Origin of the sequence: Leclercia sp. M-A074-M, assembly GCF_965195605.1 — a bacterium.
Classification (GTDB): Bacteria; Pseudomonadota; Gammaproteobacteria; order Enterobacterales; family Enterobacteriaceae; genus Enterobacter.
The window spans coordinates 229,053-286,723 of sequence record NZ_CBDAHM010000007.1; the positions used below are offsets into that span (position 1 = coordinate 229,053).

Sequence of the window (57,671 nt, forward strand, 5' to 3'; positions counted from 1 at the left end):
TGATAGCGATACATCGGGTCGTAATAGTCATTGAGCAGCGGCGCCAGCCAGCTGAGATGCGCCCCGGTACTGCCGGTACGCTGCTGTTCATCCAGAGCGCTGTCCAGCAGGGCGGTCAATTCGGCATAACGCTGTAACCCAAGGCGGCGGCGAATGGCAAACAGGCCGTGGTACAGGTAATCGCGATACTCCAGCCAGCCCGCCTCTTCCCCCCGCGCTTCGTGAAAGGCCTGCCACATCTGCTCGAAATACTCTTCGCGCAGGCGCTCAAGACGCACCTCAAACGGGTCCTCAACCACCACAATGGGCGATTGCGCCATGCGGTCGCGCAGGCACTCTGGCAGGTGGTTGGAGCCAATCATCCGCCCTTCATCTTCCAGCACCCAGCGCGCAGCGTTTTTTTTCAGCAACTCGACGGCGAGATGGTTTTCAAAACTGGCCTGGGAAAGCTGCGGGGCCAGCGTGCGGCCAAAGGAGGAGCCGCGGTGGTGCGCCAGTCCTTCGAGATCGACGCCCTCAGGATGCGCCTTCACCAGCAGCGTTTTGCCGCTCCCGGTGCAGCCGCCAATCAGCACGCTGGGTTTTTGCGCCTGCTCAACGGTCGCCTGGATAGCCGCCTGGCGTAGCGCCTTGTAGCCGCCGACGATCAGCGGGTAATCCACCCCGGCTTCTTTCAGCCACGCCTGCGCGATATGCGAGCGCTGTCCGCCCCGGGCGCAGCAGAGATAGCCCTGCGGGTGAGCAAGGCAGGCGGCGCGCCAGGCCTCCAGTCGCTCTTCACGCGTCTCACCGCTTACCAGACGGTGGCCGAGCGCCAGTGCCGCCTCCGGACCCTGGCGTTTATAGCAGGTGCCCACGGCGGCGCGTTCGTCGTCGTTCATTAGAGGCAGGTTGTGTGCCGCAGGCATGGCACCCTGAGCAAATTCCACGGGGGCACGCACGTCAATTAATGGCGTGTCGGTAGCAAGTATGGCGCGGTAGTCCGTCCCATCGTTCATAAGGATCCCTCAAAACAACAATGGGCAGGATTTTACGCCGGGGAAGGGGAAGGTCAACTCCCCGGCGGTGAGGCTTAGCTGAGCGTTGACTGCGCCCAGGCAATCCCGCTGGCGTACTCCGGCGGCAGCAGAGGGACAATTGCTTCAAGCGTTGCGCAAAGGCGAGGGATATCGCTGTCATTCAGGTTGAGATGGCCGACCTTACGACCCGGGCGCACCTCTTTGTCGTACCAGTGCAGATGCACCAGCGGCAGCTTCAGCCAGTCATCGTTCAGATCGGTACCGATCAGGTTGATCATCACCGACGGGCTATTGACCACCGGCTGCGGCATCGGCAACCGGGTAATAGCGCGCAGATGCAGCTCAAACTGGCTAATGGAGGCGCCGTTTTGCGTCCAGTGGCCGCTGTTGTGGACGCGGGGCGCCAGCTCGTTGATCAGCAGACCTTCCGGCGTGACGAAGCACTCCATCGCCATCACGCCAACGTAGCCCAGCGCCTGCATGATGGCAGAGAGCATGCTTTCTGCCTGCGCTTGTTGCGCTGCGTTGGCCTGCGGGAAGACCACGCTGGTGCGCAGGATCCCGTCCTGATGCAGGTTGTGGGTCAGGGGATAAAAGACCGTGCTGCCGTCGTGGGCGCGGGCACCCACCAGCGACACTTCACCGCTGAAATTAATGCCCTGCTCAACGATGCACTCGCCGTAGCACTCGTCCGGCAGCTGGTCAGTTTCCCCGGCGCGCAGACGCCACTGGCCGCGGCCATCGTAGCCGCCCACGCGACGCTTGACGATCGCCAGTTCACCCAGCGCGTCAAACACACCCGGCCACTGGCTTTTTTCACTCAGCAGCTGCCACGGCGCGGTAGCGAGATGCAGATCGTCGAACAGCTGCTTTTGCGTAAGACGGTCAGCAATAATCGGGAAGACGTCGCGGTTAACGAAGGCGTTGTGACGAGCCAGCTCGCGGGTTAACGGCGTTTCTGGCCAGCGTTCGATTTCTGCGGTGATGACGCTCTGCTGAAACGGCACGGCTTCAGGCTCATCGTCCAGCCCGACCGGCCAGACGGCGATCCCCAGCGGTTCACCAGCCTGGCGCAGCATACGGCCTAACTGGCCGTTACCAAGGACGCAAACCTGCTTCATGCCGCACCTCGCGGGTCCGGGTTCTCCAGGACCTCGTCGGTCTGGGCGGTACGCCACGCGACCAGGCGCTGATGCAGTTCTTTATCATGAGTGGCCAGGATCTGAGCGGCCAGCAGCGCGGCGTTAGCTGCGCCTGCTTTGCCAATCGCCAGCGTCCCTACCGGAATGCCGCGCGGCATCTGCACGATGGAGTAGAGGCTGTCGACACCGCTCAGGGCTGCGCTCTGAACCGGGACGCCGAGCACCGGCACCAGGGTTTTGGCGGCAATCATACCGGGCAGATGCGCGGCGCCACCTGCACCGGCAATAATCACCTGATAGCCATTCTCTTCCGCGCCTTCGGCGAAGCTGAACAGCTTATCGGGAGTGCGGTGCGCGGAGACCACTTCAACGTGGTGAGGAATGTTCAGGATGTCAAAGATTTCGGCGGCGAACTGCATGGTAGCCCAGTCGCTTTTGGACCCCATCACGATGGCGACACGCGCCGGATTATTGCTGGAAGACATGCGTCTTAAAACTCCTGTGGTGCACAACTCTCGGCTTTTGAGGCCACAGAGAATAGCACGATAGAGAGGCAAGGAAAACGGTTGCGCGGCTAAAACTTCCGGCAAAATCCCGCGCTTTCTGCCACAAAAAAACCGCCGAAAGGCGGTCTTTTCACAGGCTGCTTTGACATTTTACAGGAGATTACCTGCGGTCAGGCTCTCTTTATCAAAGGCATGGCTCACATCAATATGATTTTGATGTACTGCTGTGTCGATATTCGAACCCGCCTCCGGGGTGGAGAAGGCGTTCTCGGCGGCCATCGCGCCAGAGGTGAGGGAAGCGGCCAGCAGCAGGGCGCTGACGATAGTGATATTTTTCATTCTTTTTTCCTTCTTCATCCTGTTGTCGCTGTCGCTTGTCTCTTATCTGGCGGCACGGCAATGCGTTAAATTATTTAGTCAGTTCAGCGGTCATATACACGCGGTTGTCGAACTGGGCGCTGGTGATTTTGTAGGCTGCACCCTCTTTAGCGGCCTGCGCGGCGATTTTGGCTTCGGCGCGGTCAATGGTAGAGGCGGTGGCGCTCACGCTCTGGGCAAAAGAACCGAAAGAGATCAGAGAAAGTGCGGCAACTGCAACGAAAGTTTTGATGGATTTCATGGTCGTATTCCTTAAGCTGATTTGTCTGGAGTAGGGCGTTGTTGCCCTGATGTGAGTAATCATAGGCCGACCAGAGTGTGATTAAAATCAAAACAATTTGCGGGAATAATTCAAAAAAATTGAATGATTTTCAGTCGGGGGATTTCAGAAAGGGAAAGCGATCAGCTCCACGCCTTCGGGCGTGACCTTAATCATCGATCCTTCGCTATGCCAGGCGCCTAACACCACGCGGTGGGCTTGCTCTCCGTTGGCGGTCAGGTCATGCATGGCCGGGCGATGGGTATGGCCGTGGATCAGCCACTGGACCTGGTGTTTTTCCATCACGCTGACCACCGCCTGCGGGTTCACGTCCATGATGGTCATCGATTTGCTGCTGTTGGCGGCTTTACTGCCGGCGCGCATTTTCGCGGCGATGCGGCTGCGAATAAACAGCGGCAGGGCGAGAAAGAGCGTCTGGATCCAGGGGGTATGCACTTTGGCGCGAAACGCCAGATAGCCGGTATCGTCGGTGCAGAGCGTGTCGCCATGCATTATCAGCACGCGGCGGCCATACAAGTCGAGGACGGTCTCTTCCGCCAGCAGGATCATGCCGCTTTCACGGGCGAAGCGTTTGCCCAGCAAAAAGTCGCGGTTGCCGTGGATAAAGAAGCAGGGGACGCCAGAGCCGACCAGCGCTTTAAGCGCACTCGCTATCTCGCGGTGCAGCGGGTTCGGATCGTCGTCGCCAATCCAGGCTTCGAACAGATCCCCCAGGATGTAAAGCGCATCGGCGTGGCGGGCTTCACCCTGTAAAAAACGCAGAAAACCGGCGGTGATCGCCGGTTCTTCTGTTTGCAGATGCAGATCTGCAATAAAGAGTGTCGCCACGAATTATTCGCTGACGGTCACGCTTGTGATTACAACGTCTTCTTTTGGAACGTCCTGGTGCATGCCGCTGCGGCCAGTAGAAACGGCTTTGATCTTGTCAACCACGTCCATACCTTCAACCACTTCTGCAAACACGCAGTAGCCCCAACCCTGCAGGCTTTCGCCAGAGAAGTTCAGGAAGTCGTTGTCTACTACGTTAATGAAGAACTGCGCGGTGGCAGAGTGTGGCGCCTGAGTACGGGCCATTGCCAGGGTACCGCGGGTGTTTTTCAGACCGTTATTAGCTTCGTTTTTGATAGCCTCTTTGGTCTCTTTCTGTTTCATGCCAGGTTCAAAACCGCCGCCCTGGATCATAAAGCCGTTAATGACACGGTGGAAAATGGTGTTGTTGTAGAAACCTTCGCGGCAGTAGTCCAGGAAGTTTTTAACTGTTTCAGGCGCTTTGTCATCAAAGGTTTTGATTACGATATCGCCATGATTAGTGTGGAAAGTAACCATTTTTGCATCCTGTTCCGTTATAGTGGTGCTTCGACCCCGCCAGGGGCCACAATAAGCGCTTGTTATAGCATAACCTCACGACGCGATCACCTTGCATTGCGTGCTGCTTCGGGTTTGAATTACCATTAGAATATGCTGTTTTCACCCACACACGTCTCACATGGAATCTTCGATGTTAAAAATCTTCAACACACTGACGCGCCAAAAAGAGGAATTCAAACCTATTCATGCCGGGGAAGTCGGCATGTACGTGTGTGGTATTACTGTTTACGATCTCTGTCATATCGGCCATGGCCGTACTTTTGTTGCCTTCGACGTGGTGTCGCGCTATCTGCGCTTCCTTGGGTACAACCTTAAGTATGTACGCAATATCACCGATATCGACGACAAAATTATCAAACGCGCGAACGAAAATGGGGAAAACTTTGTCGATTTAGTCGATCGTATGATTGGCGAAATGCACAAGGATTTCGACGCCCTGAATATTCTGCGCCCGGACATGGAGCCGCGTGCGACGCACCATATTCCTGAGATCATTGAGATCACCGAACAGCTGATTGCCAAAGGTCACGCCTACGTGGCGGACAATGGCGACGTGATGTTCGACGTGCCGACCGATCCGCATTACGGTCAGCTCTCCCGCCAGGATCTGGATCAGCTCCAGGCCGGGGCGCGTGTGGATGTGGTTGAGGTTAAACGCAACCCGATGGACTTCGTGCTGTGGAAGATGTCGAAAGAGGGTGAGCCAAGCTGGCCATCCCCGTGGGGCGCGGGCCGTCCGGGCTGGCACATTGAGTGTTCGGCCATGAACTGCAAACAGCTGGGTAACCATTTCGATATTCACGGCGGCGGTTCAGACCTGATGTTCCCGCACCATGAAAACGAAATTGCCCAGTCAACCTGCGCCCATGACGGCGAATATGTGAACTACTGGATGCACTCCGGGATGGTGATGATTGACCGGGAGAAGATGTCCAAATCGCTGGGCAACTTCTTTACCGTGCGTGACGTGCTGAAGTATTACGATGCTGAAACCATCCGTTACTTCCTGATGTCCGGCCACTATCGCAGCCAGCTTAACTACAGCGAAGAGAACCTCAAGCAGGCGCGTTCTGCTCTCGAGCGTCTCTACACCGCCCTGCGCGGGACCGACACCTCCGTGGCGGCTGCGGGCGGCGAGGCGTTTGAAGCCCGTTTTGTTGAGGCGATGAACGACGACTTCAACACCCCGGAAGCCTACTCTGTGCTGTTCGATATGGCCCGTGAAGTGAACCGTCTGAAAGGTGAAGATGTGCATGCGGCTAATGCGCTGGCCTCTCATCTGCGTAAACTGTCTGGCGTACTGGGTCTGCTGGAGCAGGCGCCGGAAGCGTTCCTGCAGAGCGGTGCGCAGACGGATGACGGCGAAGTGGCGGAGATTGAAGCGTTAATCAAGGCGCGTCTGGAAGCGCGTCAGGCGAAAGACTGGGCCGCGGCCGATGCCGCGCGTAACCGTCTCACCGAGATGGGCATCATCCTGGAAGATGGTCCGCAGGGCACCACCTGGCGCCGTAAGTAAGTCCATCAGGCCCGGCGGCGCATCGCTTGCCGGGCATGGGATTATGTAGGCCGGGTAAGGCGCAGCCGCCACCCGGCTTTTTTAACGCCGCTTCCACCACAACAAACCCATCACGATAACCCCCGGCAGCCACACCCACAGCAGTTCCGAGATAATCACCTGATGCCCGTACGGCGTGGTGTAGCGAGAGAGCGCAAAAGGCGCGACCTTAATCACCTGCCACGGCGCAAAGAAACGTTCATCCGACCACGGCCACAGCCAGCCGACCCCTTTCCCGCCCGTCGTCACCGAGTCCAGCAGGCTGTGCGACAGCAGCGACACGGTTAAAAACAGCCAGCAGCGCACCAGCCCCGCCCGGAACCCTCGTCGCCCGACCAGCACGCAGAGTAACGGCACCACAAAGGCAAACAGCAGCGAGTGGGTAAACCCGCGATGACCAAAAATATTGCCGTAGGCGACGCCAAACTTAAACGCGAGTACGTCGGCATCCGGCAGCATGGCGAGAACGATTCCGGCGAACAGCAGGGGAGGGGGGATCACCCGGCTGCCCAGCCCTAAGCCGAGGCAAACCGGCACAGCAGCGTGGGTAATAATGGTTGGCATAAGGATTATCCATGGCAAATCATGGAAATATAGCAGAGCGCGGCTTAACGCAGAGCCGGGCGTAAATCTGAATTATGCCGATTCCCGGGCGACGAGTTGCCCGGAGAGAGTAATGCGCTGGGTTTGCAGCTCAGGCTCTTTTAGCTGGCGGATCATTAACCCCGCCGCCTGACGCCCCGTCTCTTCGCTGGCGGAGGAGACATAGGTAAACGACGGGGAGGTGAGGTTGACGTGCAGCATATCTTCAAACCCCACCAGCGCCACCTGCTGGGTGAGGAAGACATCTTTCCCCACGGTGCGGCCAACGTGATGGATCCCGGAGATAGAGCCGATCATCGCATCCGGGGAGTGGCAGAGCAGGGCGGTGATAGTGTTGTTCTTCTCCAGCAGCTGACGGGTGGCGAAGCTAACCGCCTGGGTATCGTCGCTGCAGGCGGGGGCGGATTCGTCGCGGAACACCAGCCCGTTTTGTGTCATCGCGCTGCGAAAACCGAGCAGGCGCTGCTCGCGGATGAGGTCACCCTCCTGACCGCCGATATAGGCGATATTGCGATGGCCCCGCTCAATCAGATAGCGGGTCGCCAGATGCGCCGCCTGGCGGTTATCGCGCATCACCAGATTACAGGTTTCGTTGAGCAGCGACTGGGAGACCGCCACCAGCGGCAGCGGACACTCACGGATCATGTCAGGTAAGGTAGCATGGCGCGTATCGGAAGCCAGATAGATCACCCCGGCCACGCCCTGCTGCTTAAAGGAGAGCAGGCAGCGCTCAAGATGCTCACCGTCGTTCAGTGGCTGGCCGAGAAAGACCATATACCCCTGCTTTTCCAGCTCCTGGACGATGCTTGCCATTACCTTAATGGAAAAGCTGTCGCTGAAATCACGCAGGATCAGGCCGATAAGGTTGGAGGTGTTGGCGCGAAGATTGGCGGCGGCCACGTTATGCACGTAGCCCAGGGCGGTGATGGCGGCGTGGACTTTTTCGATCGTCGCCTCTGAGATCTTTCCTTTCTGACGCAGAACCAGCGAGACGGTAGAGACCGAAACCCCTGCCTCTCTGGCGACATCAATGATGCTGACCTTCTTCACATCTTCTCCCTGAAATGCCTGATAAGACAACGCCTCCCGTAAGAGTACAGGAGACGTGTCGGACAGGCAGCTTATTATTTACCGATTAGGGTGGACATCGTCTGGGCGATAAACTGCGCCCGGGCGCCAAAAATAACCTGAATGCCGGAATCACCGACGAAGACCACGCCGCGTGCACCGAGGCCGTTCAGACCGTCTTTGTCCACCACATCGCTCTTCGCCACTTCCAGACGCAGGCGGGTGATGCAGGAGCCGACAGAGTTGATGTTCTGCGCGCCACCGAGCAGGCCGATGATTTCGTTGGCGATTTCGGTATCGGTTTTATCGTCCGCATTGGCTGTCACTTCAGTGCGGCCCGGCGTTTTCACGTCGAAACGACGGATCACGAAGCGGAAGGTGAAGTAGTAAATCAGCGCCATCGGGACACCGATGATAATGGCGTTGAGGAAGTTGGTCTGGTACCCGTTGAACGACGGCAGGATCCCGAACGACAGGTAGTCGATAAAGCCCGCGGAGAAGGACTTGGCGATATGCGCATGCAGCAGGTACATGGTCATGTAGGCCAGGCCCGCCATGATGGCGTTAAAGACGTAGAGGATCGGCGCCACAAAGATAAAGGTGAACTCCACCGGCTCGGTGATCCCGGTCAGGAAGCAGGTCAGCGCCGCGGAGAAGAGAATACCGGCGGCAATCTTTTTGTTTTTGGTGTGCGCTTCGTGGTACATCGCCAGACAGGCCGCAGGCAGCGCGAACAGCATCAGCGGGAACTCGCCCTGCATGAATTTACCGGCGTTCTGGTAGGTATCGCTGCTGAAGGATTTCACCCCTTCTTCCAGCATCTTGAACCAGATGGTCTGGTCGCCGTGGATCACCTGGCCCGCCTGGGTAGTGTAATCCCCGAACGAGTACCAGAACGATGGATACCAGATATGGTGCAGACCCAGCGGGATCAGCGCACGCTCCACCAGACCAAAGATAAAGGTCGAGGCCGCCTGGTTATCACCGTTAACGATCACCGACAGCGCGTCGATACCGGCCTGGATATGCTGCCAGACGTACGGCAGCAGCAGCCCCATCACGAATGAGAGGAACGCCGTGGCGATCGCCACAAAACGCTTTCCGGAGAAGAAGCCGAGGAACTCCGGCAGCTGCATGGTGTGAAAGCGATTATAACACCACGCGGCGAGGATCCCGCACAGCAGGCCGCCAAAGACGCCCATCTGCAGGGTCGGGATGCCCACCACCATGGCGTATTTCCCGCCCTGGGAGGCCATCTCCGGCGTAATGCCGAGCACGGTGCCAATGGTGATGTTGGTGACAAATACCGCCACCGCTGCCGACAGCGCGGCGATACCCGATTCTGACGCCAGGCCGACGGCAGAGCCGATGGCAAACAGCATCGGCAGGTTATCAAAAATAACGCCACCCGCGTTCATCATCAACGGCAGGTGGAATTTATCGCCGAAAGCCAGCAGCAGGCCCGCAGCGGGAAGCAGCGAGATCGGCAGCATTAATGCGCGACCAATCATCGACAATTTTGACAGCGATTTAACAAACCCTGATATCAGACTCATGCTGATTTCCCCCGAGTGCGCTCTGTGAGCGCTGTTATAGTGAGTAGAACGTTTTAGTAGAACGTTCTACTTATCGTGATGAAAGGCTGAAATCCGCGCAACTGAATTCTCACCTTTTAACAGATGAAATAGTGATTATTTGAAGTTGATCGATAATTAACCGTGATGGTCGTGGGGGAATCGTGAAGAGAATTGCCGGGTGGCGGCTGGCGCCTTACCCGGCCTACAGACAGAGCCCGTACGTAGGCCCGGCAAGCGCAGCGCCGCCGGGCATCAGACGGCTCAGGCCGTTACGGTGACGCTCTGGCCTTCAAAACTCACAGTCTGTCCGGCGACGATCTTGCAGCGCTTGCGGGTTTCCACCACGCCATCAACTTTGACCAGACCGTCAGCAATAACGATCTTCGCCTGGGCGCCGCTCTCGCTCCAGCCTTCGAGTTTCAGCAGATCGCACAGCTCAACATGCGGGTGTTTACCTAATGAAAATGTCGCCATCTTACGCTTCCTCTACGTCGTGATACTCAACGCATGCTTGTAAAGTATTCTGAATCAGTGTTGCAACGGTCATCGGGCCTACGCCGCCCGGAACCGGGGTGATATAAGAGGCACGGGCGGCGGCATCGTCAAACACCACATCGCCGACCACTTTGCCGCTCTCCAGACGGTTAATCCCCACGTCCACCACAATGGCGCCTTCCTTGATCCACTCGCCCGGGATAAAGCCCGGCTTGCCGACCGCCACGATCAGCAGGTCAGCATTTTCGACGTGCTGGCGCAGATTTTTAGTAAAGCGGTGGGTGACGGTGGTGGTGCAGCCGGCCAGCAGCAGCTCCATGCTCATCGGGCGACCGACGATATTGGACGCACCAATCACCACGGCGTTCAGGCCGTAGGTGTCGATGTTATAGCGCTCCAGCAGGGTCACAATGCCGCGCGGCGTACAGGGACGCAGGCGAGGCGCGCGCTGGCACAGGCGGCCCACGTTGTACGGGTGGAAGCCGTCCACATCTTTGTCTGGCGCGATACGTTCCAGCACTTTCACATTGTCGATGCCCGCAGGCAGCGGCAGCTGAACCAGAATGCCGTCGATCGCTTTATCGGCGTTCAGGGTATCGATCAGCTCAAGCAGCTCTGCTTCCGTGGTGGTTTCCGGCAGATCATAAGAGCGGGAGAGAAAGCCAACCTCCTCGCACGCTTTACGTTTGCTGCCGACATAAATTTGTGAAGCCGGGTTGCTGCCGACCAGCACAACCGCCAACCCGGGGGCGCGTTTTCCCGCGGCCAGACGTGCTGCCACTTTTTCCGCAACCTCAGAGCGCACCTGCTGCGCAATCGTTTTACCGTCAATAATCTTTGCTGCCATCAGAGAGAAGATTCCGTCTGTAAGGAGTGAAAGGGGGGATGAGCATATTTTGTCAGAAGCGCGCGCTGCTGTCAGTCACACTTTGCGGATTTTCCTGTTAAGCGGCGCTGAGGAGGGGCAGGGGTATGAACTGAAAGAGGATTGTACTAAAATCAATTGACTCAACCGGCGTTGACCGTATAATTCCACGCGCTTCACCACTGCGAAGTTTCTTCTCTGTGCGCCCTTAGCTCAGTTGGATAGAGCAACGGCCTTCTAAGCCGTAGGTCAAAGGTTCGAATCCTTTAGGGCGTGCCATTCAAAATCAATAAGTTACGACAAATCTCCCACCTCACCAATAAATCACGCCGGGTAAATTGCCGTGTATGTTTCCTGCCCCTAAAATCCCGCCACTAAGCATCACCTTCACGCACAATATTTAACCTACTCACGAATAGCTAATATTCTGTATCCACTCCCCTCTTAAATCTGCTTTCCTAAAAGTGACCCAATCTTTCGGGGGGCTGCTGTACGCATACGCGAGGGGCTGGCTGAAGAAACCGCGGCGAATGACCAGAAAACGGTTTACAAAATCGCGCGAAACCTCGTTTAACCTTCGGTTCCATTCTGCGATATAGTAGGGGCATTCTCGTCTCACCTTCTGACAGGTAACACCGGCAATGGCTCTGATCCCCAAAAACTACGCGCGGCTGGAAAGCGGCTACCGTGAGAAAGCCCTCAAAATCTATCCCTGGGTATGCGGACGCTGCTCGCGGGAGTTTGTCTATTCAAACCTGCGTGAACTGACGGTTCACCATATCGATCATGACCACACCAATAACCCGGAGGATGGCAGTAACTGGGAGCTGCTGTGCCTGTTCTGCCATGACCACGAGCATTCGAAGTACACCGAAGCCGACATGTACGGAACTACCGTGGTGGCGGGCGAGGATGCGCAAAAGGATGTGGGGGCAGCCACCTACAACCCCTTTGCCGATCTGAAATCGATGCTCAACAAAAAATAATCATTGAGTTTTCCAGGCCGGGCAAGCGACGCGGCCCCGGCAACGCCCGAACAGATAACGGGTGAGTCTTCAGAGGGAATGATGTCCGGTATTGCGCATTACTATGTCCAGCAGCAGAGCATGAACACGCAGCAAGTGGCGACGCTATCGGCTCAGACCGCCTCTTCAGGGGCGTCGCAGACCAGCGTCCCGGCCTCTTTTCAGCAGGTATCCCACGCATCGCAACCGATCGTTTCGCAGCCCGCTATCCCGACGCTCAATTCCGCTGATACCCGCCAGACCGCCGTTGCCGCGACGCCCGCCTCGTTTGGTCAGCTGGATCAGTACGCCCGTATCCAGGGCTGGAGTGAGAAGCAAATCGCGTTGATGAATCGCCTGTCAGCGTACAAAAACAGCCGCTCCGGTCCCGCCTGGCGGGCGCCAGGCGCAGGTGTTCGCGGGATTCGCAATAACAACCCCGGCAATCTGGAAGCCAGCTGGGCATTTAGCTGGCTGGGGCAGAATGGCACTGACGGGCGTTTCGCCACCTTTGCCACCCCCGAACACGGGATACGCGCGCTGGGGGTCAACCTGCTCTCCTACCAGCGACGCGGGCTGGATACCATCAGCAAAATTATCTCCCGCTGGGCGCCACCGCAGGATAATAACGATACCACCGCCTATATCCAGAATGTCAGCCAGGCGCTCGGCGTCTCGCCCACCACCCGGCTGGATGTAACCTCGCCTGAGATATTACGCGCCCTCAGTAAGGCGATTATTCGTCAGGAAAACGGCAATGTGCCGTTTTCGGATGAGGTCATCAACAGCGGCGTCTTTTCGGCGCTGGGGATGGCGGAGCTGTCTGGTGCCCAGCCTGCGGTGTTGAAAAGCATGCCGGTTGACTCCCCCTTTGTGTTGCAAGCCCGCAAAGAGTAACCCGCGCTCATCTCCCTTTTTACTTTGTTGCTCCTGTTTACACTTGATCATATAAAGATAATGAGTATAGTTCTCATTCTCTTTAGTGTTTGTGGGCACGTATGGACCTTCCCGCAGCAACAGTGAGGCAGCTCTCACACGGAACACTGAGCGTTAACGGGAGACGCTGCCCTGGCCTGACGGCCTGACACCAAAATCCAAATCGCAAACCGATGCGATGCAGGCGTCCTCTTCATACTTTTGCACGGTAAAGGATGTTCCTGATGAGCCAAAAATTGTCCGCCCCAACACCTGCTTTAGCCCCCACGCAGACCAGCGTCGTCAAACGCTGTCTGGCTAACGAGCCCGACAGCGTGGCCCGTATCGCTCTGAAATAGTCTTTTTATAACAACGAAGGCCCGGCGACGGGTCATTTTGCGCGCACGTTGAAAGAGTTAATCATGAACAACACCAGAAAAATGAACAAAACGCTGCTGGCTCTCGCCATCGGCGCCATCGCCCATTCCGCCGTCGCGGCGGAGAGCAAAAAAGAAGAGACCCTCGTGGTGCAGGCCGCACCCAGCGATTTTAAACCCGGCGGCGACCAGCTGGTGCCGGCCTTCCTTGACGGGCAGGTGGCAAACGGCGGGCGCATGGGGATGCTCGGGCAGCAAAATGCCATGGACGTACCGTTTAACATCATCAGCTACACCTCGAAGCTGGTGGAAGATCAGCAGGCGCGCACCATAGCCGACGTGGTGGCTAACGATGCGGGCGTCCAGTCCGTGCAGGGCTACGGCAACAGCGCGGAGAGCTACCGCATTCGCGGCCTGAAGTTCGACGGGGATGATATGACCTTCGGCGGACTCTCCGGCGTGCTGCCGCGTCAGGTGGTGGACGCGCAGATGGTAGAGCGGATTGAGATCTTTAAAGGGGCCAACTCCCTGATGAACGGTGCGGCCAGCTCCGGCGTGGGCGGGATGATCAACCTTGAGCCGAAACATGCAGGCGCCACGCCGCAGGCGAAAGTGGGCGTGGACTACACCTCCGATTCTCAGATTGGTACTACCCTGGATGCCGGACGTCGCTTCGGTGACAACGACCAGTTTGGTGCCCGCGTCAACGTGGTCCACCGGGAAGGGGAAGCCCCGGTCGCCAACGACCGCCGCCGCACCACGCTGCTCTCCACCGGCCTCGACTATGCGGGCGATAACTTCCGCAGTTCCGTGGATCTGGGTTATCAGAAAAAAACCTTCCACGGCTCGGAGACCGGGGTCAACGTCTCCGGCGTGGATTTCGTGCCGGAGCCGCCGAAAAACGATCGTAACTACTCCCAGAAGTGGGCCTACAGCAATATCGAAAACGAATTCGGCATGTGGCGCAGCGAGTATGACATCACCGATAACTGGACCGCCTATACCGGTCTGGGGGCACAGCACGCCCATGAAGAGGGGCTTTACAGCGGTGCGAAGCTGGTGGACAGGAGCGGCAAAGCCACCGCAACCCGCCTGGATACCAACCGTATCAGCGACAGCGTAAGCGGCATGGCGGGCATTCGCGGTAACTTCGATACCGGCTTTGTGTCGCACAAGGTGAACGTCGGCTACTCGGCGATGACCAAAAACGAAAAAATCGCCTGGAAGATGTCCGCCGCGAAAGATAACCCGGTCACCAACATCTACCACAACACCGGCGTGGATGCGCCGCCGAGCACCAACTTCAACGGCTCAGGCGGCAACTACAGCGATCCGCTGACCAGCGGCCGCACCCGCACTCAGGGCTGGCTGCTGAGCGACACCCTCGGCGTGCTGGACGATAAACTGCTGTTTACCGTCGGGGCCCGTCATCAGAAGGTGGTGATCCGCGGCTATAACAAAATCACCGGGATGGAAAATGCGGCTGACAGCTTCGATGGCGACCGCTGGATGCCTACCTACGGCGTGGTCTATAAGCCGTGGGAGACGGTCTCGCTCTATGCCAACCACACCGAGGCGCTGCAGCCGGGTAAAACCGCGCCAAACACCGCCATCAACTACGGTCAGAGCACCGGTATCGTCCACTCGAAACAGAACGAAGTGGGTGTGAAGGCCGATTTCGGTCGCGTTGGCGGCTCGCTGGCGTTGTTTGAGATCAAAATGCCGTCCGCCATTCTCGACAGCCAGACCAAATACTACGGTCTGGATGCCGAACAGCGTAACCGCGGTGTGGAGCTGAACATCTTTGGCGAGCCGATGCTGGGCCTGCGTCTGAACGCCAGCGCCACCTGGCTGCAGGCGGAGCTGACCAAAACCAACAACGGCGTAAACCAGGGCAACGACGCGATTGGCGTGCCGAACTTCTACGGCGTGCTGGGGGCCGAGTATGACATCAAACCCGTCGATGGCCTGACCGCCACCGCCCGGGTGAACCACTCTGGCTCACAGTATGCGGATCTCGCCAACAGCAAGAAGCTGGATAGCTACACCACGCTGGATCTGGGTGTGCGTTACCGCTTCGCGGTGAACAATGACCAGAACCAGATGACCGTTCGCGCCGGGATCGAAAACGTCACCGATGAGAACTACTGGGCAAGCGTGGATGACAGCGGCACCTACCTCTTCCAGGGTGAGCCGCGCACCTTTAAGGTCTCTGTCGGCTACGAATTCTGAGTTCGTTCTTTATTAGTGGGGCAGGGATGCCCCACTGTCCGACTGTTATAAAAATGTAATCAATTGTTCTTATAGTGTTCCCACTTTATCGTTTCTTAGCCAAAAGAAAGGAAGCCATCGTGGGTAAACCTCTTAAGTCCGTATTCAAAAAAGAACATCGTGACGATGTCAGCAATCCCAGCGCTAACCCGGTATTTTCCAGCGTGGCGGAGATGTTCCTCTCCCGCCGTCGCTTCTTGCAGATGGGCGCCGTAGCCGGTGCCGCCGCCTCTTTCCCGTTCCTGCTCAAGCCTGAAAGCGCCCTTGCGGCGGTTTCACAGCCTTCCGCTCTGAGCAAGGCGGTTTCGCTCGGCTTTACCAGCATTCCGGTCTCCACCGACGACACGGTGAGGGTGCCGGAGGGCTACATCGCCCGGCCTTTCTACCGCTGGGGCGACGCCACCGGCATCAAGGGTGCCATGCCGGCGTTCAAATTTGACGCCAGTAACACCACCGACGAGCAGGCGGCCCAGGCGGGCATGCACCATGACGGTATGGCGTGGTTTAGCCTGCCGCAGGGGGAGGAGAACCCCGGCCACGGCCTGCTGGCGATGAACCATGAGTATATCGACAACGGCATGCTCTTTACCGACGGCACCGCCAACTGGAGCCTGGACAAAGCGCGTAAAGGCCAGAACGCGATGGGCGTGTCGGTTATCGAAGTGAAAAAGAACGGCAGTGACTGGGAAGTGGTGCGCCCTTCCAGCTTCGCCCGCCGCATCACGGTCAACACCCCGATGCAGATCACCGGCCCGGCGCGTCAGCAGGAGTTAATGAAAACCGCCGCCGATCCGCAGGGCGAGCGGGTGCTCGGTACCATGCAGAACTGCGCCAACGGCCACACGCCGTGGGGAACTTATCTCACCTGCGAAGAGAACTGGTCAGATATTTTTGTTAAGAAAGGCGAGCGGAACGCGCTGGAGAAGCGCTACGGCATCAGCGACAGCGATGAGTCCTACCGCTGGAGCGAAGTGGACGACCGCTTCAACGTGGATAAAACCCCTAACGAGCCGAACCGCTTTGGCTGGGTAGTCGAGATCGACCCCTACAACCCGGACTCGACGCCGCGCAAGCACACCGCGCTGGGGCGCTTCAAACATGAAGGCGCCGCTGTCACCCTGGCCGCCGATAAGCGCGTGGTCACCTACATGGGCGACGACCAGAAGTTTGAGTACATCTACAAATTTGTCTCCGACAATAAATATAACCCGGCGGATCGCGACGCCAACATGCAGCTACTGACCACCGGCACGCTCTACGTCGCCCGCTTCAACGACGACGGCTCCGGCGAATGGCTGCCGCTGGTTTTCGGCCAGAACGGGCTGGATAAGAGCAAAGGCTTCGAAAGCCAGGGCGATCTGCTGATCAAAACCCGTCTGGCGGCCGACGCGGTGGGCGCGACCAAAATGGACAGGCCGGAGTGGATCGCGGTCGATCCCCACAGCAGCGGCAGCGTCTACTGCACCCTGACCAATAACAGCGATCGCGGTAAAGAGGGCAAAGCGCCGGTGGACGCGGCCAACCCGCGGGCCAATAACACCTTCGGTCACATCATGCACTGGCTCGAAGAGGGGAGCGATCCCGCGGCCCTGCGTTTCAAATGGGATATTCTGGTGCTGGCCGGACGCACGGAGACGACGGATGAAAAGGCGAAGGGCAGCATGAAGGGGGCCGAATTCGGCAGCCCGGACGGCCTGTCGTTTGACCATCAGGGCGTGCTCTGGATCCAGACTGACGTCTCCTCCAGCACCATTAACAAGAAAGCCTACGAGGGGATGGGCAATAACCAGATGGTGGCGACCATTCCGGGCACCAACGAGTATCGCCGCTTCCTGACGGGCCCGCGCGGCTGCGAAATTACCGGCATCGCCTTCACGCCGGATAACCGCACGCTGTTTATCAATATTCAGCATCCGGGTGAGGGCGGGGACGACATTACCGACCCGGCAAACCCGCGCGCCGTCTCCAACTGGCCGGACAACAACCCGAACGGACGTCCCCGGGCGTCAACGGTCGTCATCACCAAAGCGGACGGCGGCCTGATCGGTTCGTGATCCCCTCCCGCCGGGCAGCAGCCGTTGCCCGGCGTTTAACTTGCTCCCGTCTGCCTGAAGTGTTAAAAGGTGCCCCTTCCTCAAAAAGAGACAGGGCCAGGCCGTGAGAAACGCCTCATCCGCTTCAGACAAAAGTGCTGCTGAAGCCGCGTCGGAACAGACACCGACGCTCCATCGTGGTTTACAAAATCGACATATTCAACTTATCGCTCTCGGTGGCGCTATCGGCACCGGACTGTTCCTCGGTATCGGGCCCGCGATTCAGATGGCCGGCCCCGCCGTGCTGCTGGGCTATGCCATTGCAGGCATGATCGCCTTTCTGATCATGCGCCAGCTCGGTGAGATGGTGGTTGAAGAGCCGGTCTCCGGCTCCTTTGCCCATTTCGCCTACAAATACTGGGGCCCTTTTGCGGGCTTCCTGTCGGGCTGGAACTACTGGGTGATGTTCGTGCTGGTGGGCATGGCGGAGCTGACCGCCGCGGGCATCTATATGCAGTACTGGCTCCCGGACATACCCACCTGGGTCTGGGCCGCGGCGTTCTTCATCATCATTAACGCCGTCAACCTCGTGAATGTGCGCCTGTACGGTGAGACGGAGTTCTGGTTTGCCCTGATCAAGGTGCTGGCGATTATCGGCATGATCGGCTTTGGTCTGTGGATGCTCTTGTCCGGGCACGGCGGCGAGCGGGCGACTATCGACAACCTGTGGCAGCACGGCGGCTTCCTCGCCACCGGCTGGAAAGGACTGATACTGTCCCTGGCGGTGATCATGTTCTCCTTTGGCGGACTGGAGCTTATCGGCATTACCGCCGCCGAAGCCCGCGATCCGCACAAGAGCATCCCGAAAGCGGTCAACCAGGTGGTCTACCGTATTTTGCTGTTCTATATTGGCTCGCTGGTCGTCCTGCTGGCGCTCTACCCGTGGGTGGAGGTGAAGTCGGACAGCAGCCCGTTCGTGATGATTTTCCACGATCTGAACAGCAACCTGGTGGCATCGGCACTTAACTTCGTGATTCTGGTGGCCTCGCTGTCGGTCTATAACAGCGGCGTTTACTCCAACAGCCGGATGCTGTTTGGCCTCTCCGTGCAGGGCAACGCCCCGAAATTTTTAACCCGCGTCAGCCGTCGCGGCGTGCCGGTTAACTCGCTGCTGCTCTCCGGGGGCATTACCTCCCTGGTGGTGCTGATCAACTATCTGCTGCCGCACGAAGCCTTTGGCCTGCTGATGGCGCTGGTGGTGGCAACGCTGCTGCTGAACTGGATCATGATCTGTCTTGCCCACCTGCGTTTTCGCGCGGCGATGCGCCGCAAAGGGCGCGAGACGCAGTTCAAAGCGCTGCTCTACCCGGCGGGTAACTACCTCTGTATCGCCTTCCTGGCGATGATCCTGGTGCTGATGTGCACCATGGATGGCATGCGCACCTCGGCGATCCTGCTCCCGGTGTGGATTGTCTTCCTGTTTGCGGCGTTTAAACTCTCCCGCAAAAAGTAGTGCGGTTTCTGCCCGGCGGCGCTGCGCTTGCCGGGCAGAAATAATCAAATGTGGAATGCGACCCGCTTGCCGGTAGGCAATATGACATCAATACTCACTTCGCCACCTAAAGCTGTAACGTAGCGTTTCAGGGTTGAAAGGCGTGGATCATTATCCGGCTGCTCTATTTTCGCAACAGTAGGTTGTTTAACGCCCATCGCGGCGGCAAGCTCTGTTTGCGACATATTGAGCTCTTCACGCAGTTGGTTGAGCGCAACAATAATGCGTAATTCTTCAACCTTAGCGGCTATCCGCTCCTGGCTTTCTTCACTCTGCTGGGCCATCAGTTCTTTTAACGTTGCCATTTGGCCTCCTTACTCGCCAGATATTTGCTGAACTCAGCGTCAGCTATGTTAATCATACGTTTATAGAAACGCTTATCACCCGCGCCTGTCTTGTTGCCAGCGCATAAAATAATGGCCTGACGCCCGGGATCAAAGGCAAAAAAAGCGCGAATCGGATCGCCTGCATGCTGAATGCGTAGCTCTTTCATATTGGTGTATTGCGATGCCTTAACGGTATCAACCCATGGTCGCCCCAGTTGAGGGCCATACTCAGAAAGAATATGCAACGCTGCCAGGACATCTTCTTTCAGGTCTTGTTTCTGATGGTGAAACCATTCGTCAAACATATCCGTTGTTTCGACTTCCCACATAGTGATTTCCTTATAGCCTTCTGGCTATAAAATAATATAGCCAAAAGGCTATACCTGCAACTGCCCAGCCTCCATAAAAACCGTAGGCCGGGTAAGGCGAAGCCGCCACCCGGCACCCCCGCACACCCCACTTCACCTTTATCGTGACCCCTCTCGCACTTCTTAACCGATCCCCAGGATCTTTGTTTTGTAATCGATTACTTTTCACTTGATGCGATTTGTAATCGATTACTTTTTACGGGTGGGGCTTATCATGGTGTCGACAACTGAAAGTAGTGGAAAGGTGACAGGGGAGTACCGGCTGCTGGTACCGCGCCTCTCCCTGATGATGTTCCTGCAATTTTTTATCTGGGGTAGCTGGTCGGTAACGCTCGGTCTGGTGATGACCCAGCACAACATGTCATTGCTGATTGGCGACGCTTTCTCCGCCGGGCCGATCGCCTCTATTTTATCGCCGTTTGTGCTCGGAATGCTGGTGGACCGCTTCTTCGCCTCGCAGAAGGTGATGGCGGTGATGCACCTGGCCGGGGCGGCGATCCTGTGGTTCGTGCCGGGGGCGCTGATCGCGGAGAACGGCGCGCTGCTGATCGGCTTGCTGTTTGGCTACACGCTTTGCTATATGCCGACCCTGGCGCTGACCAATAATATCGCTTTCCACAGCCTGGCGAACGTCGACAAAACCTTCCCGGTGGTCCGCGTATTTGGCACCATCGGCTGGATTGTCGCGGGGATCTTTATCGGCGTTACCGGCGTGGCCGCAAGCATCACCATCTTCCACGTGGCGGCGGCCAGCTCCGTCCTGCTGGCGCTCTACAGCCTGACGCTGCCGCACACGCCTGCCCCGGCCAAAGGGATGCCGGTGAAGGTGCGCGATCTCTTCTGCGCCGACGCCTTCGCCCTGCTGAAAACCCGTCACTTCTTTATCTTCTGCCTGTGCGCGATGCTGATCTCCGTCCCGCTCGGCACCTACTACGCTTATACCGCCTCTTACCTGGCGGATGCCGGGATCGCGGATGTCAGTACCGCCATGTCCTTCGGCCAGATGTCCGAAATCTTCTTTATGCTGGTGATCCCGCTGCTGTTCCGCCGTCTGGGCGTTAAATACATGCTGCTGATCGGCATGCTGGCGTGGTTTGTCCGCTACGCGATGTTTGCTCTGGGGGTAAATGAAGAGGGGCGCATCCTGCTCTATCTCGGCATCCTGCTGCATGGCGTCTGCTATGACTTCTTCTTTGTGGTGGGCTTTATCTATACCGACCGCGTGGCGGGCGAAAAGGTCAAAGGCCAGGCGCAGAGCATGATCGTGATGTTCACTTACGGTATCGGCATGCTGCTAGGCTCGCAGATTTCCGGCGCGCTCTACAACCGCCTGGTGGCGGGGCAGGCCGTGCCACAGGCGTGGGTAACATTCTGGTGGATCCCGGCGGTGGCTGCTGCTGTGATTGCACTCGTTTTCCTTGTCTCGTTCAAATATGACGATGACAAGGCGTAATTTCTGGAGGTGGTATGAGGACGATTAAAGGCCCGGGTATTTTTCTGTCGCAGTTTATCGGGGCACAACCCCCGTTCAACACCCTCGACGGGCTGGCCGGTTGGGCGGCGGAAAAGGGCTACAAAGCGCTGCAAATGCCCTGCAACCATAAAGCGATTTTTGACGTCGAGCAGGCGGCAGAGAGCCAGACCTACTGCGACGAGATAGGCGGCAGGCTGGCGGAGAAGGGGCTGGTCATCAGCGAGCTCTCCACTCATCTGGAGGGGCAGCTTATTGCGGTCAATCCGGTCTACGACGAGGCGTTCGATAACTTCGCTCCTCCGGCGGTGCGCGGTAACGCCAGCGCCCGCCAGGCCTGGGCGACCGATATCGTGAAAAAGGCGGCGGTCGCCTCGGCACGGCTCGGTTTAACCGCCCACGCCACCTTCTCAGGATCGCTGGCCTGGCCGTTTATCTATCCCTGGCCGCCACATAACGAGACGCGTTTTGCGGAGGCGTTCAGCGAGCTGGCCCGCCGCTGGCGACCCATTCTGGATGCGTTCGATGAGCAGGGGGTTAACGTCTGCTATGAAATTCATCCCGGAGAAGATCTGCACGACGGCGTCACCTTCGACCGTTTTCTGGCGCTGGTAGACAACCATCCGCGCTGCAACATGCTTTACGATCCAAGCCACCTGCTGTTGCAGCAGATCGATTATCTGACCTGGATCGATCACTACCACACCCGCATCAAGGCGTTTCACGTTAAGGATGCCGAATTCCGTCCCAACGGGCGCAGCGGGGTGTATGGCGGCTATCAGAGCTGGATCAACCGCGCCGGACGCTTCCGTTCGCCGGGGGACGGGCAGATCGACTTTAAGGGCATCTTCAGCAAGCTGACCCAGTACGACTACGACGGCTGGGCGGTGCTGGAGTGGGAGTGCTGCCTGAAGGAGGGCGAAACCGGGGCGCGGGAAGGGCGCGAGTTTATCTCCCGCCACATTATCCCGGTGTCCGATCGGGCATTTGATGATTTTGCCGCAGGAGAACTTCATGATTAACGTCGGCATTATCGGCAGCGGCTTTATCGGCCCAGCGCATATCGAAGCCCTGCGCCGCCTGGGGTATGTGCAGGTGGTCGCCCTCTGCGATGGCTCGCTGGAACAGGCGCAAGAGAAAGCCCGGGCGCTGAACATTCCTCACGCCTACGGCAGCGTGGATGCACTGCTGGCGCACCCGGAGCTGCACGTGGTGCACAACTGCACCCCTAACCATCTGCATGCGGCGATCAACCGCCAGATCCTGCGTGCCGGTAAACATGTTTTCTCCGAAAAGCCGCTGTGCATGACCCCAGACGAGGCGCGGGAGCTGGTCACGCTGGCGGAACAGGCGGGGGTGCTACACGGCGTGAGCTTTGTCTACCGTCAGTTTGCGATGGTGCGCCAGGCGGCGAGCATGGTGGCGCAGGGCTCCCTCGGACGGCTCTTTGCCGCCCACGGCAGCTACCTGCAGGACTGGATGCTGCTGGAAACCGACTACAACTGGCGAGTTGATGCGGCGCTCGGGGGCGCATCGCGGGCGGTGGCCGATATCGGCTCCCACTGGTGCGACACCATTCAGTTTCTGACCGGGCGGCGCATCACCGACGTGATGGCCGACCTCTCCATCGTCTGGCCGACCCGCAAGGCGAATCTGGCCGGGAATCAGACCTTCAGCCAGGCGGGCGAGGCGGTATATGAAGACAAACCCGTCACCACCGAGGATTTCGGCTCGGTGCTGTTCCGCTTCGACGATGGCAGTAAGGGCAGCTTTACCGTCTCGCAGGTGAGTGCCGGACGTAAAAACCGCCTCAGCCTGGAGGTGAACGGCAGCGATTGTTCCGTGGCCTGGGATCAGGAGGTACCGCAGCAGCTCTGGGTGGGCCATCGGGCGCAGGCCAATCAGACGCTGACGGACGATCCGGGCCTGATGAACCGCGACGTGGCCGACAGCGCCCACTTCCCGGGCGGCCATATCGAAGGCTGGCCGGACGCCTTTAAAAATATGATGGCGCACTTTTATCAGGCAGTACAGACGGGCAGGATGCCGGAGAAGCCGGTGTTCGCCACCTTCCATGACGGAGCGAGCGTCATGTATATCATTGATGCGATAGTCAAAAGCCATCAGCAGCAGCGCTGGGTCGCAGTCGCGCAGTAACACGTTGCCCGGTGCGCCGGGCAGCCCATTTATGGTAGCCTGCTGCAAACGCAAACCGCAGGATCACTCGTCGCTATGTCAATTCAGAAAATCGCCCAACTGGCGGGCGTCTCGGTGGCGACGGTATCGCGCGTGCTGAATAACAGCGATACCGTCAAAGCCAAAAACCGCGATCGCGTCTTGCAGGCGATTAAAGAGGCGAACTATCAGCCCAATCTTCTGGCCCGCCAGCTGCGCACGGCGCGCAGCTATATGGTGCTGGTGATGGTTTCCAACATTGCCAACCCGTTCTGCGCCGAGGTGGTGAAGGGCATTGAGGAGCAGGCGGAGAAAAACGGCTACCGCATTCTGCTGTGCAACTCCGGCTCCGATATTGAACGCTCCCGCTCGGGGCTCAGCCTGCTCTCCGGCAAAATGGTCGACGGCATTATCACGATGGATGCCTTCACCCGCCTCCCCGAACTGGCGGCACTCATCGGCGATGCCCCCTGGGTACAGTGCGCCGAATACGCCGATGCGGGTGCGGTCTCCTGTGTGGGGATCAACGATGTCGACGCCTCCCAGCATGTGGTCAGCCGTCTGGCCGACGGCGGGCGACAGCGGATTGCGCTTATCAACCACGATCTGAGCTACAAATATGCCCGCCTGCGCGAGCGGGGCTATAAAAGCGTGCTGCATCTGCGCGATCTGGCGTATCAGGCGGTAGAGTATGCGAGCGATCTGAGCGCGGCGGCCGGGATGACGGCGATGAGCAAACTGCTGGCAACAGAGCCGCGCCCGGATGCGGTATTTGCGGTCTCCGATACCCTGGCCGCGGGAGCGTTACGCGCTATCGAAAAGGCCGGGCTGCGCGTGCCGGAAGATATCGCGGTGGTGGGTTTCGATGGCACCGAGCTGTCGGAGATGGTCTCGCTGACCACCATTGAACAGCCATCGCGGGATATCGGGCGCAAGGCGGTCGATCTGCTGCTGAACAAAATCGACAACCCCGATGCGCCCACGGAGCGGGTGATGATGAACTGGCGCTTTATTTCCCGCGCCAGTACCTGATTATTTCGCCAGCACGCCGGCCAGGGAGCGAATATCGTTCCCGGTGGGCGACTGGTGAATACGCAGGCCAAATTCATCGATCACCGCAAAAATATGGTCGAAAATATCGGCCTGAATCGCCTCATATTCCGCCCAGATGACGGTGTTGGTGAAGGCATAGATTTCAATCGGCAGGCCGTTGGCGTCGGGGGCTAACTGGCGCACCATCAGGGTCATATCCTGGCGAATACGCGGATGGTTGCGCAGATATTCATTCAGATAGGCGCGGAAGGTACCAATATTGGTCATCTTACGCAGGTTCAGCACCGATTCGCCTTCCCCGTTTTGCTGATTCCACAGGGTGATTTCCTCATGGCGCGTGGCCATATAGGGCTTGAGCAGCTTCGCCTGAATCAGCCGCTGCTGTTCCTGTTCGTCGAGAAAATGAATGCTGGTGGTATCAATATTCAGGCTGCGCTTAATCCGTCGTCCGCCGGAGGCTGACATGCCGCTCCAGTTGATAAAAGCGTCGGAGACCAGCGCCCAGGTCGGGATGGTCGTAATCGTGTTATCAAAATTGCGCACCTTGACGGTGGTCAGGCCGATATCGGTCACCGTGCCGTTCGCGCCATATTTCGGCATCTCCAGCCAGTCGCCGAGCTTGAGCATATCGTTGGCCGAGAGCTGAATACCCGCCACCAGCCCGAGAATGGGATCTTTAAACACCAGCATTAATACGGCTGCCATCGCGCCCAGGCCGCTAATCAGAATGGCGGGAGACTGACCGATCAGCAGAGAGATAATCAGGATCCCCACCAGAATGGCGCTCACCAGCTTGATCCCCTGGAAGATGCCTTTCAGCGGCAGCTGGGAGGCGGTCGCCATTTTTTGCGACAGGTTGAATATCACGTCCAGCAGCGAGAAGAACGCCAGCAGGGCATATACCATCACCCACAGCTTCGCGCAGGTGGTTAATATCTCTGCCGCGTCGCTGCCTTTTTGCAGCCACAATACCGCCTGAACGTTGACGATGATCCCCTGCAGGGTAAAGGCCAGGCGGTGAAATAACTTATTCTCGGTAATGATTTGCAGCCATAAATGGCTGCTGGCCCGGGCCCGTTTCTCGAAGGCCCGCAATACCACTTTGTGCAGAATAAAGTGAATAATCAGCGAAGTAAGAAAAATAATTCCAAAGATAATCACGAGGGAAGTGGTGTGATTAATTTCAATTCCTGACTCTTCGACCAGGGAAATAAACTCCTGCATAACATCTCCTGTATTAAAGCAGCCGCCATAATGGCGGCTGCGGATCGATTATGCAAACCCAGGGGTTTATCGGGACGCGTGGCAGGCTTTCGTGACCGGCAGGCTAAGGCGATGGCGCAGCCGCAGGGTCGCCAGCGCCAGCACCACCATCATGCCCGTTTCTACCGCCAGGAAGAGGTTAATCGCCTCCGCGTAATCCCCGTGATGGTTTTGCAGGGCGTGGAGCAAAATCGCGCCAAATATCGCAGGCCCCAGGCCGAGCGCCGCCTGTTGCAGGGTGCTGAGAATGGCGCTGGCGGCCCCGGCGTCATCGGGCTGAATATCGCGCATGCCGATGCGGTAGAAACTGTTCACAATCAGTGCCTGGCCGTAGCCCACCAGCCCGGTGGCCGGGGCGAGGGTCAGGGCGGTGTTCTCCAGTCCCCAGATGCGGAAGGTGGCGATCAGCGCCAGCAGGCCGGTTATCTGGATTGCCAGGCCGGTAAGCAGAAGGGTGCTGGTGCTGTAGCGGGCAATCAGGCGCGGGGCAAACCACGCCGAGACAAAATAGGTCACGCCCAGGGCGATAAAGCTGTTGCCGGACTGCCACGGCGCCATCCCCAGACCGGTCTGCATGGTCAGCGCCATGCAGAACATAAACCCGGACCAGACGCTGAAAAAGAGCAGCGCAATCAGCACGCCAAAGCGGATGCTGCCGAGCTGCATTAAGCGTGGCGGGATCAGCGGGTGGGGCCCTTCGCGCTCTTTTTTACGCGCGTTCAGCGCCATCAACCAGGCCAGAGGGACAATAGCGACCAGCATCGCCTTCAGCGGCCACGACCAGTGCCACTGGGGCCCCAGCGCCATCGGGAACAGCAGACAGCAGAGGATCGCGGCCAGCAGCGCAGTACCCGGCCAGTCGATGCGCGACGGCGTATCGCGACGGGTTTGCGGAACAAAACGGCGGCTCAGGGCCAGCACCAACAGGCAGATCGGCACGTTGATAAAGAAGGCGTTGCGCCAGCCCAGCCCGGCGATATCCGCCGACACCAGCCAGCCGCCGCCCATCTGCCCGACAATAAAGGCGATCCCGCCGATGCCGCCAAACAGGCTGATGGCTCTGGCGTGGGCGGTGCCTTTCAGGGTCACGTGAAGGGTGGCAAGAATTTGCGGCACGATCAGCGCTGCGCCCGCGCCCTGCACGATGCGCGCGGCCAGCAGTTGCTCGATATTGCCCGCCATCCCGCACAGCAATGAGGCCAGGCCGAAGCTCGCCACGCCCCACATAAACAGACGGCGGCGCCCGAGGTTATCCCCCAGCTTGCTCCCGAGCGCCAGACAGACGGCGAAGGCCACCCCGTAGAGCGCCACAATCAGCTCCAGCTCGGTGGCGGTGGCATGCAGCGAGTGGGTGATGGAATCCAGCGCCACGTTGGTGATCGAGGTATCGATCAGCGGCAGCATCTGGCCGGTTAACAGCAATATCAGGCCTGCACGGCCCGGTGAAACAACTGACCTATTCATGGTGACTCCATTGCGTCAAACAGCGTAGCGTCGTAGCATCAACCATCTGATAAACGGGTACCAGTTCTTGCTTATACTGGTACTGGCACTACCATGCAGGGGGCACTATGGCGCTGATGTCTGAACCGGTCACCGCACTGCAGGATGACACCCGAAAACAGCTGGGGGCTTTTCTACGCGCCCGACGCGAAAGCCTCGATCCGCAGCGTCTTGGCCTGCCGCGCAGCGGTCGCCGCCGCACGCCGGGCCTGCGGCGTGAAGAGGTGGCCATGCTGGCGGATGTGGGCGTCACCTGGTACACCTGGCTCGAGCAGGGCAGGAATGTGAATCCGTCCAGCGCGGTGATGGCGGCGGTAGCGAAAGCGCTGCAATGTACCCCGACCGAAGCCCGCCACCTCTTTCTGCTGGCCGGCCTGCCGCCGGGCGAAGCGCCGCAGGCGGTCTGCTGTGAGGGGATCAGCGAAGGCACCCGCCGTCTGCTCGATACCCTGATGCCAAAACCCGCCAGCATCCAGAAACCGAATTTCGATATCGTGGCGTGGAATGACAGCTTCGGCCACCTGATGGGCGTCGACTTTAACGCCATTCCGCCGGAAGATCGCAACTGTATCTATCTCTTCCTCACCCATCCCGCGTGGCGCGCCCGGCTGGGCAAGCGTGATGACGTGTTGCCCATTTTTGTCTCCTATTTTCGCGCGGCGATGGCCGAGCACCGGGGCGACCCGCAGTGGGAGGCCAAACTGGCACGCTTCTTTGCAGTATCTGAAGAGTTTGAAACCCTGTGGCACCAGCGCAACGACGTGCGCGGCGTGGAAAACCAGCTCAAGCTCTTTACCCATCCCGAACTGGGCGATTTTCATCTCCAGCAGATGTACTGGTACTCTGCTCCGCGCAACGGCTCGCGGCTGCTGGTCTATCTGCCGGTGGATGAGGCGGGAGAGAGGGCAATGGCGTGGCTGGCTGCACAGAAATAATTTCTGCGAGGGGCTTTCAGGGAATAGAAGTCACTCCGGTCTGACCTGGATAAAGGGGGTAAGGTAAATCACGAAAGGCAAAATTAGCCTTTAATGCAAATTGCCTTACATGCTAATATCTTCAGGGATGAAAAATCGTGTTCAGACTTATCGTTCATCAGGCAGTCAGAGAAGAGATCCTCTCGTTGCCTGCAGGCGTACAGGCGAAGCTGATTCGTCAGCTTGATAAATTGCGTGCTAACCCAACGGCACTTCGGGAGCCCGACAGCAAGCCATTACCCCATGGTTTGTTTGAAATAAGAACCGTCGGTCTGATTCATAGTCGCGGGATCTATGTGTATCAGCGGGAAAAAACAATTTATCTGCTGCGTGTATTTATCAAGAAGATGAAGAAAACGCCTTCTGCTGAAATCCGTCTGGCACTGAAAAGACAACAGGAGATGTTGGATGAGCAAGAAGATCATTGACTGGGATACGTTAAGAGCGGAGCTGTTAAGCGATTCAGATGTGCAGGCTGCCTTTGACGCCGAAGAGCGTAAGGCGCGGCTGCAGGAGATGCTGGCACAGTGGCGCAAACAGGCGGGACTGACGCGTGCTCAGGTGGCGGAGCGCATGGGGGTCAGCGCGCCAACCGTCTCCCGAATGGAAGCCAATATTACCCGGGCGAGTCTGGATACCTTAACGCGTTATGCGTTGGTGTGCGGCGTTAAGCATCCGCAGATTACGCTCTATTGAAAACAGGCACGCCGGAACCCAGCGTGCCAGTAGTCATTAGCACTCAGTCACAATCGTGCTCAGCGGCAGACGCGATTTCGGCAGCGTGGCGTTGAAATCTTCCACGCTGTGATGCCCGACCGGCACCACCACCAGGCTGGTGAAGCCTTTCTCTTTCAGACCAAACTCTTCGTCGAGGATGGCGGCGTCGAAACCTTCAATTGGCACCGCGTCCAGACCCATTGCGGCCACGCCCAGCAGGAAGTTGCCGACGTTCAGGTAAACCTGTTTTGCCATCCACTGGTGGTCATCTTTCAGATCGACACGGTGCATATCGGCGAAGAAGGTGCGGCCCTTGTGGTTAGCGGCTTTCGCTTCCGGGGTGGCGAAACGGCCATCGGCCTCTTCCTGATCCACCACGCGGTTCAGCCAGGCATCGTCCATCGCGGTTTTGGCGCAGAACACCACCACGTGAGAGGCATCCAGCATTTTGCGTTCGTTGAAGACAAAGCCACCGGCTGCGGATTTCGCCACGCGCGCTTTGCCTTCTTCGGTGCTGGCGACGATAAAGTGCCACGGCTGCGAGTTGGTGCTCGACGGGCTGTACTGCAGCAGGGTTTTCATTTTTTCTGCCTGGTCGGCAGTCAATTTTTTGCTCGGATCAAAGGCCTTCGTTGAGTGACGCTTTAAGGCAACAGAGATGATATCCATAACGACTCCTGGGGTTTAATGCAAAAGGGAAAATGATACAAAGGGAAAGGAACAAAGGTAAGGGCATTCCGAGCGCTTAAGGGCCCGGACGCAGACGTTTTTGCTCTTTTTTTGGCAGCTTATCCACCACCAGATGCCACGAATCATTGACCAGATCGGCTATCAGCTCAGGAGTGATATCCTCCGCTGCATAAACCGAGATCCAGTGCTTTTTATTCAGATGGTAGCCAGGCTCAATGCTCCGGTAGATCTGCTGGTTGAGCAGCGATTTTTGCGGGTCGGACTTCAGGCTGACATGCAGGCGCCCGTGTGCGACGCCAATCAGCATAAAAATCTTGCCGCCAACCTTAAACACATCGTAGTCCGGGCCAAACGGCCAGCACTGTTCGGTAAAGGGCAGCTCCAGGGCCACCTGTTTTGCGCAGGCGGCGAGGGTTTTACTGTCCATCGCTATCCTCTTCGGCCAGCGCCCGCCACATCGCTTCAAAACCCAATGCCTTAAATTCGGCTGCGCGGGCCGGTTCGCGAGTAGCGAAGGACATGGTGGTCTCCGCCAGGGATAAAAAGAGCGCGTCGCCAAACAGCCGGAACTCTTCCGACATAAACACCGGGCGGATATGGCGACGGCACAGCTCGTGCAGCTCCGGGAACATCTCGTGTACCGCCTGCTCGGTTTCGGCGTTGATCTTCTCGCTCACCCCAAGCTGGCGGATGGCGCCGTGGGCCACCGGATTGCGGATCCCCCAGTCAACGTAGCTGTTCCAGATATTGCGGGTATGCTCTTTTGGCTGGGTCAGGGCGCGATCCATATTCGCCAGCATAGTCTGGCACAGATCCTGCTTCAGGTGCAGGTAGAGGGCGTTAAGCAGGTCGTCTTTGGTAGCGAAATAGCGAAACAGGGTGCCTTCTGCCACGCCCGCACTGCGGGCGATTAACGCGGTAGAAGCCGCAATGCCGGACTGGGCAAACGCGCTGGTTGCCGCGTCCAGCAACGCCAGTTTTTTATCTTCACTTTTCGGACGAGCCACTGCATTTCCTCCAGGTAATGTGCAAAAACCCCGATTGAATCATGCCCTTTGTGGGGCTGCAACGTGGAATGTCAAAGATCTTAAAACGTCTTGACGACTTTCACATCACTTCTATAATGAGTGCTTACTCACTCATAATCAAGTTTTGCCCGCGCAGGCCATCGGATGGGGCGCGAATTCGGGTCGGGATATGAAAAAGCGTTTTTTTGTTAGCGTGGTGGTAGTGATGATGATTGCATCCGCGGCGAGTTTGCCGTTTGTACTCAATGCCGGGTTCGGCCAGCCGCCACAGGGCGCGCAGCTGAATGAGTTTGCCGCCTCGCCGCAATATCGCGACGGCCAGTTCCATAACACCTTGCCGACGCCCGGCTTTACCGGCAATAAGAACATGCTGGCGGCGTGGTGGGATTTTCTGGTGACGAAGCGTGAGAACGCGCGTCCGGCCCAGCCGCTGCCGCTGGTGAAAACCGATCTGGCGCAGCTGCCCCTGGATCAAGAGACGCTGGTCTGGCTTGGCCACTCCTCGTGGTATCTGCAGCTGGCAGGCAAACGCATTCTGATCGATCCGGTATTCAGCAACTATGCCGCACCTTTCTCTTTTCTCAATAAAGCCTTTGCCGGGGAGTACCCGTGGTGTGCCGAAGAGATGCCCGATATCGATCTGCTGATTATCTCGCACGATCACTACGATCATCTCGACTACGCCACCATCAAAGCCCTGTTGCCCAAAGTGAAGCGCGTGGTCACGCCGCTCGGGGTGGGATCGCACCTGCGCTACTGGGGCATGGAGCCCTCGATCATTGAGGAGCGGGACTGGGAGCAGTCGGTGCGGATCAGCGACGATCTCACCGTACATGTCCTGCCGGCGCGCCACTTCTCCGGGCGCGGGCTCAAGCGCAACCAGACGCTGTGGGGCAGCTTTATGTTTGTCACCCCAGAGACGAAAGTGTTCTACAGCGGTGATTCTGGCTATGGCCCGCACTTTAGCGCCATTGGCGAGCGCTTCGGCGCCGTCGATCTGGCGATCATGGAGAACGGCCAGTATGACCAGGACTGGAAGTACATCCACATGCAGCCTGCCGAAACGGCGCAGGCGGCGGCGGATCTTAATGCCAGCGCGGTCGTACCGGGCCACTCCGGGCGCTTTGTGCTGGCAAAACACACCTGGAACGACCCACTGATCCAGCTTACGCAGGCCAGCAAGGATAAAAAATATCGCCTGCTGACCCCGGAGCTCGGTGAGCCGGTCAGGGTAGATGATGCCACGCAACAATTTCGTGCGTGGTGGGAATAATGTTAAATCGAAGAGCAGAGGGGGAGAGCAGCATGACTATTTCCGCTCAGGTTATCGACACCATTGTCGAGTGGATCGACGACAACCTTCATCAGCCGTTGCGTATCGAGGATATCGCCCGACATGCGGGCTACTCCAAGTGGCACTTACAGCGGCTGTTTATGCAGTACAAAGGCGAGAGTCTGGGGCGCTATATTCGGGAACGTAAGCTGCGGCTGGCGGCGCGGGATCTGCGTGAATCGGATGAAAAGGTCTACGATATCTGCCTGCGTTACGGCTTTGACTCCCAGCAGACCTTTACCCGCGTCTTTACCCGCACCTTTAACCAGCCGCCTGGGGCGTATCGCAAGGATAACCACAGTCGCGCGCATTAACGGCAGGCTTAATGCGCAAACCAGCGGCGCCAGATGAACCGCAGAATAAAGAATTCAATGGCGCCGAGCAGTAAAAACCACAGGCAAAAGATGATGGTGTAAAGCTGATTCAGATCCATCAGATGGAAGAGGGTCATCAGCTTTTGCGCCACCACCAGCCCCAGCGACGGCGCAGGCAGTAACAGAACGGAGAGAAAGGCCATCAACAAAATGCCGCCTGCCGTTAACAGCGATTCTAACGGGTGTCTCATGATTATGTTAATCGTCAGTTAAAAATAACATTGTCACGGATAGGGCTTCGTAAAGCAATATCAACCGTCAGACGCAGGCGCGATAAATAATTGTCCGCTAATTCGCTGTTATTTCCCCCGCCAGAAAGATCTCTATTCAATTAACCTGCATTAATGTCAATTATTGTCACCCTCCGGCAAAGACTTTTACAAAGGTATAGGTGCTCATTCCAATTAACGTCGCAATAACAATGGCAACGAAAATATATAACGCCAGACGTCGTCCTCGATAAATCCCAAACATGGTTCCCTCTCGTTTAGTTTCGGTTTAGAAATAATTTGTAAAAATCGCTCTGGTGAAATGAGACGTTACCGGTTTAATGCCGCCGACAACAATAATAGTGCGATAAATTAATTTTCCTGACAACTCAATATTGTCGACAGATTTATAAAAGCAGAGATGGAATTCAGGCTTTTGCTCACCGCAAACTGAAGGAGCTGAAATATGACCAAAATGCACCACACCCAGACGCCGCCTCCTACCACGCCAGACATGGCCTATCAGCAGACCGTAGAGCAGACGCTTGCCGCGCAGCAGAGCACCGCGGCGGGTCTGAGCCGCGCACAAGCACAGGCGCGGCTGGACAAACATGGTCCCAACGCGCTGCCGGAGAAAAAAGCCAGACCGGCCTGGCTGCGTTTTCTGGCCCATTTTAACGATGTGCTGATTTATGTATTGCTGGCCGCTGCACTATTAACGGCAATAATGGGCCACTGGATCGATACCCTGGTTATTCTGGGTGTGGCGGTCATTAACGCGTTGATTGGTCATATTCAGGAAAGTAACGCCGAAAAATCACTGAACAGCATCCGGAATATGCTCGCCAGCGATGCCCGTGTTATTCGTGACGGCGATCATGAAACAATACCCACAACTGAAATAGTTCCCGGGGATATTATTTTCCTGCGTGCCGGGGATCGTATTCCGGCCGATATGCGTTTAATTGAGGCACATAATTTACGCGTTGAAGAGGCTATTCTCACCGGCGAATCGACGGTGGTGGATAAACACACCCAGCCGCTGAACGGGGAATTACCGCTCGGCGACCGCACCAACCTGGTCTTCTCCGGTACCACGGTGAGCGCAGGCGGCGGCGTTGGGGTGGTCATTGCCACCGGCCAGGAGACCGAACTGGGCCACATTAACCAGATGATGGCCGGGATTGAAAAGCATCGCACCCCGCTGCTGGTGCAGATGGACAAACTCGGCAAGGCCATCTTCGGGATCATCATGGCGATGATGGCCGCGCTGTTCGTCTTTAGCCTGCTGCTGCGCGACATGCCGATCGGCGAGCTGCTGCTCTCTTTGATTAGCCTGGCCGTGGCGGCGGTGCCGGAAGGTCTGCCTGCCATTATCTCGATTATCCTGTCGCTGGGCGTGCAGGCGATGGCCCGCAAGCGCGCCATCATCCGTAAACTGCCCACAGTCGAAACGTTAGGAGCGATGACCGTGGTCTGCTCGGATAAAACCGGCACCCTGACCATGAACGAGATGACCGTTAAGGCGATCATCACCGCCGACAGCTGCTACCGCGTTGAGGGCGACAGCTATGCCCCGGAAGGCAACATCTCTCTGGAGGGCAGCGACGAGCCGGTGAAGATCCAGCCCGGTACGGTGCTGGAGCACTATCTGCGTACCATCGACCTGTGTAACGACAGCCAGATGATTCAGGACGAGCGCGGCCTGTGGCGTATCACCGGCGGGCCGACCGAAGGCGCGCTGAAGGTGCTGGCGGCAAAAGCGCAGCTGGCGCCGGTCACCACCACGCTGATTAACAAGATCCCGTTCGACTCCCAGTATAAGTACATGAGCACCCACTATCGGATAGGGGATGAGGAGCAGATCCTCATCACCGGCGCGCCGGACGTTATTTTCGCTCTCTGCGCCCGGCAGCAGACCCGTAACGGTGCCGAAGCCTTTAACCGCAGCTACTGGGAAGCCGAGATGGAGCGTTATGCGCGCCAGGGGTTGCGTATGGTGGCGGCGGCGTACAAACCGGCGAACGGTGAGCAGACCTTAACCCACGACGACCTCAGCCACGGCCTGATCTTCCTCGGTATCGCCGGGATGATGGATCCGCCGCGTCCGGAAGCGATCGACGCCATTCATGCCTGCCAGCAGGCGGGGATCCGCGTCAAGATGATCACCGGGGATCACCCGCAGACGGCCATGAGCATCGGCCAGATGCTGGGGATCGCCAACAGCGGCCAGGCGGTGACCGGCTCCCGGCTGGAACAGATGGATGATAGCGAGCTGGCACAAGCGGCGGTGGAGTACGATATCTTCGCCCGCACCAGCCCGGAGCATAAGCTGCGTCTGGTGAAAGCCTTGCAGGAGAAAGGTGAAATCGTCGGCATGACCGGCGACGGCGTAAACGATGCCCCGGCGCTGCGCCAGGCGGACGTGGGCATCGCGATGGGCATTAAGGGCACGGAAGTGACCAAAGAGGCGGCGGATATGGTCCTGACGGACGACAACTTCGCCACCATCGCCAGCGCGGTGAAAGAGGGGCGTCGCGTCTACGACAACCTGAAGAAGACCATTCTGTTTATCATGCCGACCAACCTCGCGCAGGGGCTGCTGATTGTGATTGCCCTGCTGGCGGGGAACATCATTCCCCTGACGCCGGTGCTGATTTTGTGGATGAACATGGCGACCTCCGCCACGCTCTCCTTCGGGTTGGCATTTGAGGCCGCCGAGCGCAACATCATGCGTCGCCCGCCGCGTCAGACCGGGCAGCACGTGATGGATGGTTATGCCGTCTGGCGCGTGGCCTTCGTCGGCACCCTGATTGCCGTCGCCGCCTTTGCGCTGGAAGCCTGGCTGGCTCCGCGCGGCCACAGCGCGGAGTTCATCCGCACCGTGCTGCTGCAGATGCTGGTCTGTGCCCAGTGGGTCTACATGATTAACTGCCGCAACACCGAAGGCTTCTCCCTGAACCGCGGTTTGCTGGCGAACAAAGGCATCTGGCTGGTGACGGGCGTGCTGTTGCTGCTGCAGCTGGCGATTATCTACCTGCCGTTTATGCAGATGCTGTTCGGCACCGAAGCGCTGCCGCTGCGCTACTGGGGTGTAACCCTGGTGACCGCGGGCGCGATGTTCTTCATTGTCGAAATCGAGAAGCGACTCACCCGCAGGTTCCGTAAGGCGGCATAACGTTTGCCCCTCTCCTTTGGGAGAGGGGGAAAGAGAGCGATTACGGACTCGTCGCCCACAGCTCGGCATGTTTTTGCACCAGAGAAATGAGCGAGCCGCCGTCGGCGATAAAGTCCCGCATGCGCTGCGCCTCGCTCTTCTCCTGTTTCAGGCTCTGGGCAATCTCTTCAATCGCACTCGACGCCCCGAGCTTTGCGGCAGAAGGCGCGACGCGCTCCAGCAGCCAGGCGAGATCTTCTGCAATGGTTTTCTGCTCCCCGGTATGGACGTCCGTCAGGATCCCCTCCAGCCCGTAGCGGCAGGCCTGAAAACGGTTAAAGCGGTAGAGCAGAAAATCCCGCTCCTGATGCTTGTAAGGCCGGGTGGTGAGCAGCCAGTGGGAGGTGGCCTGGATCAGCCCGGCGATATTGATGGCATGGGCGAGGGTCAGCGGCGTGTCCATCACCCGTACCTCTACGGTGCCAAAATGGGGGCTGGGGCGAATGTCCCAGTGCAGATCTTTAATGCTGTCGATCATGCTGGTATGGCTCAGGCGGCGGAACAGCCCTTCGAACTCCTGCCAGCTGTTGACCCACGGCATCAGGCCGTTATCCGGAAAGCCGGAGAAGATATTGAGGCGCGAAGAGGAGAATTTGGTGTCGGTGCCCTGCATATAGGGCGAGCTTGCCGCCAGGGCGATAAAGTGTGGCACGAAGCGCGACAGGCCGTGCAGCAGGTAGATGGTGTCATCGCCAGTGCGACAGCCCACATGAACGTGCTGGCCGAAGACCGTGGCCTGCAAAATCAGATAGCCAAAGCGCTCCAGGGTGGCGTTATAACGCTCGTCTTCGCATACCTCCTGACGCTGCCACTTCTGAAACGGATGCGTGCCGCCGCCGCAGATCTGGATATGGTGCTCCGCCGCCGCGCGCAGGATACTCTGCTGCATGGCGGAGAATTGCGTCGCCGCCTGGTCGATGTTCTGGCAGACGCCGGTGGCGATCTCCAGCATGCTTTCGGTGATATCGTGCTTCACTTCACCGCTTTTGATGTCATCTTTCACGGCGGCGATCAGGGCGGATGAGTCCTGGCTCAGATCGTAGCCCGGCGGGTTGACGACCTGGAGTTCAAGCTCAATGCCGAGGGTGTAGGGTTCAGAGGATTTAAAATCGGGTAAAGGCATGGCGCACTCCGTTGTCTGTGATGAGTTGAGTATAGACAATGGGTGAAGTTCTCCCTTTCCCTATGGAACAGGCCCAGTCTACCTTGACGCTCCAGAGTCGTTATCGCTATTAATATTGGCCTGATTATTAATATTAAGGTGCAAGTAATGGTCTCATTTCGACCCCTGACAGAGGATGAGTATCCTGCTTATCTGGACTATTTTATTGATGATTATGCCGGGGAGATCGCCTCAAACTACGGACTCTCTCAACACGATTCTCTTGCCAGAGCGAAGCAGGAAATTGCTGAAATGCTTCCTGAAGGCGTGAATACGCATGGACACGTTTTACTCTCTCTTGTTGCGCCGATAGATCAGACCAACAGGCCTGTCGGTTATCTCTGGTACAAACCCGATACGATGATGCGTTCAGTGTTTATCTACGATTTTCATATTTTCACCTCTTGTCAGGGGGAGGGGCTGGGTAAACAGACTCTTCGCGTTTTTGAAGCGCATCTGCGCGAAAGGGGCTTTAAAGAGATCAGACTGCGGGTGGCAGGGGATAATGCCCGTGCCCGGCATCTTTACGAGACCAGCGGTTTTGGCATTACCGGAGTCAACATGAGCAAGTCTATTGTGGCGCCCGCGGAAAAAATATTGTGAGGATGCTAAAATCCTCGCAACAACTGACACCCTGAGGATAACGCATGAGCAACGACGTACCGATTAAATACTATGACATCGTGGATGAGTACACGACGGAAGCCGCCGAACCGGTCAACGAGTCAGAGCGTGATTCGCTGGCGCTCTATTTCCAGTTGCTGATCACTCGTTTAATGAATAACGAAGAGATCAGCGAAGCGGCGCAGACCGAGATGGCGGTGGAAGCCGGCATCAACACCCAGCGCATTGACGATATCGCCAATTTTCTGAACCAGTGGGGCAATGAGTAGTTCCTGCATGAAAGACATAGTCTGCGCAGGCGTTGTGCTTTACACTGCGCGCGGCAAAAACTGAGTTAGTAACGATTAATTAGGCGGTAACGGCAATGGCGATGAACGGAACAATCACAACCTGGTTTGCAGATAAGGGCTTTGGATTTATCAAAGATGAAAACGGCGATAACCGCTATTTTCATGTGATTAAGGTCGCCAATCCCGATCTGATTAAGAAAGATGCCGCGGTAACGTTTGAACCGACCACCAACAACAAGGGGTTGTCGGCGTATGCGGTGAAGGTGATCCCCGAGAGCAAATATATTTACCTCGATGGCGAGCGTCATAAGATCACCTCCATCAAATCTTACCTGGTCTACAGCGAAGAAGAGCCCGCCGAAACCCGGATTGATAAAGAGAACGGCGTGCTGTCGGTGAAGAGCCTGATGGGCAATATCGCGCCGAAATCAACGGCCAAAGCGGGCGAAATGCGCACGGTAAGAAAACTGGCTATCACCACCTTCCAGGGCAAAACCTTTATCTTCTCCGAAGATGAGATTGACCTGGACGCCACGGTGAAAATGCTCAAGAACCTGAAGTAATCTGCATCCTGCCGGGTAGCGGCTGCGCCTTACCCGGCCTGCAAACCAAAGCGGCGCGAAACGCAGACCCGTGCAAGCGCAGCGCCGTCCTCTCATCGACCTTCTCTCCTGATACATCGCCAGTATAAAGAATTATTTACGCGATTAACGCGCCCGGCAGTACTGTTATGCAGACAATCCTGTATTGTGAAATAACAAACCGTTAACAAAGAAGGGGGTAGCAGCGTGCCGGAGATGAATATCTGGGGACAGATGGTTAACGATCCTGTTCCCGGCTGGCAAGGGGCCAGTGTACTGGAGCGTGGGGTGCTGGAAGGGCGTCTTTGCCGCCTTGAGCCGCTGAATGCGCACCAGCATGCGAGCGATCTGTTCGAGGCCTACGCGCTGGGCGACGACAGCGACTGGACCTGGCTTGCCAGCAATCAACCTGCCAGCGTGGAAGAGACCGCCTGCTGGGTGCAGGGCAAAGTGCAGGATATGGCGCTGGTGCCTTTTGCAGTGATCGATCGCCAGAGCGAGCGCGCCGTCGGGCTGGTCTGTTATATGGCCATTGAGCAACAGCTGGGTTCGGTGGAGATAGGGCATGTCACCTGGTCGCGCAAAATGAAAAACAGCCCGCTCGGCACAGAGGCGATCTGGCTGCTGCTGAAATATGGTTTTGAGCGAGGCTATCGCCGTCTGGAGTGGAAGTGCGATTCGATGAACATCCCCTCGCGCCGGGCCGCAGAGCGGCTGGGCTTTACCTGGGAAGGGCGGTTGCGCCAGAAGCTGGTGCGTAAAGGCCGTAACCGCGACAGCGATATGCTCTCCATCATCGATAGCGAATGGCCGGAGCGGGACGCGGCTCTGCGTGGCTGGCTGGCCGCAGATAATTTTGATAACGATGGACGGCAGATCAAACGCCTTGAGGCGTTTCACGCTCGCCCCGAAACGGCATAACAGTGAGTTTATAGCAGGGGCCCCTCTGAAAAGGGGCCCCTGTGCCGTTTATTTTCTTTTGCCATTAACAATATTATTTATTCAGATTACTCCGCAATTAAAAGTATACATTTATTATCTTTAGCAGCCCGAATTAATACGCCTTATTATCACCCCGTTGGTATTAATTGCGCGGATGATAGCACTCAGCGGAAATAACCAGCCTGTCTGTAAAACGTCTGTGGAGCGCAGCCTTTTCGGCTGGCGCAACCTTGTGCTGCGCGGTGAGGCCAGGCGTTTCTTTGTCGAAAGTCGTCATGATTTATGGTGATGTGAATCAATTATTAAATCCTTTACTTAATTGAAAAGAGAAATTTGAAATGGGCATAATTAAAAAAATTCTTCTGGCTATTGTCATCATTGCTGGTGTGCTGAATATCTCCAGACAGGCTCACGAATATGGCCTCGATATTGGCTTGCAGTTGCTGACAGTATTTATCCTGAGTACCACTTTCCTGTGGCGCTGGGCGTCCGGCCACCTGCCACATATCGGGAAACCAGTCGCGATTACGCTCATGATGGTAACCATGCTGATCGCGCGGGTAATTGTTGAGTATGCCATCGCCGATCATCTGCACGTTGACCTGGTGGAGGTCATCCATACCAGCCTCAAATACAGCCCATGGCTCTGGCTGGCGATGTTCCTGGGTTCGGGTGTGAAGGTCTTTTTCTGGCGCTGGCTGTTTGCGGGCGTGCGCCAGGAGAACAGATCGGATGTTACCGCCTGAGGGCAGGGCAGAAACCGGCGCGGGAACGCGAGCACGATCGTAAGGCGCGCTACAACCATCATCACCACCGTTAAACAGGTCAACCCACCTCTTTGGTGGGCATGATATCGTCCGGTTACCGCACTTTATGAGCCTTGACTCATTTGACTAAAGTCAAACTTTATTGACTTATTTAATTGTCTTAATAATGTTATTTAGTGACGGTTTTTAAAAAGTTGTTACTAGATAAAATAGTCTTTAACTAGTCTTTTGCTCTGGTTGAGTTTGACGGGGTTATCTGAAGAGTTCAGCTCAAACGCATAGGGTATCGGGTCATTCTCTCTGAGTATCACTCTCGTCAGGCACATAACGCTCTGGTGCGCCTGACATTTGCGCAATCCCGGTAAAGATGACCACTTTGACAATCATTGAAGTCTTCTTCATGAAGTCTAATCGCAAACATAATGTTCTGCGCTGCCTGTCTATTGTAAGACATATCATTTTCTTTCATTTGAAAATAATCTATCGATAAAGTCTTTCTGATTTAACACATCTTCAACAAGATATGTCTCAGATTTTGAATATTGACATGTTTTAAGCAGACTTTCATATTTCAGGACATGAAATAACTGCATGCTTAAGACGGAGGGAGTGTGGAGAAAATCAGAAGTTATCCATCAAAGCGCAGACCGCGAGGTGAAAGTAAAAATGCCCGGTTAACCATGCTGAGCGCACGTATCGATGATGAGCTTTGTGAATACGTGCAGGCCACCGCTTACGAAACGCGTAAAAGCAAACAGGACATCATCGCAGAAGCCCTGATGCTTCATCGCCAGCACTATCAGCTTAACCCTGGTAACTGAAGCACGCCTCAGCGTACAGGTTCGTCAAACGAAAAAGGTTGTACAGAATGAGGTTTCTACGCTTCTGGCATGATTGCACCTTGCCCGATGATGACGTCGATGTAACCCACTTCATGCCAGCATCTAAACGTTTTCTGAAAAAGTAATTTAACTGGATAAATAACCAGTGGAAAGGCGGTTTTTTCACCGGTACGAGCGTAGTATTGCAGCGGGTGCCTGATGCTTTCTGAGCTCAGGCAGGTCTGGAGATGCAGAAAGCAAAAGCCCCGGAGATGTTTCCATCAACCGGGGCTACCACTCCAAACCCAGACAATTTGGATGGTAGCCTCTTCTTAGCAAGGAGGCAATGACATGCTTAACAAGTACGCCTTTTGGGCGATCCTGGTGCTGGGCGTCACGTTTCTGGTTCGCGAAACGTTATGCGAGCTGAGCTTTAAGGAGCGTGATGTGGAAGTGAAAGCTGTTCTCGCTTACGAAACGAAGAAGTAGCGGTATGCGGGGAGCAATCCCCGCTTATCCGGTTGTCGGTTTGGTACAGGCACCCGTTTTTTTGCCCCGTCTGGCGTATCGCCAGGCGGGGCATTTTTATTTGAACAGAGTTGTAGCATCCATCTTAAGGCAAGTCTCTATTTTCGGACGGTTTGTTGAGGTTTTGGGGGATAATTCATGAATGCCTTCAGTCCTTTAATGCGGCGCTTAATAAGGCGTTATGCCAAATAATCTGATGTCACGTCCGCTATGAGCGAACAGCTGACATTGCCAACAGTATTCTGTATGAATCAACGGGGAGTAGGTCAGTCCCTCAAAAGTTCATAGGTTGACGTAGGATAATGAAGCAGGGTCCTGCTCCCAACTGGTTGATGCAGATAGCACGTTAGTAATGTCCGCTCTTGACCCTGAATGTTAAAGGTCAGTCATGCAAGTGACTGGCCTTTTTGCGTCCTGGCACCGGTGAAAGTGAGAGCATGAACCGGGTTTCATGTAACGCAACAACATGTGAACTGGCTTACATTTTTGACCTCTATCACACTTTATAGTGACTCCACGGTTTAGAGGGTGCATTTCAATACATGGCTTCCATCAAAGATGTCGCAAAAAAAGCAGGTGTATCGACGGCTACGGTTTCGCGAGTGCTGAACAACCATCCGAGCGTGGTGCCTGAAACGCGTCAGGCAGTACGTGATGCGATGGATTTTCTGTGCTACGTGCCGAGCAAAAGTGCGTTTCAGTTGAGCGGCAAACGCTCCGGCCTGATAGCCGTTGTGCTACCGAACCTTGTCAATCCGCACTTTTGCGAACTGCTGGCCACCTTTGAGGAAGAAGCCCGCTACATCGGCAAGACGGTGATCGTCAAAACGCACCAGAACCAACCGCAGCAGGATAAACAGATCATTCACACGTTGATCGGGATGGGCATTGACAGTCTATTGTGGGTGCCCACGGAAGCGGAGGCGGAACTGGCGGAGTGGCTGGCGGCGACCCAGATCCCGGTAGCGGTGGTCACGCAGGTTTCCCGCTTTTTTAACTCGGTTTCCATTAATCAGAGTAAAGGTGCGGAAAGCATTGCCGAGCATTTTATCCAGACCGGGCACACCGCGTTGGGTTTTATTGCACAAGAGGGCGTGGACAATCGCAAAGTGTTCGCCTGGAGTAAAAAAATCTCCGGTCAGGGATTAAACATTGACCCGCAGAATCAATTCTGGATAGCGAAAGGTGAAGGTGAAAAAATATCGGGGCATATCAGTATTCTCGATGAGATTATCGAAAAATTAGCCAGCCGGGAAACGGTATGCACCGGCCTGATGGTCTATAACGACGTCGCCGCCAATTATATTATTGACGGGTTAAACAATAAGGGCCTCTCCGTTCCAAAGGATATTGCCATTGTGAGCTTCGATAATACGCTATTGGCGCAAACCAAGAAAATCACCAGCGTCGCACAACCGATCAGCGAAATTGCACATCTGGCGTTCCAAATGGTCAGTAATAAAAATAAGCAGGAGAGTATTGAAATGTATGAGATCGTTTCTCGCCTGATTATACGAGAGAGCAGTATCAATCTTAATATTACTGTGCTGTAAGCGTTGCATTTTTGAATGACATAAAATTTGAAAGAGAGTGAATACTCCCTTTTTTTACGACTGCATGGATTGTGATACACCCTGCTTTGTATTTATGACAGAACAATATTGAGGGATATTTATGTCTGCTATCGCCGCAGAAAAACACAGTGCTTATGAAAGATTAAGCCTGAAAGAAAAAGTCGGCTACGGTATGGGTGACGCCGGCTCCTGCATGATCTGGAGCGTACTGGCACTCTATCTGACCTGGTTTTATACCGATGTGTATGGTCTCGATGCCGGGATCGTGGGCACCCTGTTTCTGGTGATCCGCATTTTTGACGCCTTCAGCGATCCGGTGATGGGCGCAATTTGCGACCGCACCCGGACGCGCTGGGGTAAGTTCCGCCCCTGGCTGCTGTGGATGGCCGTGCCGTTTGGCCTCGGCGCGGTATTGATGTTCACCACGCCTGACCTGAGCATGAATGGAAAAATTATTTATGCCTGGGTTACTTATCTGGTGATGTCCCTGATTTATACCGCCATCAATATCCCTTATTGCTCAGTTGCAGGCGTCATTACGCTCAACCAGAAAGAACGTTTGGGCTGCCTGTCGTGGCGCTTCTTCCTCAATGGCCTCGCGACACTTATCGTCTCCTCCTCTATTCTGCCGTTAACCGACTGGCTGGGTCGAGGCAACCGGGCATTCGGTTTCCAGATGACGATGATGATCATGGGCGGTGCGGCGACCTTAATGTTCCTGTTCTGCTTCTCAAGTATTAAAGAGCGGGTGGTGTCGATTAAAGCCAATGACAGCTTGCGGAAGGATCTGAAAGATATTATTAAAAACGACCAATGGTTGTTGATGATTACAATTACCTTCCTGAACGTTTTTCCGGCCTTTATTCGCGGAGCTGTAACCATCTATTATGCCACCTACGTGATGCAAGCCTCGGTTGGATTTATCACCTTCTTTATGGCGCTCGGTGTGGGCTGTAATATGTTGGGCAGTGTTATTGCTAAACCACTGACCGACCGCTTTGATAAAATTAAGCTATTCCGCATTATTAATATCATTCTTGGTATTCTTTCTTTCGCCCTGTGGTTTGTCGATCCGCATTCGCTGACACCGCTGTTGGCTCTGTTTATCGTGATTAATATTCTGCATCTGATTCAGTCCGGCCCTATTTTATGGGCGATGATGTCGGACGTCGATGATTATGGCGACTGGAAATTAGGCAAACGCCTGACCGGTATTTCTTTTGCGGGAAACCTGTTCATGCTGAAAATGGGATTAGCGGTCGCCGGGGCGATCGTTGCCTGGATCCTGGCTTATACCGGCTATATCGCCAATAAGCCGCAACAAAATGAACAGACCCTGCAAGGCATTATCATCATGTTCTCATTATTACCGATGGTGAGCTATTTCATCAGCGCCTGGATAGTGCGCTACTTCAAACTGAACAATGCCTTGCTCGAAACCATCAAAGTCGACCTCGCCAAGCGCGAGCTGCAAACTGGCGCTGACCAGACTCAGGAGTATAAAGATGTCCCTGTCGTTTAACGTTAAGCAAGGCCAGCGGATTGATGTATGGCTAAGAGAAACGAAGCCAGTCAACCAACCGCTGTTTTCCGTCCGTATTAGAAATGAGTTGGCATTTAAAATCACCACCGCCCCACGCTACTACCACTATTTTAGCTGGACCGCGTGGCATGACGGTATCGCCTGTCTGGACTGGCTGGCGGAGCATAGCGACATCTCACTGTGCTACACCTGGCACCCGGATACGCTGCCCGAACACGGCGTCAGTTTTATCGCCACCGAAGGCAATACACTTCGATTATTGAGTGCGCAGGACGTTGCCAACGTCTATTTGCAGGATCCATTACGCCCGGCGCTGCATTTCTCTCCGCGCACCGGCTGGATGAACGATCCGAATGGCCTGCATCGCCAAGGCGACGAGTGGCATCTGTTTTACCAGTACCACCCGCACAGCACCGAATGGGGCCCGATGCACTGGAATCACGCGGTGAGCAAAGACCTTTATCACTGGCGACACTATCCGGTCTTTTTACAACCTGAGCAAAATCTGGTGGCACTGGGCGCAACGGGGGGGGCCTTTTCCGGCAGCGCGTTTACCGATGCGCAGGGGCAAACCCGCTTCTGGTATACCGAACGGCTGCCCGCTTACGATCTCTATCGCGGCTATCGTGAGATTCAGAAAATGGCGGTGCCACTGCCGGGTTACGATAAGCCCGAATCAGTGAAAACGGTCTTAACCGAGCTGCCGCCCGGCGTGGACTGTGATTTTCGCGATCCAAAAGTTTGGTATGAGGAGGCGGATGCGACCTTCTACATGATCCTCGGCGCCGCCGTCCACGGCGACCCGGCAATGCTGCTGTTTCACTCCGAAGACAGCGAGCGCTGGACATTCCATCATGTGTTGTACACGGCCCCCAAATACTTTCGTGAAAACGGCGGCCGCTGCGTCGAATGCCCAGACTTTTTCTGCCTCGACGGCGTGTGGGTATTGATCATTGGCGTTGTGGGTTATACCGAGCCCGTCACCGGCCGCCATAACCTGCTGTTCGCGCAAACCGGGGATTTCCGCAACGGTAACTTCACTCCGTCGGCACAGCCGCTGCAGATGCTCGATTTCGGTACCGATTTTTACGCCCTGCAAACCTGGGGTGAGGACGATTCGCGCACCGGTTTTGCCTGGCTATACAACTGGGGCACGCCAAAAAGCGTCGACTCCGCCTGGTGTGGTGAAATGTCTTTACCGCGCCGCTTCCACCTCAACGCCCAGCAACAGCTCTGCATGACCCCCATCTTACCGCCAGCGTCGCTGGTGAACAGCGAGGAGAACGTGGCTGAGAGTGTGCTTTGGTCGAGCGTGGAGGGCAGTAAGGCCTGCGTCATCGCGTTTCGCCCGTCAGCCGATTTTTGTCTGACGCTGAGTGGCGACAGTGGTCAGCAAATTGTTCTGGATTACGACGACAAGGTGCTGACGCTGCGGGAAAAAGGTCAGGATGACGGGCGTTACCATGTGCCATTGGCGAGCGTGCAAGATGTCACACTGAGCTTCGATACCGGGATCGTCGAAGTCTTTGCTAACGACGGTAGCGTCTGCGGTACGCGACGTTATTATTCATGCAGCGCACTGACCCAAATAAAGCTCACCGGCGCCCCGGCAATGATCACCCACTATCGTGCTGCTTATAAAAAGTAACACCTTTTTTAAATTTAATGCCACAGAAGGATTAAACACATGTCGAGTAATAATTATTACGATGTCACGGAGTGGGGCACAGGTAATCCATATAATGACATTGGTGATGTCATTAACAACATTATCGCTGATATTAAAAGCCGACAAACCAGTACCGATGTGAATGAAGGGGGTAAACCCGGAGCGGTTATTTATATTCCGCCTGGCGATTATCATCTTCTCACTCAAGTGGTCATTGATATTAGCTATCTGAAAATTACGGGCTCCGGCCACGGCTTTACGTCATCCAGTATTCGCTTTAATACGCCAGAGAGTGACTGGCCGAACTGGCACGAATTGTGGCCGGGAGGCAGTCGTATTCTGGTCGATATGTCACCAGAAGTAGGCGCGCCAGAATCCGCCGGAGCGGCATTCTATATCGCACGCAGCGGCGACCCGCGCATCAGTTCGGTCGAGTTTGCCGACTTCTGCATTGACGGTTTGCACTTTGTCGACGATGGTTCTGGCAGCGATGACCCGGAGAACACCTACCTCAACGGTAAGACGGGGATTTACATTGCCAGCGCGCAAGACTCATTCCGCATCAGCCGGATGGGGCTGGTCTACCTTGAGCACGGCGTAACGATTTATAATGCGGATGCCCTAGCTATCCATAACAACTTTATCGCTGAATGCGGTAACTGTATTGAGTTACGCGGGTCCGGCCAGGCGTCCAAAATAACCGATAACCTGATCGGCGCAGGCTACCGGGGTTATTCAATCTGCGCTGAAAACTTCGGTGGCCTGTTAATTACCGCCAATAATATTTTCCCACGCGGAAAAAGTATCGTTCATTTCTCGAATGTGGTACGTTCCTCGATCAGCAGCAATCGGTTCCATGCGTTTTACCCGGGCATGTTGATTCTGGATAACGGCAGCGCGGAGAACCTAGTGTCATCCAACCACTTATTCCGCGAGCGTGAGCCCTGGGCGCCAATGCAGGCCTACAATAATGATCTGGATGATTTATATGGTTTGATCTATATCAGCGGCGATAATAACACCCTCGTTGCCAACCATATTTCTGAGACCATTGACACAAAATATATTACGCCGCCTGGCGCAACCCCAGTGATTATCAGGATTGTTTCCGGCAAAGGGAATACGATTTCGAATAACCATATTGTGGCGACCACCGAACCGTCTGATGGACAGGTAACGGCTGACGCCAGCGCCTGTTTTTCCACCCAGGTCAGCGCGCTGTTGTCGACCCAGGATCTTGAAACGTTAATCGTAACCGCTGTGCAGGTGGAATCGGCCTCGCAGCAAAATACGGTGCTGGATTCCGGTACCGACGACCAGGTGATTCTCGATAAGTCCGTAAACGCTTTCAGAGCGACGCCCACGCCCGGCGGAGCGGTGGAGGGACAGCGCTAATGCGTGGTCATCACATCGCCTGCATTGGCGAACTGTTAATTGATTTTGTCTGCACCGACATTGGGCTGGGCCTGAAACAGGGGGCGCGCTTCCTGAAAAAAGCCGGAGGCGCTCCGGCCAACGTGGCGGCAGCCATCACTCGCAGCGGTGGCCGCGCCAGGCTTGCGGCGAAGGTCGGGCACGATCCTTTCGGCGAATTTCTGCTTCATACGCTGGAAGCCGAGGGCATCGAGTGCGCGGGCGTGACGCGCTGCGCGACGCCCACCACGCTGGCCTTTGTCGGTTTGCAGGACAACGGTGAGCGTGATTTCACCTTCTGCCGTGGCGCCGATGGCGAGCTTTGCTGGCAGGATATTCCCGCTGATTTTCTGGAGGATGTCGGCATCGTTCATTTTGGTGCCGCCACGGGACTGCTGGACGGCGAGCTGTACGTCACCTATCAGCGCCTGTTGCATGAAGCAAAACAGCGTGGGCTGTTGATCGCATTTGATCCCAACTATCGCGACGGCTTGTGGGGACAGGATCCACAAGAATTTATCGCCCGTTGCACATCGTGGTTCCTGCAGGCAGATATCGTCAAAGTCAGTGAAGAGGAACTGAGCTTCATTACCGGCGCGAAGACCAGCACCGAAGGATGCCGTCGGTTACACGACGCGGGAGTCAGCTACGTCGCCGTCACCTGCGGTCGGCGAGGAACGTGGGTCAGCCATCGCGACGGGATGCAGGAACTGATCCCCTCGGTGCCGGTGGATGCAATCGATTCGACCGGCGCAGGCGATGCGTTTATCGGCGCACTGTTAGCGCAAATTGTACAATCCGGCTGTACGTTAAACAATTGGCAGCAGTGCCTGGAGGCCGTGCGCTGGGCCAACATCTGCGGTGCGCTGACCTGCACCAAATTTGGCGCAATTGATGCCATCCCGCTTGCTCAGGACGTGGATGCCTGGCTGGAAAAGCACAAACGCTGAAACGCAAATGGAATTGCTAAGTAGTAAGCGGAAGGTGACAATAGCCCCCCTGAAACCACCTCCTGGGAGGTGGTGATTGATCCTGTATGGCTATAGCCTGAAGAATGTCCATGCCGGAATATTGAGTCGCCACGGCTTCGTCAGTCACTTTTTAAACTGGCTGACAAGCACCAACTTCCGCTATTGGCACAAAGCGGACCATTATAAATTTTCTGATGCAGGCGGTAATCGCGACTTTTTCAGGCTTTCCACCTGCAATGCAACCTATAGAACTCTTCAGTCTTAGGGCTATATCAGCACCGCTGAACGCATCGCCCTCTTTTGCATGGCCGTAACAGAGCAGACTGATTCCTCTGATATCGGGTTTAAAAGACGTTCAGGATTGTTCCATTAAAAAACGTAAAAACCTGAGTTGCATTATTTGTAATAGGCAGAAGAGAGGATGAATAAGGGCACATAATGAAGCGTGCGTGAAGAAACGCTAATTCATCCCCTTAAGTTAAATTAACGCCGATTAACAGAGCCCCAGGCGAGACATTGTGTAAGTGGTTGTTAAGATTAATCTTAGAATGAACGGCGATAAGGACTAATCATTAGAGATGCTAAATGTTTTGGCGTAAATTCATTCGCAAAAATTATGTTACAAATCCTGCGAATTTATTCACAACCAAGGACGTTTAGCGTATGGGGATTTTAAAACCTGGTTTATTACTGACCGCTTTTGTGTTGACTGCATGTGGTGGTGGTAGCGGCGGCGGGGGTGGTGGTGGCGACAGCACGCCTCCGGTAACCACTGCGCCTGTGCAAACGGATAACGGCAATACGGGTACCACCCCGGAAACCCCTGCCACGGCACCGGTCAGCCTGACCACCGGCGGTACCCTTTCTGGTTGGACCTACACCACCCCTGAGGGCCGTGAATATGTTATGCGCGGCACCGGGATCTCTGCGGGCCTGGTGCAAACCCAGCGGCTCACCCGTGACGACCGTTCCCCGGTCTCCTCAACGTCCTGGTGCTGTGGCCGGATGAGTTACACCACATTCGGTACCTGGACACAGTATGAAAAAGGTCAGCATGAGGTCTTCTACACCGGGGATGCCACGCTCGCGGCTAACGTGCCAACCCAGGGCACTGCGACCTATGTAGGTCACGGTATGCGTGAAAATATCCTGAGCGATGCCAGCTTTAACATTGATTTCGCCGCGAAAACCATCAACGGCACCATTGCCGGCAATGATACCTTTGGTAGCGAAATTGCGATGCAGGGCAACATTGCCAACGGTGGATTCACCGGTAATGCGCAATCCGGCGGGCAGGCGGGGACCTTCACCGGACATTTCAATGGTCCAACAGCTGAAGAGTTAGGCGGTCTGGCGCAGTTTGCAGACACGACTAAAAACGCATCCTTTGGCGCGACACGTCAATAAAACGTTTTCCGGTCAGCCAGGCTGACCGGACCTTCAGATGGTAAGCCTTTCTATGAATATTTTGCGTACTGGCGCACTGAGTTTGCTCTGCCCGCTCAGCGTTGCGTTTGCTGCGCCGCCGGAAACCGACTCAATTCCTGCAGCTCCCCACTTTGAACGACTGACCACGCCGGACAAACGCACTGGGCCTGGCGATAAGACGCTGCATGTTACCAATGCGCAACTGGCGGAACAGCCAGAGCTGGCAATGGCGCTACTCGATCAGGCCATTCGTGAAGAGAAGTGGCCGATGGTTCGTGCCATTTTACCTGTCTATGCGGCCTCACCCAATCCGGATTCAACCCTGATTCATTTTGCAAAAGCCGGTCTGGCGCGTAGTCAGGGGCATTATGCAGAGGCGATCGAACACTATCGCGCTATTCTGAGCAGGCATCCTGACTTTGCTGCGGTGCGTCTGGATTTAGCGCGGGCCATGTTTGAAAATCGTCAGTTTGACGCGGCTGATTATCAGTTTCGTCGGGTATTACAAAGCAATCCGCCTGAGAATATTCAGCAGGTCATTGCGCAATATCTTGAGCGCATTCAGCAAGGCAGCGCATTAACGGGTTCCTTCAGCGTGAGCTATCTGAATGACAGCAATGTGAATAATGCGTCATCGGGTAAAACCATTCGGGTTGGCGATCGTCTTTTTATTCGTAATAAAGAGAGTTTCCCTCAGCGCGGGGAAGGTTTCTGGTTCAATGGCGCATTACAAAAAGATGTTCAACTCTACGATCAGCATGGCTTGCGATTTATTGGTACGGTAAACGGTAAGAGTTACTGGAATAACCATGATTTTGATGATATTACCACCCGCGCTTATGCTGGCTATCAATGGCGTAATTTCCGGCAACAATTCGCCCTGTTACCTTTCTATGAAAAAAGATGGTATGGCACCGAGGCCTATTCTTCTGGCCCTGGCGTCCGCGCCGAATACAGTTATTTACTTACGCCCACCTGGCAGGTGAGTCAGGCGCTGGAATATCAGAAACTGGATTATGATAATGAAGATTATCGATTCCTGCGCGGGCAAAATCGTTACTCCTCCACAACCCTGTCCCATGCCTTCAGTAACCGGGTGTCAGGGTTTGCCGGCTTCGATCTGCTCGATCAGCAGACCTTCACTCGCAGTGAATCTAACCATCGGGTAGGTTTACGCAGCGGGGTGCAGGTGGATATGCCCTGGCAACTCTCTTTTGCCGCCACCACGGCCATTGCCAGACGCAATTACCAGGCTGACAGTGATATCTTCTCGACGCGACGGAAAGATACCGAACAGATCTATAATCTCTCGCTCTGGCATCGCGACCTCTATTTCTTTGGGGTGATGCCGAAACTGAATTTCACCTGGAAGCAGGTCGACAGCAATATCGATTTCTATGATTATCGACAGAGGAATGTCCTGCTATCGCTGGATAAGAATTTTTAACAGACGCTTACCAGGCCATTTTACTGAGTGTGCAGAACACGTCTGCTACGAAAGGGTGAAATTAAGATGAAAAGCACGCTTCGGCGTGTTTTTTATTTTATGGATTGGTAAAACTTCAGCGTGGCTGCTAACTTTTTTGAGCGGCGTTCAGGTCCTTTTTTTAAAGCAAATAGTCTTTTATTGAATAATGATAAATACGAAGAAAGTATGAGATTTTAAATTTACCGGTGCTTTTTAGTTTCTTGTTTAGCTATTGCATTTTCGTCATCTTTTAGCCATGAAAAAATGAAAGGCTCATGTTAAAACAGAGATAAAGGGATAGCTATGCTCAGAGTTTCCTGCCCCTCTTGCGTTATTAATCCCTTGCGTTCGGGACGATATTTATTAATGGTGAGCATGTTATTCCCGACATGGGTATACGCTGAGATGTCGACCTACGACGAGCTTATTATTCAGGCGCGGGATGGTGACCGCCAGCCTTTATTGCAATACCTGGCCGTTCGGGAAAAGGAGACGCAGTTAACAGCGGGAGAGATTGCTGACTGGCTTCAGGTTTCCTCATGGGCTAATAATGATGCGGAGACGCTGGCGGTATGGGAGCGTTATCGCCAACACATGGCCATCCCTGCCAGAGGGCAGGTCGCTGCCGCCCGCGCGCTGCGTAACCAAAAGCAGTGGAATGCCTCGCTGGCCGTCTGGGAAAGCGTTCTGCAAGATGAACCCGGCAATAGCGACGCCCGCACCGGCTGGATAATGACGCTCGCAGATGCCCATCGCAACGAGCAGGCCGTCACCGAAGCCCGGCGCTGGGCAGACGAGGAGCCGGGGCCAGAGAGAGAGGCCCTGCTGGCTTATGTTTATCATGCTCAGGGGAAAAACTGGGATTCTGTACTGGCGGCCAGCCACCTCGATACCGATTCAGACCGCAACAAAAACGTGGTGCCCACGCTGTTGGCTGCGATGTCGGCCAGCCGCATTGCGGGCCCTGCGCTGACCCTTTCAGAGCGCTTTCCGCAGCCTGATGCCATTAAACGTCAACTTGAACTGGATGCGGCGGCGCAAACGGTCCGCGCTGCGTTCACGCCCACCCGCAATGAAGATGAACGATTTCTGGTGGCAGATAAAGCCCTGGCTCGCTATGACGCGCTGATTGCCGCATGGGAACACCTTCCCGAGGCGCAAGCTGATGTGCGACGCGCCAGAATTGACCGGCTGGGGGCGCTGGTTATTCGTAAACGCATGGCGGAAGCGATCGCCGAATTTGAATCGCTTGAGGCGAACGGAACGCCCGTGCCTGACTACGCCAGAAGATGGGTCGCTTCTGCCTATCTTGCGCAGAAGCAGCCGGACAAAGCCGAGTCGCTGCTTGAAAGCATCTATTTTCCGCGTGGCTCGACCCTGGCATCCACGCCGCTGACTATGGACGATCAGCAGGAACTGCTCTATGCCCGTCTCGATAACAACCATTTCGACGAAGCGAAGCAGCAACTGGATGACTACAGCAAAGAGAGCCCTTACCTGCGAAAGATCTATGGCTCTCCTACGCCGCAGCCCAATGACAACTGGCTGCTGGCCAGAACCTTACAAACCGAATATCTGGTGGCCGTTAATGATTTGCCCGCAGCCGAGAAGCATGCGGAGCGGTTGGCGCGCACAGGATCGGGTAACCAGGCACTGCGTATTGCCTATGCCTCAGTGCTGCTGGCGAGAGGATTACCGCGTGCCGCAGAGGGCGAACTTAAGCTTGCTGAAGTCATTGAACCCAGCAACCTGGCGCTGGAAAGGCAGCAGGCATGGACGGCCATGGAGCTACAGGAGTGGCAACAGGCCGAGGAACTCACAAAAGATGTGGTCAGCCGTAGCCCGGATGATGCCGCCACGTTGCAGCTTGAACGACTGATGGCGGTGCATAACAAAGCGGAACTGCGGATAGCCGGATCTCAGGGCATCTCATCCGACAATCCGGTCAGTGGCAAAGATGATTTTACCCTCAACACTGCGCTTTATAGCCCGCCTGTTAACCAGAACTGGCGGCTGTTTACCGGCTACAACTTTGCCCGCGGCGAGTTTGAGGAGGGGAAGGGAATAAGCCGGGACCTGCTGGCGGGCGTGGAATGGACCTCAAGGAATAGCTGGGCCGAAATGGAGATCTCCGGGCGCAACGATAACACCGATCAGAAAATCGGCGGACGCCTCTCCGGCTGGTACGATTTCAGCGACAGCTGGCGGGTCGGAGGCTCGGCGGAGCGGTTATCCCGTAACACGCCGCTGCGTGCCCTGCGCAATGGGGTAAACGCCAACGGTGGCGATCTGTGGTTACGCTGGTATCAGAACGAACGACGGGAATATCAACTTTCCCTTTTCGGTGCCCATTTCACCGACGGCAACGATCGCCTGGAGTATGGCATCAGCGGTAAAGAACGCCTCTGGACGTCGCCACGTTTTACGCTGGATTTTATCCCTGGCATCGGCGGCAGCCACAACAGCAAAGAAGATGTGCCTTATTACAACCCCAAACGCGATCTTTCGGCAGTGGCAGGGCTGCGTGCCGAACAGGTGCTGTACCGCCATTACGACACGGTCTGGAAGCAGCAGTTTGAAGCGGGGGCGGGCAGTTACTGGCAAAAAGGGTACAGCGCTGGGGCCATCAATCAGTTTGGTTACGGGCAACGTATTCAATGGAATAACGTAGTGGATGCCGGGGTGAAACTGACCTGGGATAAGCGTCCTTACGACGGGAAGCGGGAGCGCAATATTGCCCTCGCATTTGATCTGAATGTCAGGTTTTAAGGGCGCATCATGATGAAACGATGGCTTCTCGCCGCGAGGGTAATCGTCGGGTGGATGATGATGAGCATGTGTGCACTGGCCGCGGCACCACGTTATCTTCCTCCCGCCGAACGGCCGGCGCTCTATGCGGACCAGCCCTGGCCCAAAAACAGCTTTCTTGTGCTGGCCTGGCACGACGTGGAGGACGGCGCCGCCGATCAGCGCTATCTCTCCGTGCGCACCAGCGCCCTGAACGATCAGTTTGCCTGGCTGCATGATAACGGCTACCACCCGATTAGCGTGCAGCAGGTGCTGGATGCCCATGCAGGAAAAAGCACCTTGCCGGAAAAGGCGGTGATGCTGACCTTTGATGATGGATACAGTAGCTTCTCGACGCGCGTTCTGCCGCTGCTTCGGTTGTTCAGATGGCCTGCTTTGTGGGCGCCAGTCGGCAGTTGGGTGGATGCACCGGAACATTCGCTGGTGGATTTTGGCGGACTCAAGACGCCGCGGGAAAAATTTGCCACCTGGAAGATGGTACGCGAGGCGAGCGAGTCGGGGCTCGTGGAAGTGGGTGCGCACACCTGGGCATCCCATTACGGTCATCAGGCCAATCCGCAAGGCAGTCAGGAGCCCGCAGTCGCTAACCGTTTCTACGATAAAACCCGCGGGCAGTACGAAACGGATGCGCAGTTTGAAAAGCGTATAAATGCCGACCTGGCGCGTATTACGGGCAAAATCAAAGAGGTCACCGGGAAAGCGCCGCGCGCCTGGGTCTGGCCCTACGGTGCGGCGAGCGGAACAACGCTGAAGCTTGCGCATCAGCAGGGCTACCAGATGGCTTTCACCCTAAACCAGGGGCTGGCGAATGCCGCCAGGCTGGAAGACGTTCCCCGGGTGCTGATTTCCAACAACCCTTCGCTGCGTAGCTTCGCCAGCCAGATAGCTCAGGTCAGAGAACCTGAAAACATGCGGGTTATGCATGTCGATCTCGACTATGTCTACGACAAAAACCAGGCTCAACAGCGTAAAAATATCGATCTGCTCATCCAGCGTGTTTTCGATATGAAGATCACCCATGTCTTCTTACAGGCCTATGCCGATCCGAAAGGGGACGGCAACGTCAATGCGCTCTATTTTCGCAGTCGCTGGCTACCGATGCGGGCGGATCTGTTTAACTTCGTCTCCTGGCAGTTACAGACCCGTGCCGGGGTGAAGGTTTACGCATGGATGCCGGTACTGGCGTTTGGGTTAGACCCCTCGGTGCCTCGCGTGGCGGCATGGTCGCCAGACAACGGACGCATTGCGCCAGATAACCAGCATTATTTGCGCTTATCACCCTGGAATGCGGTTGCCCGGCAGAGAATCAACGACATCTACGAAGACCTGGCGCGCCATGCCAACTTCAACGGCATCCTGTTCCATGATGACGCTTTTTTAACCGACTTTGAGGATGCCTCCCCGGATGCGCTCAAAGCCTATCGTGCAGCAGGCTTCCCGGATAACCTCGCGGAGATACGCGCCAATCCGCAACTGCTGGCGCGCTGGACGCGCTTTAAAAGTCGCGCCCTGATTGATTTTACCCGACAGCTCACGCAAACCGTGCGTGCCGTGCGCGGCCCGCAGATCAAAACTGCCCGCAACATTTACGCCATGCCGGTACTGGATCCGCAGAGCGAAACCTGGTTTGCGCAGAATCTGAATGATTTTCTCAGCACCTACGACTGGACAGCGCCGATGGCGATGCCGCTGATGGAAAATGTCCCGGTCAACGAGGCCAATGCCTGGCTGGACAGACTCGTCGGGCAGGTCGCCCGTTTCCCTGGCGCGCTGGATAAAACGGTCTTTGAACTTCAGGCGCGGGACTGGCGTAAGGGGGCAGGGCAGGACGCTATTAGCGGTGAAATGCTTAACGGGTGGATGCGACAGCTCAAGATGAGCGGTGCCGGAAACTATGGCTACTACCCGGACGATTTCATTAACGATCAACCCCGGATGGCAGAGATCCGTTCTGCTTTTTCCTCTTACTGGTATCCGCAAAAATGACCGATCGCCTCATCGCCTTCCTGATCCTTTGCCTGATGTTCAGTTTTCCGCTCGGCGTGGCGGTGATTTTTACCGGTGAAGTGATCCTTAATTTCGTCTTTTTCTGGCCGCTGTTTATGTCGGCCCTCTGGATAAGCGGTGGGCTTTATTTCTGGCTTCACCGCGAGCGCCACTGGCCGTGGGGGCCGGGCACACCGCCCCCTACACTCGCAGGCAATCCGCTGATTTCCATTCTTGTGCCCTGCTTTAACGAAGGGCTGAATGCACGCGAGACTATTGAAGCGGCGCTGGCGCAGCGTTATGAAAATATAGAAGTGATTGCTATCAATGACGGTTCTATAGACAACACCGCGACCGTGCTGGACCAGTTAGCGAGTAAATATTCGCGGCTGCGGGTGATTCATCTGGCGGAAAATCAGGGCAAAGCGGTCGCCCTGCAGGCAGGTGCCGCGGCGGCGCGCAGTGACTTTCTGGTGTGTATTGATGGTGATGCGCTGCTGGACAGAGATGCGGCGGTGTATATGGTCGCACCGCTGCTCAATTACCCTCGCGTGGGGGCCGTGACCGGTAATCCGCGTATCCGTACCCGTTCAACGCTGATTGGGCGAGTCCAGGTGGGGGAATTTTCATCTATCATCGGCCTCATCAAGCGTACCCAACGCGTCTATGGTCAGGTCTTTACCGTTTCCGGTGTCATTGCCGCTTTTCGCCGTCGCGCCCTGGCAGAGGTGGGGTACTGGAGCCCGGATATGATCACGGAAGATATTGATATCAGCTGGAAGTTACAGCTGCGCCATTGGTCAATTTTCTTCGAACCTCGGGCGCTGTGTTGGATTTTGATGCCCGAGACGCTGAAGGGGCTCTGGAAACAGCGTCTGCGTTGGGCGCAGGGGGGCGCGGAGGTGTTTATTGTCAATATGCGTCGCTTGTGGAGCTGGGAGTACCGGCGCATGTGGCCTCTGTTTCTTGAGTTTTGTATGTCAACCGCATGGGCCTTTGCCTATGCCGTCAGCATCCTGCTGTTTCTCATCGGGCTGCTTATTCCGATGCCCGATTCTTTATATGTTCAGCACCTTTTCCCACCGGCTTTTACTGGCCTGATGCTGGGCGTGGTCTGTCTGTTGCAGTTCGCGGTCAGTCTGTTTATTGAACGACGCTACGAGAAAGGTATTGCGGCGTCACTGTTCTGGGTTATCTGGTTTCCGGTGGTGTACTGGATGTTGAGCCTGTTCACTACGCTTGTGGCTTTCCCGAAAGTGATGCTGCGCCGTAAACGCAGCAGAGCGCGTTGGGTGAGTCCCGATCGCGGTATTGGGAGATTAAAACCATGATCCAACCATTAATTTTTACTGAACAACGGCTGTTTCCACGCGCGCTCGATTTGCTG

General features: G+C 56.0%; 55 protein-coding genes and 1 tRNA gene (2 of these 56 cut by a window edge). 35 read left to right on the forward strand and 21 right to left on the reverse strand.

The genetic code is table 11. The features are described 5' to 3' along the window. The 7 genes from mnmH to ppiB all read right to left on the reverse strand — a co-directional run. Positions 1-998, reverse strand: partial view of a tRNA 2-selenouridine(34) synthase MnmH gene (mnmH, locus tag ACOKCT_RS15850; RefSeq protein WP_420193644.1) — the 5' portion only. Its footprint begins 73 nt before the window's first position; the window shows 998 of its 1,071 coding nt (coding positions 1-998); it begins with the start codon at positions 996-998; its stop codon lies off the left edge, out of view. 74 nt (positions 999-1,072) lie between these two features. After that, the gene (gene purK / locus ACOKCT_RS15855; RefSeq protein ID WP_156654018.1) at positions 1,073-2,140 is read right to left on the reverse strand and encodes a 5-(carboxyamino)imidazole ribonucleotide synthase; all 1,068 of its coding nucleotides are present in this window, start codon (positions 2,138-2,140) and stop codon (positions 1,073-1,075) included. Next, positions 2,137-2,646 (reverse strand): 5-(carboxyamino)imidazole ribonucleotide mutase, encoded by a 510-nt coding sequence (purE, locus tag ACOKCT_RS15860; protein ID WP_420193645.1) that lies wholly within the window; start codon positions 2,644-2,646, stop codon positions 2,137-2,139. Before purE ends, purK begins: the two co-directional genes overlap by 4 nt. A 171-nt stretch (positions 2,647-2,817) precedes the next feature. Then, positions 2,818-3,006, reverse strand: a complete 189-nt coding sequence (locus tag ACOKCT_RS15865; RefSeq protein WP_156654019.1) for a hypothetical protein — start codon at positions 3,004-3,006, stop codon at positions 2,818-2,820. A 70-nt stretch (positions 3,007-3,076) separates the two neighbouring features. Next, entirely contained in the window at positions 3,077-3,286 is a 210-nt protein-coding gene (locus ACOKCT_RS15870) for a YdgH/BhsA/McbA-like domain containing protein (protein WP_103178537.1), read from the reverse strand. 144 nt (positions 3,287-3,430) lie between these two features. Further along, complete coding sequence (lpxH, locus tag ACOKCT_RS15875; protein WP_420193646.1) at positions 3,431-4,153, reverse strand: UDP-2,3-diacylglucosamine diphosphatase; 723 nt, start codon at positions 4,151-4,153, stop codon at positions 3,431-3,433. Positions 4,154-4,156: 3 nt separating this feature from the next. Then, positions 4,157-4,651, reverse strand: a complete 495-nt coding sequence (ppiB, locus tag ACOKCT_RS15880) for a peptidylprolyl isomerase B (protein WP_159339730.1) — start codon at positions 4,649-4,651, stop codon at positions 4,157-4,159. Between the two features lie 172 nt (positions 4,652-4,823). On the opposite strand from ppiB, the gene cysS reads away from it, so the two are divergent. After that, positions 4,824-6,209 (forward strand): cysteine--tRNA ligase, encoded by a 1,386-nt coding sequence (cysS, locus tag ACOKCT_RS15885; RefSeq protein ID WP_420193647.1) that lies wholly within the window; start codon positions 4,824-4,826, stop codon positions 6,207-6,209. 81 nt (positions 6,210-6,290) lie between these two features. Here the strand turns inward: cysS and ACOKCT_RS15890 are convergent, their stop codons facing one another. From ACOKCT_RS15890 to folD, 5 genes are all read right to left on the reverse strand, one after another. Beyond that, positions 6,291-6,812, reverse strand: a complete 522-nt coding sequence (locus ACOKCT_RS15890; protein ID WP_103178540.1) for a metal-dependent hydrolase — start codon at positions 6,810-6,812, stop codon at positions 6,291-6,293. Between the two features lie 72 nt (positions 6,813-6,884). After that, positions 6,885-7,901 carry a Mal regulon transcriptional regulator MalI gene (gene malI, locus ACOKCT_RS15895; RefSeq protein WP_103178541.1) on the reverse strand — a complete coding sequence of 339 codons (1,017 nt, stop codon included), beginning with the start codon at positions 7,899-7,901 and terminating at the stop codon, positions 6,885-6,887. 74 nt (positions 7,902-7,975) lie between these two features. Continuing rightward, positions 7,976-9,475, reverse strand: a complete 1,500-nt coding sequence (locus ACOKCT_RS15900) for a PTS transporter subunit EIIC (RefSeq protein WP_103178542.1) — start codon at positions 9,473-9,475, stop codon at positions 7,976-7,978. A gap of 282 nt (positions 9,476-9,757) precedes the next feature. Then, complete coding sequence (ybcJ, locus tag ACOKCT_RS15905) at positions 9,758-9,970, reverse strand: ribosome-associated protein YbcJ (protein WP_023334767.1); 213 nt, start codon at positions 9,968-9,970, stop codon at positions 9,758-9,760. 1 nt (position 9,971) lies between these two features. Then, the gene (gene folD, locus ACOKCT_RS15910) at positions 9,972-10,838 is read right to left on the reverse strand and encodes a bifunctional methylenetetrahydrofolate dehydrogenase/methenyltetrahydrofolate cyclohydrolase FolD (RefSeq protein WP_103178543.1); all 867 of its coding nucleotides are present in this window, start codon (positions 10,836-10,838) and stop codon (positions 9,972-9,974) included. 220 nt (positions 10,839-11,058) lie between these two features. Here folD and ACOKCT_RS15915 point away from each other — a divergent pair. The 6 genes from ACOKCT_RS15915 to pheP all read left to right on the forward strand — a co-directional run bounded on the left by ACOKCT_RS15915 (position 11,059) and on the right by pheP (position 18,969). Further along, a tRNA-Arg gene (locus ACOKCT_RS15915) sits at positions 11,059-11,135 on the forward strand. Between the two features lie 362 nt (positions 11,136-11,497). Continuing rightward, positions 11,498-11,842, forward strand: coding sequence for an HNH nuclease YajD (yajD, locus tag ACOKCT_RS15920; protein WP_103178545.1), 345 nt, complete (start codon positions 11,498-11,500; stop codon positions 11,840-11,842). A 120-nt stretch (positions 11,843-11,962) separates the two neighbouring features. Next, positions 11,963-12,757 (forward strand): hypothetical protein, encoded by a 795-nt coding sequence (locus ACOKCT_RS15925; protein WP_139156322.1) that lies wholly within the window; start codon positions 11,963-11,965, stop codon positions 12,755-12,757. Between the two features lie 440 nt (positions 12,758-13,197). Continuing rightward, positions 13,198-15,384: a TonB-dependent receptor gene (locus ACOKCT_RS15930; RefSeq protein WP_214421687.1), complete on the forward strand. Its 2,187-nt coding sequence runs from the start codon at positions 13,198-13,200 to the stop codon at positions 15,382-15,384. A 119-nt stretch (positions 15,385-15,503) separates the two neighbouring features. After that, the gene (locus ACOKCT_RS15935; protein ID WP_103178548.1) at positions 15,504-17,477 is read left to right on the forward strand and encodes a PhoX family protein; all 1,974 of its coding nucleotides are present in this window, start codon (positions 15,504-15,506) and stop codon (positions 17,475-17,477) included. A gap of 103 nt (positions 17,478-17,580) precedes the next feature. Continuing rightward, on the forward strand, positions 17,581-18,969 hold the full coding sequence (gene pheP / locus ACOKCT_RS15940; RefSeq protein ID WP_420193648.1) for a phenylalanine transporter: 1,389 nt from the start codon (positions 17,581-17,583) through the stop codon (positions 18,967-18,969). Between the two features lie 44 nt (positions 18,970-19,013). Here pheP and ACOKCT_RS15945 read toward each other — a convergent pair whose 3' ends face one another. Both ACOKCT_RS15945 and ACOKCT_RS15950 read right to left on the reverse strand, forming a co-directional pair. After that, positions 19,014-19,313, reverse strand: a complete 300-nt coding sequence (locus tag ACOKCT_RS15945) for a helix-turn-helix domain-containing protein (protein ID WP_103178550.1) — start codon at positions 19,311-19,313, stop codon at positions 19,014-19,016. Then, positions 19,301-19,663, reverse strand: coding sequence for a type II toxin-antitoxin system RelE/ParE family toxin (locus tag ACOKCT_RS15950; protein ID WP_103178551.1), 363 nt, complete (start codon positions 19,661-19,663; stop codon positions 19,301-19,303). The genes ACOKCT_RS15945 and ACOKCT_RS15950 overlap by 13 nt, the downstream gene beginning before the upstream one ends. A 253-nt stretch (positions 19,664-19,916) precedes the next feature. Between ACOKCT_RS15950 and ACOKCT_RS15955 the strand changes: the two genes are divergently transcribed. From ACOKCT_RS15955 to ACOKCT_RS15970, 4 genes are all read left to right on the forward strand, one after another. Beyond that, positions 19,917-21,155: an MFS transporter gene (locus ACOKCT_RS15955; protein WP_420193649.1), complete on the forward strand. Its 1,239-nt coding sequence runs from the start codon at positions 19,917-19,919 to the stop codon at positions 21,153-21,155. Positions 21,156-21,169: 14 nt separating this feature from the next. Beyond that, complete coding sequence (locus tag ACOKCT_RS15960) at positions 21,170-22,195, forward strand: sugar phosphate isomerase/epimerase family protein (RefSeq protein ID WP_420193650.1); 1,026 nt, start codon at positions 21,170-21,172, stop codon at positions 22,193-22,195. Then, on the forward strand, positions 22,188-23,330 hold the full coding sequence (locus ACOKCT_RS15965) for a Gfo/Idh/MocA family protein (protein WP_420193651.1): 1,143 nt from the start codon (positions 22,188-22,190) through the stop codon (positions 23,328-23,330). Before ACOKCT_RS15960 ends, ACOKCT_RS15965 begins: the two co-directional genes overlap by 8 nt. A gap of 75 nt (positions 23,331-23,405) precedes the next feature. Continuing rightward, positions 23,406-24,380: a LacI family DNA-binding transcriptional regulator gene (locus ACOKCT_RS15970; protein ID WP_103178554.1), complete on the forward strand. Its 975-nt coding sequence runs from the start codon at positions 23,406-23,408 to the stop codon at positions 24,378-24,380. On the opposite strand, the gene ACOKCT_RS15975 is transcribed toward ACOKCT_RS15970, so the two are convergent. Next, positions 24,381-25,625, reverse strand: coding sequence for a mechanosensitive ion channel family protein (locus ACOKCT_RS15975; protein WP_156654027.1), 1,245 nt, complete (start codon positions 25,623-25,625; stop codon positions 24,381-24,383). It lies immediately after the preceding gene. Positions 25,626-25,691: 66 nt separating this feature from the next. After that, positions 25,692-27,128, reverse strand: coding sequence for an MFS transporter (locus ACOKCT_RS15980; protein WP_420193652.1), 1,437 nt, complete (start codon positions 27,126-27,128; stop codon positions 25,692-25,694). 107 nt (positions 27,129-27,235) lie between these two features. On the opposite strand from ACOKCT_RS15980, the gene ACOKCT_RS15985 reads away from it, so the two are divergent. From ACOKCT_RS15985 to ACOKCT_RS15995, 3 genes are all read left to right on the forward strand, one after another. Next, entirely contained in the window at positions 27,236-28,102 is an 867-nt protein-coding gene (locus ACOKCT_RS15985; RefSeq protein ID WP_103178557.1) for a helix-turn-helix transcriptional regulator, read from the forward strand. Positions 28,103-28,239: 137 nt separating this feature from the next. Then, on the forward strand, positions 28,240-28,569 hold the full coding sequence (locus ACOKCT_RS15990; protein ID WP_103178558.1) for a type II toxin-antitoxin system RelE/ParE family toxin: 330 nt from the start codon (positions 28,240-28,242) through the stop codon (positions 28,567-28,569). Further along, complete coding sequence (locus ACOKCT_RS15995; RefSeq protein ID WP_103178559.1) at positions 28,550-28,837, forward strand: helix-turn-helix domain-containing protein; 288 nt, start codon at positions 28,550-28,552, stop codon at positions 28,835-28,837. Before ACOKCT_RS15990 ends, ACOKCT_RS15995 begins: the two co-directional genes overlap by 20 nt. 36 nt (positions 28,838-28,873) lie before the next feature. Here ACOKCT_RS15995 and nfsB read toward each other — a convergent pair whose 3' ends face one another. From nfsB to ACOKCT_RS16010, 3 genes are all read right to left on the reverse strand, one after another. Continuing rightward, positions 28,874-29,527 (reverse strand): oxygen-insensitive NAD(P)H nitroreductase, encoded by a 654-nt coding sequence (nfsB, locus tag ACOKCT_RS16000; protein ID WP_156654030.1) that lies wholly within the window; start codon positions 29,525-29,527, stop codon positions 28,874-28,876. A gap of 76 nt (positions 29,528-29,603) precedes the next feature. Further along, on the reverse strand, positions 29,604-29,975 hold the full coding sequence (locus tag ACOKCT_RS16005; RefSeq protein ID WP_420193653.1) for an MmcQ/YjbR family DNA-binding protein: 372 nt from the start codon (positions 29,973-29,975) through the stop codon (positions 29,604-29,606). Continuing rightward, positions 29,965-30,555 carry a TetR/AcrR family transcriptional regulator gene (locus ACOKCT_RS16010; RefSeq protein ID WP_156654031.1) on the reverse strand — a complete coding sequence of 197 codons (591 nt, stop codon included), beginning with the start codon at positions 30,553-30,555 and terminating at the stop codon, positions 29,965-29,967. The genes ACOKCT_RS16005 and ACOKCT_RS16010 overlap by 11 nt, the downstream gene beginning before the upstream one ends. Positions 30,556-30,745: 190 nt before the next feature. Between ACOKCT_RS16010 and ACOKCT_RS16015 the strand changes: the two genes are divergently transcribed. Together ACOKCT_RS16015 and ACOKCT_RS16020 are read left to right on the forward strand one after the other, a co-directional pair. Then, entirely contained in the window at positions 30,746-31,849 is a 1,104-nt protein-coding gene (locus ACOKCT_RS16015; protein WP_420193654.1) for an MBL fold metallo-hydrolase, read from the forward strand. Between the two features lie 32 nt (positions 31,850-31,881). Then, positions 31,882-32,223 (forward strand): RamA family antibiotic efflux transcriptional regulator, encoded by a 342-nt coding sequence (locus ACOKCT_RS16020; protein WP_103178564.1) that lies wholly within the window; start codon positions 31,882-31,884, stop codon positions 32,221-32,223. 8 nt (positions 32,224-32,231) lie between these two features. On the opposite strand, the gene ACOKCT_RS16025 is transcribed toward ACOKCT_RS16020, so the two are convergent. Then, entirely contained in the window at positions 32,232-32,474 is a 243-nt protein-coding gene (locus ACOKCT_RS16025; protein ID WP_103178565.1) for a DUF1158 domain-containing protein, read from the reverse strand. Between the two features lie 493 nt (positions 32,475-32,967). Between ACOKCT_RS16025 and ACOKCT_RS16030 the strand changes: the two genes are divergently transcribed. Next, the gene (locus ACOKCT_RS16030) at positions 32,968-35,670 is read left to right on the forward strand and encodes a cation-transporting P-type ATPase (RefSeq protein ID WP_412531201.1); all 2,703 of its coding nucleotides are present in this window, start codon (positions 32,968-32,970) and stop codon (positions 35,668-35,670) included. Between the two features lie 40 nt (positions 35,671-35,710). Here ACOKCT_RS16030 and ACOKCT_RS16035 read toward each other — a convergent pair whose 3' ends face one another. Then, positions 35,711-36,832, reverse strand: coding sequence for a YbdK family carboxylate-amine ligase (locus tag ACOKCT_RS16035; RefSeq protein ID WP_420193655.1), 1,122 nt, complete (start codon positions 36,830-36,832; stop codon positions 35,711-35,713). A gap of 147 nt (positions 36,833-36,979) precedes the next feature. Here ACOKCT_RS16035 and ACOKCT_RS16040 point away from each other — a divergent pair, with 147 nt between their 5' ends. The 18 genes from ACOKCT_RS16040 to pgaD all read left to right on the forward strand — a co-directional run. Next, on the forward strand, positions 36,980-37,474 hold the full coding sequence (locus ACOKCT_RS16040; protein WP_159339777.1) for a GNAT family N-acetyltransferase: 495 nt from the start codon (positions 36,980-36,982) through the stop codon (positions 37,472-37,474). A gap of 44 nt (positions 37,475-37,518) precedes the next feature. Continuing rightward, a complete protein-coding gene (locus ACOKCT_RS16045) occupies positions 37,519-37,764 on the forward strand; it encodes a YmjA family protein (protein WP_103178569.1) in 246 nt (81 codons plus the stop codon). Positions 37,765-37,859: 95 nt separating this feature from the next. Continuing rightward, on the forward strand, positions 37,860-38,348 hold the full coding sequence (locus ACOKCT_RS16050) for a cold-shock protein (RefSeq protein WP_103178570.1): 489 nt from the start codon (positions 37,860-37,862) through the stop codon (positions 38,346-38,348). Between the two features lie 225 nt (positions 38,349-38,573). Beyond that, positions 38,574-39,287, forward strand: coding sequence for a GNAT family N-acetyltransferase (locus tag ACOKCT_RS16055; protein ID WP_159339741.1), 714 nt, complete (start codon positions 38,574-38,576; stop codon positions 39,285-39,287). Positions 39,288-39,646: 359 nt separating this feature from the next. Next, complete coding sequence (locus ACOKCT_RS16060; RefSeq protein ID WP_159339742.1) at positions 39,647-40,054, forward strand: hypothetical protein; 408 nt, start codon at positions 39,647-39,649, stop codon at positions 40,052-40,054. Positions 40,055-40,755: 701 nt separating this feature from the next. Beyond that, the gene (locus ACOKCT_RS16065; protein WP_180210385.1) at positions 40,756-40,896 is read left to right on the forward strand and encodes a hypothetical protein; all 141 of its coding nucleotides are present in this window, start codon (positions 40,756-40,758) and stop codon (positions 40,894-40,896) included. 351 nt (positions 40,897-41,247) lie between these two features. Continuing rightward, positions 41,248-41,385, forward strand: coding sequence for a Hok/Gef family protein (locus tag ACOKCT_RS16070; protein WP_156654036.1), 138 nt, complete (start codon positions 41,248-41,250; stop codon positions 41,383-41,385). A 581-nt stretch (positions 41,386-41,966) separates the two neighbouring features. After that, positions 41,967-42,977, forward strand: a complete 1,011-nt coding sequence (locus ACOKCT_RS16075) for a LacI family DNA-binding transcriptional regulator (RefSeq protein WP_156654037.1) — start codon at positions 41,967-41,969, stop codon at positions 42,975-42,977. A gap of 121 nt (positions 42,978-43,098) precedes the next feature. Further along, the gene (locus ACOKCT_RS16080) at positions 43,099-44,520 is read left to right on the forward strand and encodes a glycoside-pentoside-hexuronide (GPH):cation symporter (RefSeq protein ID WP_156654038.1); all 1,422 of its coding nucleotides are present in this window, start codon (positions 43,099-43,101) and stop codon (positions 44,518-44,520) included. Further along, positions 44,504-46,189 carry a glycoside hydrolase family 32 protein gene (locus ACOKCT_RS16085; protein WP_156654039.1) on the forward strand — a complete coding sequence of 562 codons (1,686 nt, stop codon included), beginning with the start codon at positions 44,504-44,506 and terminating at the stop codon, positions 46,187-46,189. Before ACOKCT_RS16080 ends, ACOKCT_RS16085 begins: the two co-directional genes overlap by 17 nt. A 39-nt stretch (positions 46,190-46,228) precedes the next feature. Then, positions 46,229-47,605, forward strand: coding sequence for a right-handed parallel beta-helix repeat-containing protein (locus ACOKCT_RS16090; RefSeq protein WP_420193656.1), 1,377 nt, complete (start codon positions 46,229-46,231; stop codon positions 47,603-47,605). Further along, complete coding sequence (locus ACOKCT_RS16095; protein WP_156654041.1) at positions 47,605-48,573, forward strand: carbohydrate kinase family protein; 969 nt, start codon at positions 47,605-47,607, stop codon at positions 48,571-48,573. Before ACOKCT_RS16090 ends, ACOKCT_RS16095 begins: the two co-directional genes overlap by 1 nt. 684 nt (positions 48,574-49,257) lie before the next feature. Continuing rightward, a complete protein-coding gene (locus ACOKCT_RS16100; RefSeq protein ID WP_103178575.1) occupies positions 49,258-50,001 on the forward strand; it encodes a Slam-dependent surface lipoprotein in 744 nt (247 codons plus the stop codon). 52 nt (positions 50,002-50,053) lie between these two features. Next, positions 50,054-51,469 carry a surface lipoprotein assembly modifier gene (locus tag ACOKCT_RS16105; protein ID WP_420193657.1) on the forward strand — a complete coding sequence of 472 codons (1,416 nt, stop codon included), beginning with the start codon at positions 50,054-50,056 and terminating at the stop codon, positions 51,467-51,469. Between the two features lie 387 nt (positions 51,470-51,856). Then, positions 51,857-54,259: a poly-beta-1,6 N-acetyl-D-glucosamine export porin PgaA gene (gene pgaA, locus ACOKCT_RS16110; RefSeq protein ID WP_236560465.1), complete on the forward strand. Its 2,403-nt coding sequence runs from the start codon at positions 51,857-51,859 to the stop codon at positions 54,257-54,259. Positions 54,260-54,268: 9 nt separating this feature from the next. Beyond that, on the forward strand, positions 54,269-56,284 hold the full coding sequence (gene pgaB / locus ACOKCT_RS16115; RefSeq protein WP_103178578.1) for a poly-beta-1,6-N-acetyl-D-glucosamine N-deacetylase PgaB: 2,016 nt from the start codon (positions 54,269-54,271) through the stop codon (positions 56,282-56,284). Next, positions 56,281-57,615 (forward strand): poly-beta-1,6-N-acetyl-D-glucosamine synthase, encoded by a 1,335-nt coding sequence (gene pgaC / locus ACOKCT_RS16120; RefSeq protein WP_103178579.1) that lies wholly within the window; start codon positions 56,281-56,283, stop codon positions 57,613-57,615. Before pgaB ends, pgaC begins: the two co-directional genes overlap by 4 nt. Then, positions 57,612-57,671: the start of a poly-beta-1,6-N-acetyl-D-glucosamine biosynthesis protein PgaD gene (gene pgaD, locus ACOKCT_RS16125; RefSeq protein WP_159339756.1), read on the forward strand. Its footprint extends 378 nt past the window's final position; the window shows 60 of its 438 coding nt (coding positions 1-60); the start codon lies at positions 57,612-57,614; its stop codon lies beyond the right edge, outside the window. The genes pgaC and pgaD overlap by 4 nt, the downstream gene beginning before the upstream one ends.

Coding starts and splice junctions, on each gene's coding strand:
- purK (WP_156654018.1), bottom strand. CDS start 2,140: ATGAAGCAGGTTTGCGTCCTTGGTAACGGCCAGTTAGGCCGTATGCTG.
- purE (WP_420193645.1), bottom strand. CDS start 2,646: ATGTCTTCCAGCAATAATCCGGCGCGTGTCGCCATCGTGATGGGGTCC.
- ACOKCT_RS15865 (WP_156654019.1), bottom strand. CDS start 3,006: ATGAAAAATATCACTATCGTCAGCGCCCTGCTGCTGGCCGCTTCCCTC.
- ACOKCT_RS15870 (WP_103178537.1), bottom strand. CDS start 3,286: ATGAAATCCATCAAAACTTTCGTTGCAGTTGCCGCACTTTCTCTGATC.
- ppiB (WP_159339730.1), bottom strand. CDS start 4,651: ATGGTTACTTTCCACACTAATCATGGCGATATCGTAATCAAAACCTTT.
- cysS (WP_420193647.1), top strand. CDS start 4,824: ATGTTAAAAATCTTCAACACACTGACGCGCCAAAAAGAGGAATTCAAA.
- ACOKCT_RS15890 (WP_103178540.1), bottom strand. CDS start 6,812: ATGCCAACCATTATTACCCACGCTGCTGTGCCGGTTTGCCTCGGCTTA.
- ACOKCT_RS15900 (WP_103178542.1), bottom strand. CDS start 9,475: ATGAGTCTGATATCAGGGTTTGTTAAATCGCTGTCAAAATTGTCGATG.
- ybcJ (WP_023334767.1), bottom strand. CDS start 9,970: ATGGCGACATTTTCATTAGGTAAACACCCGCATGTTGAGCTGTGCGAT.
- folD (WP_103178543.1), bottom strand. CDS start 10,838: ATGGCAGCAAAGATTATTGACGGTAAAACGATTGCGCAGCAGGTGCGC.
- yajD (WP_103178545.1), top strand. CDS start 11,498: ATGGCTCTGATCCCCAAAAACTACGCGCGGCTGGAAAGCGGCTACCGT.
- ACOKCT_RS15925 (WP_139156322.1), top strand. CDS start 11,963: ATGAACACGCAGCAAGTGGCGACGCTATCGGCTCAGACCGCCTCTTCA.
- ACOKCT_RS15930 (WP_214421687.1), top strand. CDS start 13,198: ATGAACAACACCAGAAAAATGAACAAAACGCTGCTGGCTCTCGCCATC.
- ACOKCT_RS15945 (WP_103178550.1), bottom strand. CDS start 19,313: ATGGCAACGTTAAAAGAACTGATGGCCCAGCAGAGTGAAGAAAGCCAG.
- ACOKCT_RS15950 (WP_103178551.1), bottom strand. CDS start 19,663: ATGTGGGAAGTCGAAACAACGGATATGTTTGACGAATGGTTTCACCAT.
- ACOKCT_RS15955 (WP_420193649.1), top strand. CDS start 19,917: ATGGTGTCGACAACTGAAAGTAGTGGAAAGGTGACAGGGGAGTACCGG.
- ACOKCT_RS15960 (WP_420193650.1), top strand. CDS start 21,170: ATGAGGACGATTAAAGGCCCGGGTATTTTTCTGTCGCAGTTTATCGGG.
- ACOKCT_RS15965 (WP_420193651.1), top strand. CDS start 22,188: ATGATTAACGTCGGCATTATCGGCAGCGGCTTTATCGGCCCAGCGCAT.
- ACOKCT_RS15970 (WP_103178554.1), top strand. CDS start 23,406: ATGTCAATTCAGAAAATCGCCCAACTGGCGGGCGTCTCGGTGGCGACG.
- ACOKCT_RS15975 (WP_156654027.1), bottom strand. CDS start 25,625: ATGCAGGAGTTTATTTCCCTGGTCGAAGAGTCAGGAATTGAAATTAAT.
- ACOKCT_RS15980 (WP_420193652.1), bottom strand. CDS start 27,128: ATGAATAGGTCAGTTGTTTCACCGGGCCGTGCAGGCCTGATATTGCTG.
- ACOKCT_RS15985 (WP_103178557.1), top strand. CDS start 27,236: ATGGCGCTGATGTCTGAACCGGTCACCGCACTGCAGGATGACACCCGA.
- ACOKCT_RS15995 (WP_103178559.1), top strand. CDS start 28,550: ATGAGCAAGAAGATCATTGACTGGGATACGTTAAGAGCGGAGCTGTTA.
- nfsB (WP_156654030.1), bottom strand. CDS start 29,527: ATGGATATCATCTCTGTTGCCTTAAAGCGTCACTCAACGAAGGCCTTT.
- ACOKCT_RS16005 (WP_420193653.1), bottom strand. CDS start 29,975: ATGGACAGTAAAACCCTCGCCGCCTGCGCAAAACAGGTGGCCCTGGAG.
- ACOKCT_RS16015 (WP_420193654.1), top strand. CDS start 30,746: ATGAAAAAGCGTTTTTTTGTTAGCGTGGTGGTAGTGATGATGATTGCA.
- ACOKCT_RS16020 (WP_103178564.1), top strand. CDS start 31,882: ATGACTATTTCCGCTCAGGTTATCGACACCATTGTCGAGTGGATCGAC.
- ACOKCT_RS16025 (WP_103178565.1), bottom strand. CDS start 32,474: ATGAGACACCCGTTAGAATCGCTGTTAACGGCAGGCGGCATTTTGTTG.
- ACOKCT_RS16030 (WP_412531201.1), top strand. CDS start 32,968: ATGCACCACACCCAGACGCCGCCTCCTACCACGCCAGACATGGCCTAT.
- ACOKCT_RS16035 (WP_420193655.1), bottom strand. CDS start 36,832: ATGCCTTTACCCGATTTTAAATCCTCTGAACCCTACACCCTCGGCATT.
- ACOKCT_RS16040 (WP_159339777.1), top strand. CDS start 36,980: ATGGTCTCATTTCGACCCCTGACAGAGGATGAGTATCCTGCTTATCTG.
- ACOKCT_RS16045 (WP_103178569.1), top strand. CDS start 37,519: ATGAGCAACGACGTACCGATTAAATACTATGACATCGTGGATGAGTAC.
- ACOKCT_RS16050 (WP_103178570.1), top strand. CDS start 37,860: ATGGCGATGAACGGAACAATCACAACCTGGTTTGCAGATAAGGGCTTT.
- ACOKCT_RS16060 (WP_159339742.1), top strand. CDS start 39,647: ATGGGCATAATTAAAAAAATTCTTCTGGCTATTGTCATCATTGCTGGT.
- ACOKCT_RS16065 (WP_180210385.1), top strand. CDS start 40,756: ATGCTGAGCGCACGTATCGATGATGAGCTTTGTGAATACGTGCAGGCC.
- ACOKCT_RS16070 (WP_156654036.1), top strand. CDS start 41,248: ATGCTTAACAAGTACGCCTTTTGGGCGATCCTGGTGCTGGGCGTCACG.
- ACOKCT_RS16075 (WP_156654037.1), top strand. CDS start 41,967: ATGGCTTCCATCAAAGATGTCGCAAAAAAAGCAGGTGTATCGACGGCT.
- ACOKCT_RS16080 (WP_156654038.1), top strand. CDS start 43,099: ATGTCTGCTATCGCCGCAGAAAAACACAGTGCTTATGAAAGATTAAGC.
- ACOKCT_RS16085 (WP_156654039.1), top strand. CDS start 44,504: ATGTCCCTGTCGTTTAACGTTAAGCAAGGCCAGCGGATTGATGTATGG.
- ACOKCT_RS16090 (WP_420193656.1), top strand. CDS start 46,229: ATGTCGAGTAATAATTATTACGATGTCACGGAGTGGGGCACAGGTAAT.
- ACOKCT_RS16095 (WP_156654041.1), top strand. CDS start 47,605: ATGCGTGGTCATCACATCGCCTGCATTGGCGAACTGTTAATTGATTTT.
- ACOKCT_RS16100 (WP_103178575.1), top strand. CDS start 49,258: ATGGGGATTTTAAAACCTGGTTTATTACTGACCGCTTTTGTGTTGACT.
- ACOKCT_RS16105 (WP_420193657.1), top strand. CDS start 50,054: ATGAATATTTTGCGTACTGGCGCACTGAGTTTGCTCTGCCCGCTCAGC.
- pgaA (WP_236560465.1), top strand. CDS start 51,857: ATGGTGAGCATGTTATTCCCGACATGGGTATACGCTGAGATGTCGACC.
- pgaB (WP_103178578.1), top strand. CDS start 54,269: ATGATGAAACGATGGCTTCTCGCCGCGAGGGTAATCGTCGGGTGGATG.
- pgaC (WP_103178579.1), top strand. CDS start 56,281: ATGACCGATCGCCTCATCGCCTTCCTGATCCTTTGCCTGATGTTCAGT.